General features: G+C 39.7%; 54 protein-coding genes and 4 riboswitches (2 of these 58 only partly in view). Of the genes, 40 read left to right on the forward strand and 14 right to left on the reverse strand.

Annotation, left to right across the window (positions count from 1 at the left end):
* Positions 1-114, reverse strand: the start of a protein-coding gene (gene ilvD / locus R4Z09_RS01790; RefSeq protein ID WP_422392280.1) for a dihydroxy-acid dehydratase. The gene continues 1,569 nt to the left of window position 1, outside the view; only the first 114 of its 1,683 coding nucleotides appear in the window; it begins with the start codon at positions 112-114; its stop codon lies off the left edge, out of view.
* A 301-nt stretch (positions 115-415) separates the two neighbouring features.
* Here ilvD and R4Z09_RS01795 point away from each other — a divergent pair, with 301 nt between their 5' ends.
* Genes R4Z09_RS01795 through R4Z09_RS01805 form a run of 3 tightly spaced genes read left to right on the forward strand, consistent with a single transcriptional unit; the run spans position 416 to position 2,735 of the window.
* Entirely contained in the window at positions 416-1,258 is an 843-nt protein-coding gene (locus R4Z09_RS01795) for an amino acid ABC transporter substrate-binding protein (protein WP_338450713.1), read from the forward strand.
* A complete protein-coding gene (locus R4Z09_RS01800) occupies positions 1,245-1,946 on the forward strand; it encodes an amino acid ABC transporter permease (RefSeq protein ID WP_338453178.1) in 702 nt (233 codons plus the stop codon). The genes R4Z09_RS01795 and R4Z09_RS01800 overlap by 14 nt, the downstream gene beginning before the upstream one ends.
* A gap of 54 nt (positions 1,947-2,000) precedes the next feature.
* Positions 2,001-2,735, forward strand: a complete 735-nt coding sequence (locus R4Z09_RS01805) for an amino acid ABC transporter ATP-binding protein (protein ID WP_338450714.1) — start codon at positions 2,001-2,003, stop codon at positions 2,733-2,735.
* Positions 2,736-2,932: 197 nt separating this feature from the next.
* Here the strand turns inward: R4Z09_RS01805 and R4Z09_RS01810 are convergent, their stop codons facing one another.
* On the reverse strand, positions 2,933-3,928 hold the full coding sequence (locus R4Z09_RS01810) for a D-cysteine desulfhydrase (RefSeq protein ID WP_338450715.1): 996 nt from the start codon (positions 3,926-3,928) through the stop codon (positions 2,933-2,935).
* A gap of 107 nt (positions 3,929-4,035) precedes the next feature.
* Positions 4,036-4,635: a DNA-3-methyladenine glycosylase gene (locus R4Z09_RS01815; RefSeq protein ID WP_338450716.1), complete on the reverse strand. Its 600-nt coding sequence runs from the start codon at positions 4,633-4,635 to the stop codon at positions 4,036-4,038.
* Positions 4,636-4,754: 119 nt separating this feature from the next.
* On the opposite strand from R4Z09_RS01815, the gene proC reads away from it, so the two are divergent.
* The 14 genes from proC (at position 4,755) to R4Z09_RS01885 (ending at position 20,316) form a co-directional block, all read left to right on the forward strand.
* Positions 4,755-5,552 carry a pyrroline-5-carboxylate reductase gene (gene proC, locus R4Z09_RS01820; RefSeq protein WP_338450717.1) on the forward strand — a complete coding sequence of 266 codons (798 nt, stop codon included), beginning with the start codon at positions 4,755-4,757 and terminating at the stop codon, positions 5,550-5,552.
* 285 nt (positions 5,553-5,837) lie between these two features.
* Positions 5,838-5,941: riboswitch (glycine riboswitch) on the forward strand.
* A 339-nt stretch (positions 5,942-6,280) separates the two neighbouring features.
* The gene (locus tag R4Z09_RS01825; RefSeq protein ID WP_338450718.1) at positions 6,281-7,669 is read left to right on the forward strand and encodes an amino acid permease; all 1,389 of its coding nucleotides are present in this window, start codon (positions 6,281-6,283) and stop codon (positions 7,667-7,669) included.
* Positions 7,670-7,928: 259 nt separating this feature from the next.
* Positions 7,929-8,027, forward strand: a riboswitch (glycine riboswitch).
* 171 nt (positions 8,028-8,198) lie between these two features.
* A complete protein-coding gene (gene glyA, locus R4Z09_RS01830) occupies positions 8,199-9,449 on the forward strand; it encodes a serine hydroxymethyltransferase (protein ID WP_338450719.1) in 1,251 nt (416 codons plus the stop codon).
* Positions 9,450-9,463: 14 nt separating this feature from the next.
* Positions 9,464-9,976, forward strand: a complete 513-nt coding sequence (locus tag R4Z09_RS01835; RefSeq protein WP_338450720.1) for a serine dehydratase beta chain — start codon at positions 9,464-9,466, stop codon at positions 9,974-9,976.
* Positions 9,976-10,857 (forward strand): L-serine ammonia-lyase, iron-sulfur-dependent, subunit alpha, encoded by an 882-nt coding sequence (sdaAA, locus tag R4Z09_RS01840; protein ID WP_338450721.1) that lies wholly within the window; start codon positions 9,976-9,978, stop codon positions 10,855-10,857. The genes R4Z09_RS01835 and sdaAA overlap by 1 nt, the downstream gene beginning before the upstream one ends.
* Positions 10,858-10,871: 14 nt before the next feature.
* Positions 10,872-11,984, forward strand: coding sequence for a glycine cleavage system aminomethyltransferase GcvT (gene gcvT, locus R4Z09_RS01845; RefSeq protein WP_338450722.1), 1,113 nt, complete (start codon positions 10,872-10,874; stop codon positions 11,982-11,984).
* 160 nt (positions 11,985-12,144) lie between these two features.
* Complete coding sequence (gcvH, locus tag R4Z09_RS01850; RefSeq protein ID WP_338450723.1) at positions 12,145-12,540, forward strand: glycine cleavage system protein GcvH; 396 nt, start codon at positions 12,145-12,147, stop codon at positions 12,538-12,540.
* Between the two features lies 1 nt (position 12,541).
* Entirely contained in the window at positions 12,542-13,894 is a 1,353-nt protein-coding gene (gene gcvPA, locus R4Z09_RS01855; RefSeq protein ID WP_338450724.1) for an aminomethyl-transferring glycine dehydrogenase subunit GcvPA, read from the forward strand.
* Positions 13,887-15,374 (forward strand): aminomethyl-transferring glycine dehydrogenase subunit GcvPB, encoded by a 1,488-nt coding sequence (gene gcvPB, locus R4Z09_RS01860; protein WP_338450725.1) that lies wholly within the window; start codon positions 13,887-13,889, stop codon positions 15,372-15,374. Before gcvPA ends, gcvPB begins: the two co-directional genes overlap by 8 nt.
* Before the next feature lie 178 nt (positions 15,375-15,552).
* Positions 15,553-16,431: a lipoyl synthase gene (gene lipA / locus R4Z09_RS01865; RefSeq protein ID WP_338450726.1), complete on the forward strand. Its 879-nt coding sequence runs from the start codon at positions 15,553-15,555 to the stop codon at positions 16,429-16,431.
* A gap of 2 nt (positions 16,432-16,433) precedes the next feature.
* Positions 16,434-16,772: an iron-sulfur cluster biosynthesis family protein gene (locus tag R4Z09_RS01870; RefSeq protein WP_338450727.1), complete on the forward strand. Its 339-nt coding sequence runs from the start codon at positions 16,434-16,436 to the stop codon at positions 16,770-16,772.
* A gap of 117 nt (positions 16,773-16,889) precedes the next feature.
* Positions 16,890-18,290 carry a dihydrolipoyl dehydrogenase gene (gene lpdA, locus R4Z09_RS01875; protein WP_338450728.1) on the forward strand — a complete coding sequence of 467 codons (1,401 nt, stop codon included), beginning with the start codon at positions 16,890-16,892 and terminating at the stop codon, positions 18,288-18,290.
* A gap of 145 nt (positions 18,291-18,435) precedes the next feature.
* Positions 18,436-19,305: a formyltetrahydrofolate deformylase gene (gene purU, locus R4Z09_RS01880; protein WP_338450729.1), complete on the forward strand. Its 870-nt coding sequence runs from the start codon at positions 18,436-18,438 to the stop codon at positions 19,303-19,305.
* 174 nt (positions 19,306-19,479) lie between these two features.
* Positions 19,480-20,316, forward strand: a complete 837-nt coding sequence (locus R4Z09_RS01885) for a biotin/lipoate A/B protein ligase family protein (protein ID WP_338453179.1) — start codon at positions 19,480-19,482, stop codon at positions 20,314-20,316.
* Positions 20,317-20,817: 501 nt separating this feature from the next.
* Here the strand turns inward: R4Z09_RS01885 and R4Z09_RS01890 are convergent.
* The 3 genes from R4Z09_RS01890 to R4Z09_RS01900 form a co-directional block, all read right to left on the reverse strand.
* Positions 20,818-23,853 (reverse strand): efflux RND transporter permease subunit, encoded by a 3,036-nt coding sequence (locus R4Z09_RS01890; protein ID WP_338450730.1) that lies wholly within the window; start codon positions 23,851-23,853, stop codon positions 20,818-20,820.
* 324 nt (positions 23,854-24,177) lie between these two features.
* Positions 24,178-25,917, reverse strand: coding sequence for an adenine deaminase (gene ade, locus R4Z09_RS01895; protein WP_338450731.1), 1,740 nt, complete (start codon positions 25,915-25,917; stop codon positions 24,178-24,180).
* 76 nt (positions 25,918-25,993) lie between these two features.
* Positions 25,994-26,458, reverse strand: coding sequence for a nucleoside deaminase (locus tag R4Z09_RS01900; RefSeq protein ID WP_338450732.1), 465 nt, complete (start codon positions 26,456-26,458; stop codon positions 25,994-25,996).
* Positions 26,459-26,750: 292 nt separating this feature from the next.
* Between R4Z09_RS01900 and R4Z09_RS01905 the strand changes: the two genes are divergently transcribed.
* On the forward strand, positions 26,751-27,545 hold the full coding sequence (locus tag R4Z09_RS01905) for a TIGR00266 family protein (protein WP_338450733.1): 795 nt from the start codon (positions 26,751-26,753) through the stop codon (positions 27,543-27,545).
* Positions 27,546-27,590: 45 nt separating this feature from the next.
* Here the strand turns inward: R4Z09_RS01905 and R4Z09_RS01910 are convergent, their stop codons facing one another.
* On the reverse strand, positions 27,591-27,941 hold the full coding sequence (locus R4Z09_RS01910) for a metalloregulator ArsR/SmtB family transcription factor (protein WP_338450734.1): 351 nt from the start codon (positions 27,939-27,941) through the stop codon (positions 27,591-27,593).
* Positions 27,942-28,001: 60 nt separating this feature from the next.
* The gene (locus R4Z09_RS01915) at positions 28,002-29,762 is read right to left on the reverse strand and encodes a SulP family inorganic anion transporter (RefSeq protein WP_338450735.1); all 1,761 of its coding nucleotides are present in this window, start codon (positions 29,760-29,762) and stop codon (positions 28,002-28,004) included.
* Between the two features lie 248 nt (positions 29,763-30,010).
* Here R4Z09_RS01915 and R4Z09_RS01920 point away from each other — a divergent pair, with 248 nt between their 5' ends.
* The 5 genes from R4Z09_RS01920 (at position 30,011) to qoxD (ending at position 36,017) form a co-directional block, all read left to right on the forward strand.
* Complete coding sequence (locus R4Z09_RS01920; RefSeq protein ID WP_338450736.1) at positions 30,011-31,645, forward strand: ABC1 kinase family protein; 1,635 nt, start codon at positions 30,011-30,013, stop codon at positions 31,643-31,645.
* Between the two features lie 543 nt (positions 31,646-32,188).
* On the forward strand, positions 32,189-33,109 hold the full coding sequence (qoxA, locus tag R4Z09_RS01925; RefSeq protein ID WP_338450737.1) for a cytochrome aa3 quinol oxidase subunit II: 921 nt from the start codon (positions 32,189-32,191) through the stop codon (positions 33,107-33,109).
* Between the two features lie 82 nt (positions 33,110-33,191).
* Positions 33,192-35,138 carry a cytochrome aa3 quinol oxidase subunit I gene (qoxB, locus tag R4Z09_RS01930; protein ID WP_338450738.1) on the forward strand — a complete coding sequence of 649 codons (1,947 nt, stop codon included), beginning with the start codon at positions 33,192-33,194 and terminating at the stop codon, positions 35,136-35,138.
* Positions 35,138-35,734, forward strand: a complete 597-nt coding sequence (qoxC, locus tag R4Z09_RS01935; protein WP_338450739.1) for a cytochrome aa3 quinol oxidase subunit III — start codon at positions 35,138-35,140, stop codon at positions 35,732-35,734. Before qoxB ends, qoxC begins: the two co-directional genes overlap by 1 nt.
* A gap of 1 nt (position 35,735) precedes the next feature.
* On the forward strand, positions 35,736-36,017 hold the full coding sequence (qoxD, locus tag R4Z09_RS01940; protein ID WP_338450740.1) for a cytochrome aa3 quinol oxidase subunit IV: 282 nt from the start codon (positions 35,736-35,738) through the stop codon (positions 36,015-36,017).
* 60 nt (positions 36,018-36,077) lie between these two features.
* Here the strand turns inward: qoxD and R4Z09_RS01945 are convergent, their stop codons facing one another.
* Positions 36,078-36,344, reverse strand: coding sequence for a hypothetical protein (locus tag R4Z09_RS01945; protein ID WP_338450741.1), 267 nt, complete (start codon positions 36,342-36,344; stop codon positions 36,078-36,080).
* A 305-nt stretch (positions 36,345-36,649) separates the two neighbouring features.
* On the opposite strand from R4Z09_RS01945, the gene R4Z09_RS01950 reads away from it, so the two are divergent.
* From R4Z09_RS01950 to R4Z09_RS01975, 6 genes are all read left to right on the forward strand, one after another.
* Positions 36,650-37,753, forward strand: a complete 1,104-nt coding sequence (locus R4Z09_RS01950) for an ABC transporter ATP-binding protein (RefSeq protein WP_338450742.1) — start codon at positions 36,650-36,652, stop codon at positions 37,751-37,753.
* Positions 37,746-38,549 (forward strand): ABC transporter permease, encoded by an 804-nt coding sequence (locus tag R4Z09_RS01955; RefSeq protein ID WP_338450743.1) that lies wholly within the window; start codon positions 37,746-37,748, stop codon positions 38,547-38,549. The genes R4Z09_RS01950 and R4Z09_RS01955 overlap by 8 nt, the downstream gene beginning before the upstream one ends.
* Positions 38,550-39,353: an ABC transporter permease gene (locus tag R4Z09_RS01960; protein WP_338450744.1), complete on the forward strand. Its 804-nt coding sequence runs from the start codon at positions 38,550-38,552 to the stop codon at positions 39,351-39,353.
* Positions 39,350-40,423: an ABC transporter substrate-binding protein gene (locus tag R4Z09_RS01965; protein WP_338450745.1), complete on the forward strand. Its 1,074-nt coding sequence runs from the start codon at positions 39,350-39,352 to the stop codon at positions 40,421-40,423. The genes R4Z09_RS01960 and R4Z09_RS01965 overlap by 4 nt, the downstream gene beginning before the upstream one ends.
* A 124-nt stretch (positions 40,424-40,547) precedes the next feature.
* Entirely contained in the window at positions 40,548-41,315 is a 768-nt protein-coding gene (locus R4Z09_RS01970) for a divergent polysaccharide deacetylase family protein (RefSeq protein WP_338450746.1), read from the forward strand.
* 281 nt (positions 41,316-41,596) lie between these two features.
* A complete protein-coding gene (locus R4Z09_RS01975) occupies positions 41,597-42,031 on the forward strand; it encodes a Dps family protein (protein WP_338450747.1) in 435 nt (144 codons plus the stop codon).
* 259 nt (positions 42,032-42,290) lie between these two features.
* Here the strand turns inward: R4Z09_RS01975 and R4Z09_RS01980 are convergent, their stop codons facing one another.
* The 5 genes from R4Z09_RS01980 to R4Z09_RS02000 form a co-directional block, all read right to left on the reverse strand.
* The gene (locus R4Z09_RS01980) at positions 42,291-43,511 is read right to left on the reverse strand and encodes an FtsW/RodA/SpoVE family cell cycle protein (RefSeq protein WP_338450748.1); all 1,221 of its coding nucleotides are present in this window, start codon (positions 43,509-43,511) and stop codon (positions 42,291-42,293) included.
* A gap of 166 nt (positions 43,512-43,677) precedes the next feature.
* Complete coding sequence (locus R4Z09_RS01985; RefSeq protein ID WP_338450749.1) at positions 43,678-44,514, reverse strand: ABC transporter ATP-binding protein; 837 nt, start codon at positions 44,512-44,514, stop codon at positions 43,678-43,680.
* Between the two features lies 1 nt (position 44,515).
* A complete protein-coding gene (cbiQ, locus tag R4Z09_RS01990) occupies positions 44,516-45,301 on the reverse strand; it encodes a cobalt ECF transporter T component CbiQ (protein ID WP_338450750.1) in 786 nt (261 codons plus the stop codon).
* Complete coding sequence (locus tag R4Z09_RS01995; RefSeq protein WP_338450751.1) at positions 45,285-45,593, reverse strand: energy-coupling factor ABC transporter substrate-binding protein; 309 nt, start codon at positions 45,591-45,593, stop codon at positions 45,285-45,287. Before R4Z09_RS01995 ends, cbiQ begins: the two co-directional genes overlap by 17 nt.
* On the reverse strand, positions 45,590-46,339 hold the full coding sequence (locus R4Z09_RS02000) for an energy-coupling factor ABC transporter permease (protein ID WP_338450752.1): 750 nt from the start codon (positions 46,337-46,339) through the stop codon (positions 45,590-45,592). Before R4Z09_RS02000 ends, R4Z09_RS01995 begins: the two co-directional genes overlap by 4 nt.
* A gap of 169 nt (positions 46,340-46,508) precedes the next feature.
* Positions 46,509-46,691: riboswitch (cobalamin riboswitch) on the reverse strand.
* A gap of 201 nt (positions 46,692-46,892) precedes the next feature.
* A riboswitch (cobalamin riboswitch) is annotated at positions 46,893-47,076 on the forward strand.
* Positions 47,077-47,226: 150 nt separating this feature from the next.
* On the opposite strand from R4Z09_RS02000, the gene R4Z09_RS02005 reads away from it, so the two are divergent.
* The 11 genes from R4Z09_RS02005 to R4Z09_RS02055 all read left to right on the forward strand — a co-directional run.
* Positions 47,227-47,604: a (2Fe-2S) ferredoxin domain-containing protein gene (locus tag R4Z09_RS02005; protein ID WP_338450753.1), complete on the forward strand. Its 378-nt coding sequence runs from the start codon at positions 47,227-47,229 to the stop codon at positions 47,602-47,604.
* 14 nt (positions 47,605-47,618) lie between these two features.
* A complete protein-coding gene (cobJ, locus tag R4Z09_RS02010) occupies positions 47,619-49,271 on the forward strand; it encodes a precorrin-3B C(17)-methyltransferase (RefSeq protein WP_338450754.1) in 1,653 nt (550 codons plus the stop codon).
* 19 nt (positions 49,272-49,290) lie between these two features.
* A complete protein-coding gene (locus tag R4Z09_RS02015; protein WP_338450755.1) occupies positions 49,291-50,226 on the forward strand; it encodes a sirohydrochlorin chelatase in 936 nt (311 codons plus the stop codon).
* Positions 50,223-50,993 carry a precorrin-6A reductase gene (gene cobK / locus R4Z09_RS02020; RefSeq protein WP_338450756.1) on the forward strand — a complete coding sequence of 257 codons (771 nt, stop codon included), beginning with the start codon at positions 50,223-50,225 and terminating at the stop codon, positions 50,991-50,993. The genes R4Z09_RS02015 and cobK overlap by 4 nt, the downstream gene beginning before the upstream one ends.
* A 12-nt stretch (positions 50,994-51,005) precedes the next feature.
* Positions 51,006-51,656: a precorrin-8X methylmutase gene (locus R4Z09_RS02025; protein ID WP_338450757.1), complete on the forward strand. Its 651-nt coding sequence runs from the start codon at positions 51,006-51,008 to the stop codon at positions 51,654-51,656.
* A 2-nt stretch (positions 51,657-51,658) separates the two neighbouring features.
* Positions 51,659-52,771, forward strand: a complete 1,113-nt coding sequence (locus R4Z09_RS02030) for a cobalt-precorrin-5B (C(1))-methyltransferase (RefSeq protein WP_338450758.1) — start codon at positions 51,659-51,661, stop codon at positions 52,769-52,771.
* Complete coding sequence (gene cbiE / locus R4Z09_RS02035) at positions 52,755-53,969, forward strand: precorrin-6y C5,15-methyltransferase (decarboxylating) subunit CbiE (protein ID WP_338453180.1); 1,215 nt, start codon at positions 52,755-52,757, stop codon at positions 53,967-53,969. The genes R4Z09_RS02030 and cbiE overlap by 17 nt, the downstream gene beginning before the upstream one ends.
* Positions 53,962-54,669, forward strand: coding sequence for a precorrin-2 C(20)-methyltransferase (gene cobI / locus R4Z09_RS02040; protein WP_338450759.1), 708 nt, complete (start codon positions 53,962-53,964; stop codon positions 54,667-54,669). The genes cbiE and cobI overlap by 8 nt, the downstream gene beginning before the upstream one ends.
* Positions 54,666-55,448 carry a precorrin-4 C(11)-methyltransferase gene (gene cobM / locus R4Z09_RS02045; RefSeq protein ID WP_338450760.1) on the forward strand — a complete coding sequence of 261 codons (783 nt, stop codon included), beginning with the start codon at positions 54,666-54,668 and terminating at the stop codon, positions 55,446-55,448. The genes cobI and cobM overlap by 4 nt, the downstream gene beginning before the upstream one ends.
* The gene (locus R4Z09_RS02050; RefSeq protein WP_338450761.1) at positions 55,438-56,562 is read left to right on the forward strand and encodes a cobalt-precorrin 5A hydrolase; all 1,125 of its coding nucleotides are present in this window, start codon (positions 55,438-55,440) and stop codon (positions 56,560-56,562) included. Before cobM ends, R4Z09_RS02050 begins: the two co-directional genes overlap by 11 nt.
* Before the next feature lie 234 nt (positions 56,563-56,796).
* Positions 56,797-57,671, forward strand: the 5' portion of a protein-coding gene (locus R4Z09_RS02055) for a cobyrinate a,c-diamide synthase (protein ID WP_338450762.1). Its footprint extends 526 nt past the window's final position; 875 of the gene's 1,401 nt are visible here — the first part of the coding sequence; its start codon is at positions 56,797-56,799; the stop codon falls past the right edge of the window.

Consider the following 57,671-nt stretch of genomic DNA (forward strand, 5'->3'; position numbering starts at 1 on the left):
GATAAATGGTTTACCGAAATCTTCCTCTTTAACTCCCGCTGCACGAAGCAAGCTTCGATGCGGTGCACGATCAACGCCTTTTGTAATCATATCACTGCGTAATTCTGCCAAAATAATTCCCCCGCTTTCTTGCAAGCTATCTTATAAGTTAATTTTTGAACTTTTAATTATTTTAGCACTATTAATCAAATAAGGGTAGGTTTTTTGACTTGGAATAAGGTGGATGAATGGAGGAAGTATTTGTGACAGAGGAAATGTTAAATCAAATTCTTTCTATATTATTAGTTTTAGTAATTATTTTTTTGAAAAAGTTTTATACAGGGAAGTGTGTGCATAATTAAGCTTCATATTAAGAATCCTATTAGAAACAAATTCTAATTGGATTAATAAACCATAATGATTAGGGGGTAATTAGATGAAGAAACATTCTTTATTTCTATTTCTTTTATGTGGCTTGATCATCATGCTTTCTGCATGTGGAACAAATGAGGCTGAAACGGATAATGAAGAAAATAATGCTGCTAAAACCGAAGAAAAAGAAGAGTCAAAAGGGCAGGATTTACTTGGGAAAATTAAAGATGAAGGCAAGCTTATGGTTGGAACAGAGGGTACATATGCACCGTTTACTTTTCATGATGATAGCGGCAAGTTAACTGGATTTGATGTAGAGATATCGAAAGAAGTGGCAAAACGCTTAGGGGTTAAAGCTGAGTTTTTAGAAACACAATGGGATGCGATGTTTGCGGGATTGGATGCTGAGCGTTTTGATATGGTTGCGAATCAGGTTGGAATCCGCCCTGACCGTCAGGAAAAATATGATTTTTCGGACCCGTATATTACATCAAAGGCAGTATTAATTGCTCACGAAGATAATGAAACCGTTAAAAGTTTTGAGGATATAAAAGGGTTAAGGGCAGCCCAATCACTGACAAGTAATTATGGTGATATTGCTCGTGAGTATGGAGCTGAAATTGTAGGCGTAGAAGGCTTTACGCAGTCAATTGAATTGATTAATTCGAAACGTGCGGATGTAACGGTAAACGATAATATTTCATTTCTAGATTACAAAAAGCAAAAGCCTGATGCTCCTGTAAAAATTGTGGCGGAAAGGGAAGAAGCAAGTCAAAGCGGACTGATGTTCCGTAAAGGGAATGAAACACTTGTAGATGCTGTGAATAAAGCATTACAAGAAATGATTGATGACGGCACCTACGAAAAAATATCAGAGAAATGGTTTGGTGAAAATGTACTTAAATAATATCATGATGGACCAGGCCCGAACCGATCGGCTAATTGAGATTGCACAAAGTTCCCTTCAGCCTTTGCTGGAGGGAGCGGTGCTTTATACGATTCCATTAACCATTATAACGTTTATTCTCGGTATAATTTTAGCTGTCTTAACGGCACTTGCACGGTTATCGTCCATTAAAATCCTGCAAATGATTGCAAGAGTCTATGTTTCAGCGATAAGAGGAACGCCTTTACTTGTGCAATTATTTATTATCTTTTATGGGCTTCCGACTATTGGTGTGATTATAGATCCGTTTCCATCGGCAGTTATTGGGTTTTCGTTAAGTGTCGGTGCCTATGCGTCAGAAATCATACGCGCTGCGATTATTTCGATTCCAAAGGGACAATGGGAAGCAGCGTATTCCATTGGCATGTCTTATTCACAGGCATTAAAACGAATTATTCTCCCGCAGGCATCAAGGGTATCGATACCACCGCTTTCTAATTCATTTATCAGTTTGGTAAAAGATACCTCGCTGGCAGCGATGATTCTCGTGACAGAAATGTTCAGAAGGGCGCAGGAAATTGCGGCTACAAACTATGAATTTTTACTTTTATATTCTGAGGCAGCTCTGATTTATTGGGTCATTTGTTTTCTGTTATCCATTGTACAAGGCAGATTGGAAAGCCGATTTGACCGCTATGTAGCGAAGTAATTTTTTTTGAACGGTTATTTGCGAGCAGAGGCATTTTGAATAAGGAGTAAATCCATGATCAGGATAAAAAATTTACATAAACGATTTGATGAACTTGAAGTATTAAAAGGAATTGATTTAGAGGTGGAGAAAGGCAAAGTAGTTGTTTTAATTGGGCCATCCGGTTCAGGAAAAACAACCTTTCTTAGATGTCTGAATGTACTTGAAATCCCGACAACCGGCATGATTTCAATTGAAGACCAGTCCTTGGATTTTTCCCAAACCGTATCGAAGAAAAAGCTGCCTCCTTTTCGGAGCTTAACAGGGATGGTTTTTCAAAACTATAATTTGTTTCCCCATAAAACAGCGCTCGAAAATGTCATGGAAGGACCAATTACGGTAAAAAAAGAGTCGAAGCCTGCTGTCAGACAAAGAGCAGAAGAACTGTTGTCTAAGGTAGGACTTGGAGATAAGATTGATTATTATCCATTTCAGTTGTCCGGTGGCCAGCAGCAGCGGGTGGGGATTGCCCGTGCATTAGCAATGGAGCCAAAGGTTATGTTATTTGATGAACCGACTTCTGCCCTTGATCCCGAGCTTGTCGGAGAAGTATTAAAGGTTATGAAGGACCTGGCAAGGGAAGGAATGACGATGATTGTCGTGACTCATGAAATGCGCTTTGCCAAGGAAGTGGCAGATGAGGTGATCTTTATGGATGGGGGCGTAATTGTCGAACAAAGCAAGCCAGAGGAAATGTTTACAAATCCGAAGGAAGCGAGGACAAAGCAGTTCTTGAGGCTGATACAGTAGTGGCCTATATTTATGTATACAGATGATTCGTGCCTGAAATCGGAGGAGAGGGATTGAAGCGGTAACGAAAGCGATAGTTTCATTACCGTATCGGAAAGTACAATTCAAAGAACAAGGTTTCCGAAGGTCAAATCTGATGAAGAACAAAAGAATGGCCTTCGAAAAGAATATTTATAAATTCCTACAAACAAACAGGCTTATCGAAAAAGAGAGGTATTCGCATATAAAGCAGGAGAGCCGCCGGAATGAACAAATAAAATGTTATCTTCCTTGTTAAAGTGACCTTTTTGAATTAAATCAATCAGACCTGCGGCAGCTTTTCCGGTATAAACAGGATCAAGCAAAATCCCTTCTGTTCTGGCCATCAGCTTGACTGCTTCTACCATTTCAGGTGTTGGGATCGCATATCCAGGTCCAACATAATCATCAAAGCAAGTAACAGCATCACGAGCGATTGAATTCGGCAGACCGAGGTGTGCTGCAGTTTCTGCAACGAGCTGATAAACCTTTTCCTCCTGGGCAGCTTTTTCTCTGCTGATATTTATACCGATTACCGGTATCCCGCTTTGATTCAAATAAAATCCTGTTATCAATCCTGCCTGCATTCCGCCGCTACCACTTACACATATGACAGCATCAAAATGCAATTCTTGATCAAACATTTGTGTTAAAATCTCCTGCGCGCAAGCTGCATACCCTGTTGCCCCAATCACATTTGAGCCGCCTACAGGAATTAAATAGGGATGCCGTCCACTCTCAGAAATCTCTTCAGCAATAAGCTGCATTTCTTTCATCAAATCCGACCCATTTGGCACAATTTTAATATTTTCTGCCCCCAATAAATGATAAAGAAAATAGTTGCCGTTGAAATCAGGCTCCGTACTTTCCTTTACACCTTCTTCCAGCACAAGAATACATTTCAAATTTTCCTTTACAGCAGCAGCTAACGTTAAGCGGCAATGGTTCGATTGTATCCCGCCGCATGTAATGATGGTATCTGCGCCCTTTTTCAGTGCATCTGCCATAAGAAACTCTAGTTTTCTCGTTTTATTTCCTCCGGCTGTCAGACCAAGTAAATCATCTCTCTTCATATAAATAGTAGGTCCGCCAAGCGCTTCAGTAAAATGCTCTAACTTTTCAATCGGTGTGTACGATGGTGTGTACCGCTTTCTAGGGAACTGGGCTAAATTCATGATAAATCTCCTTTCTAATGAGGAATGGGGTAGACTAAGGCAAAACTCAATGTCATTATAACAATCGCTCTAGTTTCAATTAAAGCGGGACAAACTGCTTTGATTCGTTATTTCGCAGGACTTTTACGGTGTCGGGAAACAAAGGCATTACCTGTTACCCAAAACCTCCACGGATAGTCTTTCGCCTCACCAGTGTTATCAATTCCAATGCGGGGACCGATTGAAATCTCGTCTGGCCTTTTTCCAGAGGCAATAAATAACGGCGGCTGTGTAAAGGAATGACCATAATCGTCCATTGTAATACCAAGTGCCTTTGTTAACTTGCCGGGTCCGTTTGTTAGATTTTTCAGGTTCTCCGTGCCACGCCGTTTCTTCATTAATTCAAGCCCGCTGAAAGGCTCCACAGCCCGGATTAATATGGCCTCAGGTTTTTCAAGCGGTCCGCTCACGACATTCACAAGTGTGTGGGTATGCATCACATATGTATACACAAGGCCTGCTTCACCAAACATAATCTCAGTTCGTTTTGTCCGTCGGTTCCCGTAGCTGTGTGCCGCCCGATCCCCAGGACCGATGTAAGCTTCCGTTTCAACGATATAGCCGGAAGCGACACCTTCAGAGGTTTCTTTTACAAGCAGATATCCAAGTAGTTCTTTCGCAAGTTCAAGTGCAGGCTTTTTGAAAAATTCTAATGGTAATGGTTCCATGGCTAACACTCCTGAAAAAAATGATGTTTCTTGATTGTAGCAAAGAGGAAACATTTTCTCCACCTTCTGTATTTGCTATGATGTGAATAGTGATTGAATGAGAATAGGATGTGAAACAGATGAATAAAAAAGTCGGGTTTATTGGCTGCGGTAAAATGGGCCGGGCCATTATGGCAGGAATGCTGAAGGCTGAGATTTTGCCAAATGAAAGTATAATGGTAAGTACGAGCAGAGAAACAACTCTTATGGAAGTGGAAAGAGTCTTTGAGGTAAAAGGCAGTCTTCAAAATCAAGAGGTAGCGGAATGGGCAGATATTCTGTTTCTCGCCGTCCATCCATCTGATCATAATAAAGTCTTGGCTGAAATAAACGGGAGTTTGAAAGAAGATATTGTGATCATCACAATGGCAGCCGGAATAACAATGGAACAAATTGAAAAAGGAATCGGCCGTAAGGTAAAGGTTGTCCGGACAATGCCGAATACTCCGTCATTGGTGGGAGAAGGGATGACGGCAATGAGCATTAACAGCTGTATAACCGAAGAAGATTTAGATTATGTTAATAAATTATTAAGTAGTTTTGGGAAGACAGAGATTATACCTGAGAATCTGATGGATGCAGTCCCAGCTATTAGCGGTTCTTCTCCAGCATACGCTTATATGTTCATCGAAGCACTGGCAGATGGCGGCGTACGTGATGGAATTCCTCGTGCACAGGCCTATCGTATGGCTGCTCAGGCGATGCTCGGTGCGGCAAAAATGGTGTTAGAGACGGGAAAACATCCAGGTGCTTTAAAGGATGATGTATGTACACCGGGCGGATCTACAATTCGAGCGGTTGCAGCATTAGAGGAAAACCAATTCCGAGCTGCTATTTTAGAAGCGATGAAGGCTTGTACGAATAAGACGAAGGGATAAAGTTTCCACTTGAATAAATCTTGCTTTTCGATTCTGTTCACGGATTGATTGCAATTGTATTGAAGTTTTTGCACCAGAACCTCATAGGTGAGTATCCTTTTTTAGGTTCAGAAGGTATTTGGTGACATGAAACTTTGTTTGTCCTTTTAGTTAATCGTTTGTTACTATTTTGATAACTTAACACTATCTATATTGTTATTCTGAAATAATATAGATAATTCTGAAAATTCTGTTGACAGTAACCTTTTTATAGACTAGTATGTAAATTAGTTGAATAGCTTGCGGATGAATATTGTGGGAGAGACTAAACGTATTGTTTAGCACCGAAGGAGCAAGTCCTAAAAAAATTAGGTATCAATCTCTCAGGTAAAAGGGACCACAATAGGACGCATCTCTGGAGAGCGCCATGTGCCACCAAAGGAGTTAAACTCTCAGGTAAAAAGGACAGAGAAAAATAGGACAACACCTATTTTTCTCTGTCCTTTTTTGTTAGAGAAAGATAGGAAAGATTAAGTAAAAAAGGGGGGACAAAGACTAGCTTTGAAGCTTTCGGTTTCTTATCAATTTCCATTCAGATTTGTTTAAAGTAGGTCAAAGGGAGAATTATGATGATCCAATTTCTTGTTGAGTATGTATGCCATTGAATTGTAAGCGCTCTTTTTAAAATTAACTGATAACCATTAGCGTTGTAATAAGTTGAATTCAAAAAAGTAGAAAAGGGGAATCGTATGCAGGAACAAACATTGGAAAGAGGTCTAAAAAACAGACACGTACAACTAATTGCTATTGGTGGCGCAATCGGAACAGGGTTATTTCTTGGAGCTGGGAAATCTATTCATTTAGCAGGACCATCGATTTTATTTGCTTATTTAATTACAGGTGTCATTTGCTTTTTAATCATGCGTGCACTTGGAGAACTACTCTTAAGCAATTTGAAGTATCATTCTTTTGTTGACTTCGTTAGAGATTATTTAGGTGATATGGCCGCATTTGTAACCGGCTGGACTTATTGGTTTTGCTGGATTTCCATCGCAATGGCTGACTTAACAGCAGTTGGACTCTATACTCAATATTGGTTTCCTAGTGTACCGCAGTGGATGCCAGGATTAATTGCGCTAGTCATTTTATTATGTATGAACCTAGCGACTGTAAAACTTTTTGGAGAAATGGAATTTTGGTTCGCGTTAATTAAAGTCATCGCGATTTTATCACTAATTGTTATTGGTATTTTTATGATTGTTAAAGGCTTTTCAACTGATTCAGGAGCAGCCAGTTTCACTAATCTATGGGGCTATGACGGTATGTTTCCAAATGGAATAAATGGCTTTATTCTCGCATTCCAGATGGTCGTATTTGCGTTTGTTGGTATTGAACTTGTAGGACTTACAGCAGGTGAAACTGAAAATCCGGAAAAAGTGTTACCAAAAGCAATTAATAGCATTCCTATTCGTGTTTTGATTTTCTACATTGGCGCACTTATTGTCATTATGAGTGTATATCCATGGAACGCAATTGTTCCAACGGAAAGTCCATTCGTTCAAGTCTTTGTAGCTGTAGGTATCGCTGCGGCTGCTGGTATTGTTAACTTTGTCGTTCTAACATCTGCGGCTTCGGCATGTAACAGCGCCATCTTCAGTACTAGCCGGATGGTATATTCACTTGGCAAAGAGAAGTATGCAAATGAAAAATTTGCAAGGCTTAATGCCCGTAAAGTACCTACTAATGCATTGTTCTTTTCATCTGCGGTCATCTTAATTTCGGTTGTTTTGAACTATTTAATACCAGAGGGCGTATTTACACTGATTACAAGTATTTCTACAGTATGTTTTATCTTTATTTGGGGAATTACGGTTGTCAGCCATCTGAAATACCGCAGAACAAGACCGGATCTAGCTAAGGTAAACAAATTTAAAATGCCGCTTTATCCATTTTCCAATTACTTAATCCTTGCTTTCCTGGCGTTTGTGCTTGTCGTACTTGCCATTGCAGAGGATACTCGAGTTGCCTTATTCGTTACTCCTGTTTGGTTTATTTTGCTGGTTGCGATTTATAAGACGCGGAAAACAAATGTGAATCATGAAGATCAGGAAAGTCAAGAAAAGGTGGCGGAAAATTAGAATAATAAGTTGAAACAAGCAGTTGTAAGTTATCTGGAAGACCGTAATCTGATATTGATAAAATTAGAGTTTAAAAAAAGATCAGTTAACACGAATAAAAAAGATTGACATTTTATTAAATACTGATTATTCTAAAAATAATAAAAATTAAATATGAGCGGATGACGGTTGTGGGAGAGCGCGATAGGATAAGCCACCGAAGGAGCAAGTTCCAAAAAGACCCTTGGAACAAATCTCTCAGGTAGAAGGAACCACAATGGGACGCAACTCTGGAGAGAGTGTTATAAAACACCACCAAAGGGGAAGGCTTCATTGATAATGGAGTTAAACTCTCAGGTAAAAGGACAGAGAAGGGAAGCATACGCTACCCTTCTCTGTCCTTTTTGTGTTCGGAAAAGACGGGTATGAATATTCATCAAAGCTTTCCAAAAAAGGAAGGATCGGTGGAAGGAAAAATGGTTTAAGTATATCTAGATACTTAAACATAAAAACGGTAGTTTATAAAAGAAAGTTTAAAGGAGTGGTACGGATGAGTTTACAAAATAACGATATAACGATTTTTGAAGCCATTGAGAAGGAAAAAAAACGCCAACATACAACATTAGAGTTAATTGCATCAGAAAACTTCGTAAGCGAAGATGTTCTAGAAGCAATGGGCAGTGTGATGACAAATAAATATGCAGAAGGCTATCCAGGAAAGCGCTACTATGGAGGATGCGAGTTTGTAGATGTAGCAGAACAAGCAGCTATTGAACGTCTAACGAAGTTATTCGGGGCTAAATATGCCAATGTACAGCCGCACTCAGGTGCACAAGCGAATTTTGCTGTATTTTTCGCACTGCTTCAGCCTGGTGATAAAGTGATGGGGATGAACCTTTCACAAGGAGGTCACTTAACCCATGGAAGCCCAGTAAGCGTTTCAGGAAAATGGTTTGAGATCGTGTCCTATGGTGTAAAAGAAGATACTCAATTAATTGATTACGACGAGCTAGAAGCGATTGCTAAAAAAGAAAGACCAAAATTGATTATTGCAGGAGCAAGTGCTTACCCAAGACAAATTGACTTCGCTCGTTTTAGAGAAATTGCCGATCAAGTAGGAGCGAAATTCATGGTGGATATGGCCCATATTGCTGGACTAGTTGCAGCTGGCCTTCATCCATCCCCAATCCCGTATGCAGATGTTGTGACAAGTACAACGCATAAAACATTAAGAGGACCGCGTGGTGGGATTGTACTAACAAATGATGAGGAAATCATTAAGGCTATTAACAAAGCTGTATTTCCTGGAATTCAAGGTGGACCTTTAATGCACATCATTGCAGCCAAAGCAGTTGCCTTTAATGAAGCTTTACAGCCAAGTTTTAAGGCTTATGCCCAACAAATCATTCAAAATGCAGCAACACTTGGCGAAGCTTTAAAGAAAGAAGGCGCAACGCTTGTCTCTGGAGGTACTGATAATCATATTGTCCTTTTAGATCTTCGTCCATGGAACCTGACAGGAAAAGAAGCAGAGAAATTATTAGAAGAAGCAGGAATTACCGTCAATAAAAACACGATTCCATATGATCCTGAAAGCCCGTTTGTTACAAGCGGTATCCGTATGGGAACAGCTGCTTTAACCACTCGTGGCATGAAGCAGGGTGAAATGGTGAAAATTGGAGAAGTCATTGCTTCTGTGCTTAAGAGTAAAGGAGACAAAGACGTTCTAGAAAAAGCAAAAGAAACAACGAAAACCATTTGTGATTCATATCCGTTATTTCAACAGCCAATTCATGTATAAAAGGAGGCAACAGCATGGAATTTCAAAGTTGTTTTGACATTATTGGTCCTATCATGGTGGGCCCGTCAAGTTCGCATACAGCTGGAGTTGTATCGATTGGCAAGTTTATGCATGAATGGGTAGGCGGATGCCCAGAAGCAGCTGACATTGTTTTTTACGATTCCTTTGCTGAGACGTATCAGGGACATGGAACGGATAAAGCGCTGCTTGGTGGATTACTAGGGATGGATACAGATGATTCCCGAATCAAGCATTCCTTGGAATGTGCAGAAGAATATGGATTGAACTACCGTTTTGAATTTGAAGACAGCTGCTCTTATTTTGATCATCCTAATACAACGATCGTGACAGTTAAACGTGGAGATGACGAGGTAAAGATCGGCGGTGTATCACTTGGAGGCGGCCTTTCTAAAATCTTTATGATAGACGATCAGATGGTTGATATTCGTCTTAGCACAGGTGATGACTTTTCAAGCTTAGTCAGTGAGTATCAGCAAAGCATGAAGGTTCTGGCGGAGGTTATATAATGGAAATTCGCTCCATGGAAGAATTGATTGAAGTATGTGAGAGAGAACAAAAAACCATCGGCGAAGTCATGTTGATGATGGAAGTCGAAAAGTCAGGAAGAGACGAAGAAACCATTCTCAGTATGATGGAAGAGCGATTGATCAAAATGAAGGAAGCTGTTGATAGTGGTACGGTTGACGGCTCAACAGCACCAAGTGGAATCTCCGGTGGGGATGCCGTAAAGTTGCATGATTATATCAGTCAAGGTAAAGCCCTTTCAGGTAGCTATATTGGAGATGCCATGACCTTTTCGTTAGCTACATCTGAAAACAATGCACGAATGGGGGTCATTGTTGCTACTCCAACTGCTGGTGCAGCCGGAATTTTGCCAGGCGTACTGTTTTCGCTCTATAAGAATGACAACTACTCGTATAAAGATTTGGTGATGGGCCTATTTACAGCTAGTATGCTAGGATACGTTATTGCTAATCGGTCCTTCATTTCAGGAGCAGCAGGTGGATGTCAAGCAGAAGTAGGGTCGGCAACGGCTATGGCAGCTGGTACCATTGTAGAGTTAAAAGGAGGTACACCACAGCAAGCTGTAAATGCGACAGCCATTGCGATGAAATCACTTTTAGGCCTGGTTTGTGATCCGGTTGCAGGACTAGTTGAAGTACCTTGCATTAAGCGAAATGTGATTGGCACATCAATAGCCTTTTCCGCTGCCGATCTATCCCTTGCCGGAGTGGAGAGTAGAATACCGTGTGATGAAGTCATTGAGGCAATGTACAAGGTTGGTAAAGAAATGCCGCGAACTCTTAGAGAAACTTCACTTGGAGGCCTTGCGATGACCGAGACAGGTAAAAGGGTGAAAGAAGAATTATTTTGCAGGAAATCTTAATCGGAGGTGCAACAATGAGCGTAGAAACTAAGTTAAAGCGAACACCGCTTTTTGAATCATATAAAAAATTTGGAGCAAAGGTCATTGATTTTGGAGGTTGGGAACTTCCCGTTCAGTTTTCAAGTATTTTGGAAGAGCATGAAGCTGTTCGAAGTGCTGCAGGACTCTTTGATGTATCCCATATGGGTGAAGTACTCATTGAAGGGAAAGATGCAGAGAGCTATATCAATTATCTTGTTACAAACGATGTAACAAAGGTTAATATCAATCAAGCACAATATTCAGCTATGTGTTACCCAGACGGTGGTACTGTCGATGACTTACTTGTATATAAATTAGAGGATGAAAAGTACTTGCTTGTTATTAACGCTTCAAACATTGAAAAAGATTTTGAATGGATGCAGCAGAACGTTACAGGTGAAGTAACGCTTCAAAATATTTCAAATGAAGTGGCACAGCTTGCAATCCAAGGTCCAAGAGCAGAAGCTATTGTACAAAAGTTAACCGAGACAGACTTAAGCCAAGTAGGTTCTTTCCATTTTGCCCAACATGTTACTGTCGCTGGGGTTACTGACATTCTTGTATCCCGTACTGGTTACACAGGAGAAGACGGCTTTGAACTTTATTTAGCATCCGATAAGGTAGCGGTCCTTTGGGAGAAACTTCTTGAAGCCGGTAAAGAGGATGGCTTAAAACCATGTGGACTTGGTGCACGTGATACGCTTCGCTTTGAAGCTCGTCTAAATCTTTACGGTCAAGAGCTTTCAAGCGAAATCGGCCCACTTGAAGGCGGAATCGGTTTTGCTGTCAAAACAAATAAAGAAAGTGACTTTATTGGAAAAGAAGCTCTTTCAAAGCAAAAAGAAGAAGGATTACAACGCAAAATCGTAGGAATCGAAGTAACAGGAAGAGGAATTCCTCGTCACGGTTACAAAGTGTTCTCAGCTGAAGAAGAGGAAATTGGCTACATTACCTCAGGAACACAATCACCGTCTTTAAAGAAGGGCTTAGGTCTTGCCCTAGTATCGGCAGAACATGCAAAAGTGGGAACAGAGCTAAAAGTAGAAGTTCGTAATAAACTGATTGACGCAGTTGTTGTAAAAACACCTTTCTATAAAAGGGGCTAATTCAAAACATTATTAATAGAGTTATAGATTAAGATTCTTTTTAATTGGAGGGATTACCTGTCACTGGACAGGCATGCGGCAATTGATTAGCATGTTATATCAATAATCCCTCCATACGAATTTTTTTAAATATATCAAAAAATGAGAGGAAGATAAAACAATGACAAATGCAACAGCAAACTTACTATATAGCAAGGAACATGAATGGGTATTACAATTAGACGGAAATCGAGTGCGAATTGGGATTTCTGATTATGCACAAAAGGCATTAGGAGATATTGTCTTTGTTGAAAACCCTGTAGTGGATGATGAAGTAACAGCGGATGAAACGATGGGATCAGTTGAGTCAGTAAAAGCCGTTTCTGACCTCTTCTCTCCTGTATCAGGTGTAGTTGTTCGTGTAAATGAGACGTTAGAAGATGAACCACAATTGATTAACGAGCAGCCATATGAAGCAGGCTGGTTAGTAGAAGTGGAATTATCCAATCCAGAAGAATTAGAATCACTATTAAAAGAGGACGAGTACCAAGCATTTATTAGTGAAGGAGAAGAATAAGATGACAAATACTTATAGATATCTTCCTGATACAGAACAAGATAAAAAGGAAATGCTCGATTTCTTAGGAATGTCTTCAATTGAAGAGTTATTTGAAGATATTCCCTCTGAACTTCGCTTACAAGGCGAGTTAAATATTCCGGAAGCGGATCCAGAGCCAGTTCTTTTGAAGAAATTGAATAAGCTTGCAGCGAAGAATTTAAATGCTGATCAATATGCTACATTTTTAGGTGCAGGTACATATGACCACTATATCCCGAGCGTTGTTGATCATATGATTTCACGTTCTGAGTTTTATACAGCTTATACACCTTATCAGCCGGAAATTAGCCAAGGGGAATTACAAGCAATTTTTGAATTCCAAACAATGGTTAGTGAATTAACAGGAATGGATTTAGCCAACTCATCTATGTATGACGGCTTTACATCGCTTGCAGAAGCCGCATCGCTTGCAGTTGCCTCTACAAGACGTTCAAAAGTGCTTATTTCAAAAGCGGTTCATCCTGAATCACGTGCTATTTTAAATACAGTGGCAAAAGGACAAGGCTATGGAGTTCAAGAAGTAAGTCTTGCTTCTGATGTGACTGACTTAGAACAATTAAAATCTCAAATTCGTAAAGATTCAGCAGCTGTAATTGTTCAATATCCAAACTTCTTTGGGTCTATTGAAGATTTAGCAGAAATTAAGAAAATTGCAGAAGAAAACGGCGCCATGTTCATTGTAAGTGCCAATCCGCTTGCATTAGCACTTTTACAATCACCAGGTAAGCTTGGAGCTGATATTGTAGTCGGTGATATGCAGCCTCTTGGTATTTCAATGTCTTTCGGTGGCCCACACTGTGGTTACTTTGCTGTTAAAAATAAATATATGCGTAAAATTCCAGGACGTATCGTTGGTCAAACTCATGATGATTCAGGAAAAAGAGGATTTGTTTTAACATTACAAGCACGTGAACAACATATTCGCCGTGATAAAGCGACATCTAATATTTGTTCAAACCAAGCCCTAAATGCTCTTGCTTCTTCTATTTGTATGTCAGCACTTGGAAAGCAAGGAATCCGTGAAATGGCACAACAAAATGTTGAGAAAGCAGATTACATGGCTAAGTCTCTTCAAAAGAAAGGTTTTAACGTGTTAAACAAATCAGCATTCTTCAATGAATTCGTTGTGGAACTTCCACGCCCGGTCAAAGAAGTTAATACTAAACTATTAGAATCTGGTTTTATTGGCGGATATGACTTAGGAATTGATTATGGATTTGACAATCAGATGCTGGTTGCCGTAACCGAACAACGTACAAAAGAAGAGATTGACCAATTTGTAGAAGCATTGGAGGCGGTTGTAAATGACTGAATATAATGATTTAATTTTTGAAATCAGTCGTCCCGGTCGTGTAAGTTATAGCCTACCGAAAAGTGACGTTGATAGCATTAACTTAGAAGATAAATTTCCAAAACATTTAATTCGTGATGAAGAAGCAGAGCTTCCTGAAGTAGCTGAACTTGATCTTGTTCGTCACTATACAGCACTATCTAATAAAAACCACGGGATCGATAATGGATTCTATCCACTTGGATCTTGTACAATGAAATACAATCCAAAAGTGAACGAGGTTGTGGCACGTATTCCAGGATTTAGCCGTATTCATCCATATCAACCAGCTGAAACAGTCCAGGGCGCTTTAGAATTATTATATAATCTACAAGAAGAACTAGCTGTTATCACTGGTATGGATGCAGTAACACTACAACCTTCTGCAGGTGCTCAAGGGGAGTGGACTGGGTTAATGATGGTCAGAGCCTACCATGAGCAAAAAGGAGAAACTAGAACGAAAGTACTTGTACCGGACTCTGCGCACGGTACAAACCCTGCTAGTGCAAGTGTTGCTGGTTATAATACAGTAACAATTCCATCAAACGAGAATGGATTAGTTGACTTAGACGAATTAAAGAAGCATGTAGACAGTGATACAGCTGCATTAATGTTAACAAACCCGAATACACTTGGGTTATTTGAAAAGGAAATTAAAGAAATCGCTGAAGTAGTTCATGAAGCAGGCGGATTACTTTACTATGATGGAGCAAACTCTAATGCGATTTTAGGAAAAACAACTCCAGGAGACATGGGCTTTGATGTTGTGCATTTAAATCTTCATAAAACTTTCACAGGTCCACACGGTGGTGGAGGCCCAGGTTCAGGCCCAGTTGGGGTTAAGGAGATCTTAATTCCTCATTTACCAGTACCACGTATTGAAAAAGATGGCGACAAATTTGTACTAAATAGAAATTATCCATTGTCCATTGGACGTGTTAAAGGCTATTATGGAAACTTTGGTATTAACGTTCGTGCATACACTTATATTCGTACAATGGGAAATGTTGGCCTACGTGAAGTTTCTGAAGGGGCTGTTCTTCATGCGAACTACCTTCGTAAAAAGCTTGAGCCCTATTTTGAAGCACCATATTCACAAATTTGTAAGCATGAATTTGTATTATCAGGTTCTAGACAGAAAAAACTTGGTGTCCGGACACTTGATATGGCAAAACGCCTGTTAGATTTTGGGTACCATCCGCCAACAATCTACTTCCCATTAAATGTTGAAGAATGTTTAATGATTGAACCGACTGAAACAGAGTCAAAAGAAACAATGGATGCTTTTGCCGATGTAATGATTCAAATTGCCAAGGAAGTGGAAGAAAACCCAGGAATCGTTCTAGATGCACCGCATACAACGGTGATTGGCCGATTGGATGAAGTTCAAGCAGCGAGACAACCAATTTTACGTTATACAAAAGAAGAAGCTAAGCAGGAAAAAGAAACAGTAAAAGCTTAGTACATGAGATTAATTTTAATGATGAAAAAACAATGCCAGGAATGAAGGGAGAGAAGATAAATCTTTTCACCAGTTTATTCTTGGCAGTTTCAAAAACATTTAACTTAATATTGGATATAGCTATAGTAATTATGGCTTATTTTAGCCAATCTTATGTTCGGTTATAGGAGAGAATGATATGACTAGGGAGTATGCCCGTAAACCAGAGTGGCTTAAAATCAAATTAAATACCAATGAAGAGTATACTGGCCTAAAAAAAATGATGCGTGAAAAAAAGCTTCATACGGTCTGTGAAGAAGCGAAATGTCCCAACATTCATGAATGCTGGGCTGTACGAAAAACAGCAACCTTTATGATTTTAGGAAGTGTATGCACTCGTTCCTGTCGATTCTGTGCGGTTCAAACAGGACTCCCAACAGAGCTTGACTGGAAAGAGCCGGAACGTGTGGCGGAATCAGTGGAGCAAATGGGCTTAAAGCACGTCGTGATTACGGCTGTTGCCCGCGATGATCTAAAAGACGGGGGAGCTGGAGTTTTTGCGGAGACGGTACGGGCAGTGAGGGGCCGCAATCCGTTTTGCAGCATTGAAGTCCTTCCATCCGATATGGGTGGGGAATATGACAACTTAAAATCATTAATGGATGCGAGCCCTGACATTTTAAATCACAACATTGAAACTGTGAGACGTTTATCACCGACAGTTCGTGCACGTGCAACCTATGAACGTTCCCTTGAGTTTTTGAGACGGGCAAAACAAATGAATTCCAATATTCCAACGAAATCAAGCATTATGATTGGTCTTGGGGAAACAAAAGAAGAAATCATAGAAACAATGGATGATCTTCGCGCTAACAATGTGGATATTATAACTATTGGTCAATATTTGCAGCCAACGAAACGCCATTTAAAAGTACAAAAATATTGGAGTCCGCAGGAATTTAAAGAATTAAAAGAAATTGCATTGTCAAAAGGATTTAGCCACTGTGAAGCCGGACCGCTTGTTCGCTCTTCTTATCATGCTGATGAACAGGTCCAGGCAGCAAAAGCGAATGTGTAATCATGCAGTGGCAGGAGGAGAGGATTCAGCTGGTTATTACAATGACGGAGGCAGCATTAAATAAGTTAAAAGAAATAGAGTTGAAGGAAGAACAATCTCCTCGAATCGACGCTCAAATAGCTGGTGGATGCGGAGTGTCTGTTAAATTTACACTTATTTTTGATGAACCCCGCCGAAACGATATCGTTATTGAATATAGTGGAATTCAAATTCATATAGACCGCTTTACTAAACGCTATTTAGATGAGGTTACGCAAATTGACTTTATCGATGAACATGGCTTCCTCGTTGGAGAAAGTTTTGTTTCAAGTGCATGTGCCATTGAAATAAAAGAATCATAGATTAGGAAGAGTTGAGGGGTCATTTCATGAGTCTTGTGCATATATCCAAGTTTTCCTATCGTTATTATTAGTAATATAAATCTTCTTTTTCAAAATTAAACAAAGGAGAGATATCAGATGATAAAAGAATATGATGTTGTCATCATTGGCGGCGGGACAGGCGGATATGTTGCCGCTATTCGTGCATCTCAATTAGGTTTAAAAGCTGCAATTGTTGAAAAAGGAAAACTCGGTGGTACTTGTCTGCATGCTGGGTGTATTCCTACTAAGGCATTATTAAGAAGTGCGGAAGTATATGCTAACACAAAAAATGCAGAAGAATATGGTGTCATTGCACATGAAGTTGGCTTTGATTTCTCTAAAATACAGGCTAGAAAAGAAGGAATCACCGACCGCTTATTTAAAGGTGTTCAGCATTTAATGAAAAAAGGGAAAATTGACGTATATGAGGGTAAAGGAAAGATTTTAAATACAAAAGAAATTTTAGTCGAATTAAATAATGAAGAGCGAGAAGTCCTCTTGGCTTCTAAAAATATTGTCATTGCAACGGGTTCACGTCCAAGAACACTGCCAGGCCTTGAAGCAGATGGTAAATATGTAATGACATCTGATGAAGCATTGCAAATGGTAGAATTGCCAAAATCAATCATTATTGTTGGAGGCGGTGTCATTGGTATGGAATGGGCATCGTTACTTGTTGATTTTGGTGTCGCAGTAACGGTGATTGAATATGCTGATCGAATTTTACCGACTGAAGATAAAGATATTTCAAAAGAGATTCAGCGCTTAATGAAGAAAAAAGGTGTAAAAATCGTAACTGGAGCAAAGGTGCTGCCAGAAACGATAGAAAAGGGAGACGGTGTTTCGATTAAGGCAGAGCATAGAGAGAAAGAAGTCCTATTTTCTGCAGAGAAACTATTAGTATCTGTTGGTCGTGCGTCAAATATCGAAGGAATCGGCCTTGAGGGTATGCCGATCGAATTGAACCGCGGCAGTATATACACAAATGAGTTTTATCAAACAACAGAACCGGGTATTTATGCAATCGGAGACGTAATTGGCGGATTGCAGCTTGCCCATGTTGCTTCACACGAAGGAATCATCGCTATTGAACATATCGCAGGTTTAAGCCCTTCACCGCTTGATTATACGCTTGTATCTAAGTGTGTATATTGCAGTCCAGAAGTAGCGAGTGTCGGTTTAACCGAAGAACAAGCAAAGGAGAAAGGATATAAGATAAAAATTGGTAAATTCTCATTCCGTGCAATCGGAAAGGCACTTGTATTTGGTGAATCCGATGGGTTTGTTAAACTTGTTGTTGAAGAAGGAACGAATAAGCTGTTAGGTACACATATGGTTGGGCCGCATGTAACCGATATGATTACAGAAGCTGCACTTGCCCAAGTCTTAGAAGCAACTGCTATGGATATTGCCCATACTATTCATCCTCATCCAACATTAACTGAAGCAATTGGTGAGGCAGCATTAGCAGTTGACGGCAGGGAGATCCATGCTTAGAAGATTCTAAGAGTGCGGAATTCGATATAGGCTATCTATCAATATCATTTTTAATAAAAACTAGATCTTATGATACACGTTTTATTTAATAGATATCTCCTTATTGAGACATTTTAAGTACAGCCGAAGGGATGGAGGAAGAGCGTTGCTTACAAAAGTATATAATAACCGTGCAACATTATTAATTTCTTGTCCAGAAAAACCAGGTATTATCTCAATTGTAACTAACTTTTTATTAGAGCACAAAGCTAATGTTGTACATTTTGATCAGCATACAACTGATCCGCAGGCCGGTGTATTTTTCATGCGGATTGAGTTTGATTTAGAAAACTTTGCTTCTTCGTTTGAAAAACTTGAGCAAGATCTGCATGTATTGGCGCGGGATTTTTCTTTAGATTGGCAGTTGAGCAGCAGTGAAAAAAGAAAGAGAATGGCCATATTTGTTTCAAAAGCAGACCACTGCCTTATGGAGCTTATTTGGCGGTGGAAATCGAATGAAATTCAAGTGGATATTCCTTTGGTGATCAGTAACCATCCTGATTTAAAAGAAGAAGTAGAGAGTTATGGAATCCCTTTTTATCATATTCCGATATCTAAAGAAACGAAGGAACAAGCCGAGCAGAAAACATTAGAACTATTAAAAGGCAAAGTAGACTTTATTGTTCTAGCAAGATATATGCAAATTCTTTCCCCAAATTTTATTTCTAAGTATCCAAATAAAATCATTAACATTCATCATTCTTTCTTACCAGCATTTGTTGGAGCAAACCCTTATGTGAGAGCATTTAACAGAGGGGTAAAGTTAATTGGGGCTACTGCACATTATGTAACTAATGATCTTGATGAAGGACCGATTATTGAACAAGATGTGCAGCGGATCAATCATCGATATACAGCAGAGGGCTTAAAGACGGCTGGTCGTCACGTGGAAAGAAGGGTCCTTGCCGAAGCTGTTTCCTGGCATGTTGAAGATAAAGTACTTGTCCATGGTAATAAAACGATTGTTTTTACATGAGTTGATTTCATCTCGTGCAGGATTGGCTTTTTCATTATAAAAACGAAAGATACTAAAGCAGCCGAGAGTTTTTCCAAAAGGTCATGGCTGCTTTTTTGAGTAATCTTTATATATGTATGATGAACGGAAATTCCAAGTTGATCAAACCATAACAATATTGGATAAGGAATGAGGATAGTGACAGAAAAGTGGAGATTTATTGATTCAGGAAATTGTGATCCTTACTATAATATGGCTCTTGATGAAGCTCTGTTAGATTGGCATAGCCAGGGAAAAATCCCACCGACCATTCGTTTTTATGGGTGGAATCCTGATACGCTGTCTATTGGTTATTTTCAAAAGGCGAAAAAAGAAATTGATTTCGTTATGCTCAAAAAGCATAACCTTGGTTTTGTTAGGCGCCTGACTGGAGGACGTGGGGTTCTGCATGGACATGAGCTTACCTACAGTGTCATTGTATCGGAGGAATATCCTGAGATGCCTAAGAACGTCACTGAAGCATACCGTGTTATTTCTCAAGGATTGCTTGAAGGTTTTAAACTACTAGGTCTAGATGCTTATTTTGCTGTACCGAAAACGGAAGAAGAAAATAATAGTTTAAAAAAACCACGCTCTTCTAATTGTTTTGATGTACCGTCCTGGTATGAACTTGTCGTAGAAGGTAGGAAAATTGCCGGAAGTGCTCAGACACGTCAAAAAGGTGTCATCCTACAGCATGGCTCCATCTTACTTGACTTAGATGAAGACAAGGTATTGAGTATATTTAAATACCCAAGCGAACGGGTGAAAGAACAAATGCAGCGTACATTTCGTGAAAAAGCGGTGGCGATTAATGCGATTGCCAATCGAACAATCGAACTTAAGGAAGTAAAAGAGGCATTTCAAAAAGGATTTGAGCTAGGTTTAAACGTTGAGTTAGAATCATACGTATTAACAACTGAAGAAGAACGGTATGTACAACAATTAGCTAAAAATAAATATTCCTCCGATGAGTGGAATTATAGAAGGTGAAATTGACCTATATAGATAAAATATATGCAATATTTGACCACCTTCTACAAATTTTCCAAATTTATAAGCTTCTAGGTAAGGGACAAGCCTGTCCAAGGTTCTGGTTGAAACAGAGATATTATACATATTGATCTAAATATTGGAGGACAAATAAGCAGCTATTATTGTTGTGATGATGACTAAATGAAGTAAAATGTTCTTTACAAAAAAACAGAGAGCTGACTCTCTGTTTTTTTTCCGTTAGATCAAATTATAAACCGACTACATCAGTAAGCTGGAATTTGTAGACTTCTTTTGATTCTGCTCCTTTATTTCCTTGTGCATCGGTAATTTGTGCTTTAATCGTTACTGTTTCAGTACCGCCTGTTAGTCCGCCAAGTAAACCGCCAACAAGTCCATCGGTAACTACATCTAATACTTGAACGACAACACCGTCAACAACTGTGACAACAACACCGTCAACAACCTCTACAACACCTTCAAGAATACTACCTTACCCCATCAAATAGTTACATCACTATCAGCAGAATGTGTGAACCGCTGTTTCTTCGATTTTCTGAAATACAACAATTCATAAACACAAGGAATGACAATCAAGGTTAAAAGAGTTGCCATTGCCAACCCGCCGATGACCACGATTGCGAGGCTTTGAGAAACCAGACTGCCAGATTCAGCATCTTTGAATAATAGAGGAAGCATGGCACAGATTGTTGCAACAGCAGTCATAATAATCGGCCGCATTCTGGTTGATGCTGCTTCAACGATGGCATCGCGAATAATCATTTTTTGTTCATTTTGTCTAACGCGATCTAACAGAACGATCGCATTGGTTACAACAATACCAATCAGCATTAACGCTCCAAGTAGTGCTGTAATATCAACGGAGATTCCGCTAATAACAATTCCAAGTACAGCTCCGATTGCTGCAAGTGGAAGGGAGCAAAGAATCGCAATAGGTGCTTTGATTGATTTAAAGGTAATCACCATAATTAAAAATACAATCCCAATTGAGACAAGCATGATAAGGAATAAATCTGTGAAGTCATCTGTCTGCTGTGTGCTTGCTCCTCCGACTACAACTTCTACATTTTCAGGAATTGTCATTCCATTATTACCCTTCGTATCTCCGAAAATTTCAGTATTCATTTTTGCAGCAATTTCCGATAGCTTAGAAGGATCCACTGCTGCTGTCACTTGCAGATAGGTTTCCCCATCCTTATGAAACTGGGTTGTTGAACGTTCTTCAATTTCCATATTAGCAAGCGATGACACTGGAACCAACCCTGTATCAGTCATAACTGGAATATTTTCTAAATCATTTGGTGTTTTCGTATCCAAAAGAGGCTCCAGGATGACGGGTGTTTGTTTTCCATCCAAGAGAATGCTTCCGATTGGTGTTTTATTTAGCATAACACCAATCTGCTGTGCGATTTGCTCTGTATTTCCTTTTGTCGGATTAACTGTTAACGAATAAACTGTTTTCTTTTCATCTTGGTTGGATGTTACTTTCTCAACCCCATCGATTTTTTCTACTTTGTCTTTAATCAGGCCAGCTGTTTTTTCAAGATCTGCGATATTATCACCAATTACATCGATGGTCACATTTGCGCCGCTTCCGGAGCCCATCATAAAGGAGGCAGAGGATACCGAAAGCTTTGCTTCAGGGTAAAGCTCCTTTTTCTTTTCCACTTCGTTTAATATATTATCTGTGTCATCTTTGTCCTTTAATAGAATACTAAAGCTTGCTTCTGTTGCTGACCCTACCCAGCCAAATTGGGCGGACTCGGCAGAAGATCCTACTTGAGTAAACATTTCTTTTACCTCTTCCATACCGCGAATGGATGTTTCAAGTTGAATTGCCTTTTCCTTCACTGTTTCAATTGGTGTATCATTTGGATAACTAAGGGTGGCATAGACATAGTCTGCTGATGAGTTATCAACCGCTCCTTTTGGAATGGCAAAATAAGTCCCAATGGATCCGGCAAAAAGTAAAATCGAAATGGTAAACACAATCCATTTATGATTTAAAGACCAGGTAACCAATTTAGGAAAACGAATAGCAGGTTTATGTTCTGGCAGCTTTGTGTGCTTAAGTAATCCTGCACTCATTATTGGTACAACAGTCAACGCCACAAGCAAGGAGGCGAGCAAGGAATAAGTAACGGTTAAAGCGAATGGTAAAAGAAACTCCTGCAGCCCGCCGTTTAAAAGACTCATTGGTAAGAAAACAGCAACAGTTGTTAACGTAGATGCTGTTATGGCTGCTCCCACTTCCTTGGTTGCTTCAACGACCATTTGAACAGAGAATTTCTCTGTTTGCATTTTACGGAAAATATTTTCAATCACAACAATACTATCGTCGACAAGACGTCCAACTGCAACGGCAACTCCGCCAAGCGTTAAAATATTTAAAGTAACACCGGACCATGACAGTAAAAGCAAGGTTACACATAGTGAAAGCGGGATAGAAATAATCGTAATAAAGGTAGAACGAATATTTCTCAAAAAGACCATGATGACAATGGTTGCGAATAGGGCGCCAAGCAGCACTTCTTTCACCATTGTAACCACAGAGGTCTCAACCATTTCTGCTGACGACACATAAATTGTGGATTCCTGCTGGTCATACTTTTCATTAATTTCCTTTGTTACTTTCTCAACTTCTCTGCTTATTGCTACAGCATTGGAATTGCTTTCTTTTGTGATACTGATGTCTAAGCTCTCTTTTCCATTAAAACGGCTGATAGAATTAGAGTTAGTTGTTTCTTCTATAGAGGCTATTTGTCCTAAGGTAATATTGGGAGCTAAGGTTAAGCTCTTTAATTTATCAATGCCTGTGATATCTCCAATTACTTTAATATTACTTGTTTTCCCATCAATGATTTTTTCACCGACAGACAGGGCTGTGTTCTGTCCTTGGAGGATACCCAAAACGGCCTGAAGCGGAATCTGGTTTTCGGCTAATTTTTCATTATCAATTTTTACAGAGATGACAGAATCAGTGATTCCAAACACACTTACACTTGAAACTCCTTCAATTTCTTGATATAGGGGTTTCAGTTTTTCTTGGGCAAATTCCATATTTTCAGTTGTCATGCCATCAGGAAATGTCACAGCTATGTTTACGATGGGGATCATAGAGGTATTGAGCTGTGAAACAGTTGGTTTTGATATGTAGGGCGGTAAGGTGACGTTGTCCAAGGCTTCTTGAACATCTAGTTTAGCCTGTTTCATATCAGAGCCGGCCTCGAAGAATAAATCTACTTTTGAAAAACCATCTCCGGTTGTGGAGGTAACAGATGTTTTTCCATTAATACCGGTTACGGATCTTTCAATAGGAGAGGTTACCTCTGTTTCCATTGTTTTAGAATCAGTACCTTGTCCCATCGTAATAATCGTAACTTGTGGATTATCGGCGGAAGGCAAAAACTCCATTGGCAGTTTAAAATAGCTGACAATACCACTAATTAATATCAGTATTGTCATTAAGGCAACAGCGGCTTTATTTTTAAAAGCCCATTTTGTAAAGAATGACACGAAATAATTCCTCCTTAAGATTAATTCATAACGTCGTAAATGTATCACACTTCTCTTGCGAAGGAGGCAGAAATCTGGAAATATATAGGAAAATATTACAAAACTTTTAAAATAATTAACTTGATTATTTCCTTTAATTGGTGTTCATATGGGGTCGAAAGAAAGAACTTTGTGGATGATGAGGAATGCTGATTTATAAAGAATACTGTCAAAAAATGTTTCATGTGAAACAATATTCGACCTATAGTTCCTATTTTTGAGGAATAGAAAAGGATGTTTGCAGAAAAAAGGAGGGAAGCCCCTCCGTTTTAAACAAATATATAGCTATGAATCAACTTCTGTCTCAATATGCTTAAAACGACCTACGCTAAATAGTCCGTTAACAGTCAGCTTTAGCTCTGGAATAACTGGTAAGGCGAGGAAGGACAATGTTAAAAATGGGTTAAAATGGTCGCTTACCCCCAGCCTTTTTAAGGCTTGTTTCAGCTCCTGCAGCTCCCTATAAACTTCCTCGTAAGTTCCTAGTGAGATTAATCCCGCAATAGGAAGTTTTAGAGAGGCAAGGATTTCACCGTCTTTTACAACAACTAATCCTCCTTGCATGTTCTTTATTTCCTGAGCGGCAAAAAGAATATCGCTGTCATTGGTTCCGCAGACAATAAGGTTGTGCGAATCATGGGCGACAGTGGTTGCAATAGCACCTGCTTTTAGTCCCAAACCTTTAACAATCCCAACCCCAACAAGTTTTGTCAGCTTATGTCTTTCAATAACAGCAAGTTTAAGCTGATCCTTCACAATCGATGGCTGGAAAAATCCAGCTTCATTGATATCAACATCTTCAACTGTATGCTTTGTTAGAAGACTATTCGGAATGATTTCAATCATGTTCGCTTTTGTTTGTTTTAGCGGGATAGACAGCTTCTCTGTATTCAGGTCATGGAAGAAGACTGTTTGCCTTAATTCTTCCGGTGCTTCTAGCGAAGTCTCAGCAAACCCCTTTAATGCTCCATTGTCCATTACGGTTTGACCGTCTTTAAACACCTGTGTAATGGTTAAACAATCCAAATCTTCAATCATTAGAAAATCGGCTTTATAGCCTGGGGCAATGGCTCCTTTATCACTTAAGCCAAAACATTCTGCAGTATTAATCGTTGCCATTTGAATGGCTGTAATTGGCTCAATTCCTTCTTGAATGGCTAAGTGCACGTTATAGTCAATGCTTCCTTCCTCAATCAAATCATCCAAATGCTTATCATCCGTGACGAAAAGGCAGCGCCGTGAATTCCGTTCCGTTACAACGCCAATCAGGCTGCGTAAATTCTTTGCGACCGTTCCTTCACGGATCATGACATACATCCCTTTTTGCAGTCTTGCTTTTGCCTCTTCAACTGTCGTACATTCGTGATCTGTTCGAATCCCGGCAGACATATAGAAGTTTAAGCTAGATGCGGTGAGCCCTGCCGCATGACCGTCAATTTTCTTCCCTGCCTTGGAGGTTTCAAGCAATTTATTGATCATCGTTTCTTCACAATCCCGAACAGCCGGATAATTCATCACTTCAGCTAATCCCAATACTCTTGGATGCTGGAAAAAGGGCTTAAGGTCTTTAATCGTAAGGACTGCACCGGCATGTTCAAATGGGGCAGCCGGTACACAGGAAGGGAGCATAAAGAGAATATCTACCGGCAGACCTTCGCTGGAATCCAGCATATATTGTATGCCTTTGACACCTGTGACATTGGCGATTTCATGCGGGTCATTAATAATGGTTGTGACTCCGTGTAATAGAAGAACCTTTGCGAACTCAGGTGGAGAAACCATGGAGGATTCTATATGAACATGACCCTCTATAAAGCTAGGGGAGATATAAGAGCCTTTTGCATCAATGATCTCTTTGCCTTTATATGCACCGATTCCAGCAAAATGTCCATCGACAATGGCAATATCACCTTTAATTATTTCTCCATTAAATACATCAATGATTTTTCCATTTATGATCACAAGATCTGCTAATTCTTCACCGGCAGCAACTTTTATTCTTCTGGTTAGCATACCACTGTCCATTTTATCTACCTCATCTCATATTCATGATAGGACTAATAATAAAATTCCTAAAACAATGACATTTTAATACCATTTGCTAATAAGAAATTTTATTTTTTGATGCCGTCCAAGTTTGAAAAGGCAGATCTGCATTTTTCAGAACAATTTGTTTCATCTCAATTGAGCGTTGTTCAGGGGGCAGGGCAATCTGTTCATAGATAAAATGATCATCAAAGCCTGCCATTGCCGCATCCTCTTTTGTACAGGCATAGTAAACGGCTTTCGGTCTTGCCCAAAAGATTGCTCCCAGACACATTGGACACGGCTCACAGCTTGTATAGATTTCACAATCATCAAGCTGAAAGGACTGAAGAAATTGACAAGCCTCTCGAATAGCCTGTACCTCGGCATGGGCAGTAGGATCATTTAATGCGGTTACTTGGTTTCTTCCAACTGCGATGACCGTTCCGTTTTTCACAACTATCGCTCCAAAAGGTCCTCCGTTATTTCCAGAAACATTATCTAGAGCAGCATCCAATGCCTTTCTCATGTAATTTTCCATGCACCATCACTCCTGCTTTTTCTAAAAAGTCGTTTTAACATTATATTTTTTCATTTTCTCATTGATGACATGGATACGAAATCACTTTGTAAAGTTTTCTGCCGTACTTTCGCAGCAGGAGATGATAATGGTTTAATCCCGCTATATAAAGGAAAAAATAAAAAAAGTGAAACTTAATCAATGAATGAACGGTATATAACACTAGAAATTGTTTGTAATAGCCTTTTTATGGAAGAATCGTGGTAAAATAGGAATAAGTCTGAATATTAATGTTGGTCAGGAGGAAATCTTTATGAATAATCATGAAATTGATTACAAGCTTTACGGCGATGATATGCAGTTTGTGGAAGTTGAACTTGATCCGGGTGAAACAGTCATTGCCGAAGCAGGCGGCTTAATGATGATGGAAGACGGGATTCGAATGGAAACGATCTTCGGTGATGGCTCAAGCGGCGGGGGCGGGGGCGGTTTTATGGGCAAGCTGCTCAGTGCTGGAAAGCGTGTAATCACTGGTGAAAGTTTGTTCATGACGACCTTTACGAATGAAGGCAGCGGGAAAAAGCATGTATCCTTTGCATCTCCGTATCCTGGGAAAATCATTCCGATGGATTTAAGTGAGCTGGGTGGGAAAATCATTTGTCAAAAGGACGCCTTCCTTGCAGCTGCTAAGGGTGTGGCCGTTGGCGTTGAGTTTCAACGAAAAATTGGTGCAGGGTTCTTCGGCGGTGAAGGCTTTATTATGCAAAGGCTTGAAGGCGATGGACTAGCATTTATTCATGCAGGCGGAACGATAATTAAAAGGGAACTTGCACCGGGAGAGGTTCTTCGTGTTGATACAGGATGTTTAGTTGCCATGACACGAGAGGTTGATTATGACATTGAAATGGTAAAAGGTGTTAAAACAGCCTTATTTGGCGGAGAAGGGTTATTCTTTGCTACGTTAAGAGGTCCTGGCTCTGTTTGGATTCAATCCCTTCCATTCAGCCGATTGGCCAGCCGTGTCTTTGCTGCAGCACCGCAAAGCGGCGGAGTGTCAAAAGGTGAAGGTGGTATTGGCGGTCTTTTTAATATGTTTTCCGATGATTAATGAACAAAAAGGGCTGTCCCAAGGACAGCCCTTTTTTATGAAAGCTTATTCTTCACTAGAATCCTCATCATCTTGATCGACAATCTTATCTAATATGTTAATCGTATCCACTAAATGATTATTAAAGATCTGTTTTGCCACAGCAAGAAGATCTACGATTAGTGGATCTCGTAATGAGTAAATGACACGGTTTCCATTTTTTGTTCCGACCACGATGTTTTTGGTTCTTAAGACCATTAGCTGCTGGGAAACAGTTGATCCTTCACTTCCAATCGCATTTTGAATTTCATTAACACCAAAGTCTCCCTCTGACAATACCTCTAAAATTCTGATTCTTAATGGATGTGCTAGTGCCTTAAAGAATTCCGCTTTAAATTGCTGCATTTCTAAATTCAATTTTTATCCAGCTCCTTAAGAGTTGGACGCTTTTTTAATCATAACGTCCTTTTTATTTACTTATATAGAAGTATATACCTTTTTGGGTTTAACAACCAACTCTTTTGTACTTGAGAGGTTAATACATTCACTGAAAGCGAAATGTTTACACCCTAGGCATTTGCTCGTATCTATTTGAGTTAATGCATATTGGATTGCATCACCGGTGTGTTTGAAGAAGTGTTCTTCTCCAATTAAATCGTATAACCCGGTCTTCTTTAGCATGTCTTCAGGTTGTTCATTAAGACCGGAAATCAGCAGGGTCCCGTGCTTTGAAAAGTTTTTAACAATGCTGGTAAGATTGGCTTCACCTGTAATATCAATTAAAGGAACCTTTCCCATTCGTAATAACAGGACGGATGGTTGATGGTTAATAGTATTCATAATCGTTTGCTGGAATGTTTGCGCAACCCCGAAAAATAAAGGCCCTTCTACATTATATATGGTAATTTGCGGGCAATCATGACCCTCATGTACCATTTGTGTCTCAACCTTATTGCCTGCTTTATTTAAATTTGGCAGTGCCTTTGCAGTCACTTGAGCATCGACCATCCGCTTTGTAAACAAGACGACAGCTAATAAAAGACCAACCTCAACTGCTGTTGTTAAATCAACAAATACTGTTAAAAGAAACGTAACAACAAGAACGAGGGAATCGGATGTTCTTGTCTTTAAAATATGTGAAAAAATGTGACTCTCGCTCATATTCCAGGCCACAACCATTAAGACAGGTGCAAGGCTGGCAAGCGGTATATGGGATGCGTAAGGAGCGAAAATCATTAAGATCAGTAGTACGACGATTCCATGGATGATACCTGATATTGGGGATGCAGCCCCATTTTTAATGTTGGTTGCAGTTCTTGCAATCGCACCCGTTGCAGGTATTCCTCCGAAAAGGGGAGTCACGATATTAGCAATTCCCTGCCCAAGCAATTCCTTATTGCTGTTATGGCGTGTATTCGTCATCCCATCAGCTACAACAGCAGATAGAAGGGACTCAATCCCGCCAAGAAGAGCAATGACGAGAGCCGGACCGATTAATTGCTGAATGGTCCTGAAATCAACCTGAGGGAGTGAAATGCTTGGCAGTGAGTTGGGAATTTCTCCGTAAGCAGTCCCGATTGTAGCGACTTGACCAGGGTATAGGAAAGCTGCCACAATAGTGGACAACAGAAGTCCCATTAAAGGTCCCGGTACCTTTGGGAACAGTTTTGATGTTAGCAGCATGGTAATTAAACAGATGATGGCTGTGACGATGCTGAATATATTAACCGTATGCATTTGCTGGAAAAGTTCTTCCACATTTTCAATAAAGAGTTCTTTCTTTTCAACTCCAGTTAAACCTAGAAAACTAGCAATTTGTCCAGTGAAAATGGTAACGGCTATCCCTGCAGTAAACCCAATCGTTACAGGACGGGGGATGTACTTGATTAATGAGCCAAGTTTGAATACTCCCATTAAAACTAAGATCACGCCTGCCATGATACCAGCCACAAGGAGATTTTCGTAACCATAGGACATGACAATACCAAAGAGAATAGGGATGAAGGCACCGGTTGGACCGCCAATTTGGAATTTTGAGCCTCCGAAAAGTGAAATCAAAATTCCAGCAACGATCGTTGTATAAATTCCGTATTCCGGCTTTACTCCAGAAGCAATGGCAAATGCCATACCAAGCGGAATAGCAATAATCCCGACAATGGTTCCTGAAATCAGGTCTTTCTGTAAAGTAGACCAACTGTAATATTGGAATCTCTCGTCAAAAAGAAATTTTCGATGCATTTCTTAATTATCTCCTTTTGAATATTTATATATTTGATTATTTGAATATACTTTCGTCAAATATATGATAATTACTCTATTTTGTCAAAGGAAAATCATGCAATTAAATTAAAAAGTAAAGTTACAGGAATTTGTCTGTTTTAGAATGAAAAACATGAAATAGATTAAGAATGATAAAGTGAAAAATGCGAATAAAAGTCGAATGATATACAATGTTAATAGACATCATTTTGAAAAGGGGTTTTATCATGAAATATTTCTCCCTCTATAGAATTTACACCATTGTTTGGTTAGCTGTGAGGATTTTCATAGAAATTTTTTCCTTTAGAAAAAGGCATCGCAGGAATTGGAATGAAAAAACAGAAAAACAGTGGGAGTCATTGCTTCGCAAACAAGCAAAACGTTATAAAGAGAAGGCCTTATACCTGGAAGGAGTCATGATTAAACTCGGTCAGTATTTGAGTACGCGTAAGGATATTATGCCTGACATCTACATAAAGGAATTAATAGACCTTTTAGATCAGGTTCCACCGGTACCATGGGAGAAATCGAAAAAAGTACTCGAGGATGAATGGAATAGACCATATAGTGAAATTCTTCACGTGATCAGTGCTCAACCGGTTGCATCGGCATCCATTGGTGAAGTATACCGAGGGACATTGCATTCAGGTGAAGAAGTTGCCGTGAAAATTCAACGTCCTAAAATTGGTGACATCATTTATAGTGATTTTCGAGCCGTTAGGATTGTCCTATGGCTTGTTAAGCGTTTTACAAAACTAGAAAATTCAATGGATCTCTCCTTATTTTATCGGGAATTTGTCCGAACGATTGGGGATGAATTGAATTTTCACCTTGAACTTGAGAATGGTCAATATTTTCAGAAGAAATATGAGGATTTCCCGGGTCTTGAAATTCCCCATTATTATCCTGAGCATTCCACGAAGCGGGTTTTGGTCATGGAATGGAAGGAAGGGAACCGGGTCAATGATTTAGCGTTCTTGGAAGAGCATCATATTGATAAATATAAAATATCAAATGTGCTTTTGGAAAGCTTTCTTGAGCAGCTTTTGAATGAAGGGAAATTTCATGCAGACCCTCATCCCGGCAATATTATGGTTAAAGCGGATGGTACAATTGTTTTAATTGATTTTGGTATGATTGGAGTCATTCGAAAAAGGGATGCCATGTATATCCGTGATATTGTGATTGGCATCATGTTAAAGGATTATAAAAAGGTCGTTGATGGAATAGAGGGAATGCGCTTTTTGCTGCCGCATGCTGATAAAGAAGAAATAGAACGTGTCTTAAGAATGCTAATCGAAACCTATAGCGACAACGGACTAAAGGCGAATGATACAAGAGTTGTTGAGGAAATCATGAACGATATTGAAAAGCTGGTGAACAATCAGCCGATTCAATTACCAAGTGAATACGCTTTTTTGGGACGAGCCATTTCAACCTTTATAGGGATTCTTTACAGCCTTGATCCAGAGATTGATTTATTAGAAATCAGTAAGCCAATGTTGAAGAAATGGTTAAAGGATAATTCAGAGGGCGCTAAAGCAACAGTTCTAAACTTTGCAAAGTCATCCTTAAAGCCGATAGTTTCATTACCAAATCAACTGCAGCAGGCATTAGAAGAACCTAGAAAGTACCGTGAATGGAAAAAAACAAATGAAGTATTAAAAATGAAGCATGAAATGGTTGTATCGAGAAAAAGAGATGCATTTCTGCTTTGTCTTTTAAGTAGTATTTTTGTTTATATTAGTTTCTATTTAAAACAAACGGGTTTGTTATATGCAAGCTCCAGTCTGCTGTTATTTAGTGTCGTTTATTATATCAGAATGCTCCTTCGCCATCGAAGTCTTATGGATCATTCCTGAAAATCAGTGCAGCATAAAAAGGTAAGGGCTATCAAAATGAATAGCATCTTACCTTTTTTTTATGAATATTCACATAAACACTAAAAATTAGTTAATTACATTTAGTAAATTACTTCCCTTTTTGACAATTTCTTGGTTTAATAGGAGTAATAAAAAGTTCATATACTAGAATATTTTTCTAGTAATAATATTTTTGTCTAAATTATGTCAGTCCATCATTTGCTCTACAAGTCTATTTGGAAGGGTTTTCACTACTGGTATTGCAGTATTTATAGAAAGGAGGATAAAATTCTTCGGAAAAAATATGGAAAAAAATACCTTACTAAATTTGTAACAATTACCTTAGGATAATTATGTTGTTATCGTGTTAATATTGATATTGCAGATAACAAAAAATAAATCCAGCGACAGTGACTAAAATCACAAATCGGCGGAAAAATTTTGGCGATATGATGTTGCTGTATTTATTCGGATGCTTAATAAGCATGCACAGCTTTTGTGTAAGAAAAATATATTGATACTTTCAAAGAAAGGGGTACTTGTATGAAATTTAAATCGGCTTTTTTAATGTTTATTATTACCATTGCCACAGTACTTACAGGATGTGAACCGCTGCTGGTTCTAGATCCTAAAGGGCCTCAAGCTGAGAGGCAAGCAAGGGATATCATGTTATCCATTGGCATCATGTCCTTTATCGTTATCGTTGTTTTCGCTATTTTGATTTATGTTTTAATTAAGTACCGTGCTTCAAAGCAAAGCCCGGACTATGAACCACCACACATTGAAGGGAATCCTTGGGTGGAAGCCATTTGTGTAGGTATTCCAGTTATTATCGTTGCTTACTTCTCATTTGTATCTGTACAAAGTAACTACATTGTAGAAGCAACACCAAAAGGCTACGAAGATCAAGAACCATTAGTAATTTATGCTTCATCATCAGATTGGAAATGGCATTTTAGTTATCCTGAAGAAGATATTGAAACAGTGAACTACTTGTATATTCCAACAGATCGTCCAATTGAATTTAAACTATATTCATATGGACCTATTACAAGTTTCTGGATTCCGCAGCTAGGCGGACAAAAATATGCGATGTCTGATATGGTTACCACACTGCACTTAGCAGCTGATGAACCAGGCGAAATGATGGGACGTAACGCAAACTTTAGTGGTAAAGGTTTTGCTGAAAATATGTTTAACGTTACAGCAATGTCTCAAAAGGATTTTGATGATTGGGTAGATGAAGTTCATGAAACAGCAGAACCTCTAACAGAAGATGAGTTTGATAAGCTGCTAGAACCAGGTCATTTAGGTCAAATGACGTTTACTGGAACACACTTAGAATTCTCACCAGCACCAGAACATAATCATCAATCAACTGAAACTGACTCTGAACAATCTCATGAAGGACATACAGAAGGTATGGAAATGAATGAGGATACTTCAGAGCATAGCGGTCATTAATCTTTAAAAGATAATTACGTGCAGGTTTTCACATGTAATAGTTTGATTGAGTAATATATTTCCTGAAAGGAGTCATATAAGGATGGAATTCTTTGAGCGTTTTGCCGTACCACATCCAAGTCCTGCAATCTATGCTTCGATGGTTGCCATTGGTCTAACAGTGATTGCCATTATTGCAGGCTTAACCTATTTTAAAAAATGGGGTTATTTATGGCGTGAGTGGCTAACAACAGTTGACCATAAACGTCTCGGTATTATGTATTTATTATGTGCTTTAATAATGCTTTTCCGCGGCGGCGTTGACGCGATCATGCTGCGTGCACAACTTGCGGTACCTGATAATAAATTGCTTGATTCTCAACACTACAATGAAGTTTTTTCAACGCACGGGGTAGTCATGATTATGTTTATGGCTATGCCATTCATTATTGGTTTTATGAACTACATTGTACCTTTACAAATTGGGGCTCGTGATGTTGCATTCCCACGTTTAAATGCGATCAGTTTCTGGCTGTTCTTTATGGGTGCAATGTTATTTAACATTTCTTTCGTAGTTGGCGGATCGCCTGATGCAGGTTGGACATCATACTTTCCTTTGGCAAGTAATGATTTTAGTACATCTGTTGGTACGAACTATTATATGCTGTCGCTTCAAATATCCGGTCTTGGTACGTTAATGACGGGTATTAACATGATTACGACAATCATGAAAATGAGAGCACCTGGTATGACATTAATGAAAATGCCAATGTTCACATGGTCTACTTTAGTAGCTAACTTGATTATTATCACTGTTTTCCCAGTTTTAACAGTTGCACTTGCAATGGGAACAATGGACCGACTATTTGGAACGAACTTCTTTACAACAACAAACGGCGGTATGGATATGATGTGGGCAAACCTATTCTGGGTTTGGGGACATCCGGAAGTATATATCTTAATCCTTCCAGCGTTTGGTCTATATAGTGAGATTATTTCTACATTCTCTAGCAGAAACTTATACGGTTATAAATCGATGGTTGCTTCAATGGTCATCATCTCAGCTCTTTCATGTCTTGTATGGGCGCACCATTTCTTTACAATGGGTCAAGGTGCAACGGCAAACAGCTTCTTCTCCATTACAACAATGGCGATTGCCGTTCCAACAGGGGTTAAGATCTTTAACTGGCTGTTTACAATGTGGAAAGGGAAGATTCGTTTTACTGTACCAATGCTTTATTCAGTAGGTTTTATCCCGCTGTTCACAATCGGTGGTGTTACAGGGGTTATGCTTGCGATGTCAGCTGCTGACTATCAATATCATAACACTATGTTCTTAGTTGCTCACTTCCATAACACAATTATTCCAGGTGTTGTATTTGCAATGCTTGCTGGTTTAACGTATTATTGGCCAAAAATGTTCGGCTTTATGTTAAATGAAAGAATCGGTAAATGGACTTTCTGGTTGTTATCAATCGGCTTTGTTTTAGCATTCTTTCCAATGTATATCTCTGGCTTAGACGGTCAGGCACGTCGTATGTACACATATTCTGAGGCATCTGGCTTTGGTACTTTAAATATGATTTCATTTGTTGGTGCAGGTATCATGGCTGTTGCTTTTGCGTTAATTGTCTATAACGTATACTATAGTGTTCGTTATGCTCCAAGAAATATCGGTGAAGATCCTTGGGATGCTCGTACATTAGAATGGGCTACGCATACCCCTGTACCTGAATACAACTTTGCGATTACACCGCAAGTTAAGACTAGTGAACCGCTTTGGGATGCTAAGAAGCGTAAACACGTGTTATTCCCAGGTAAACTTGATGAAATCCATATGCCTAATAACAGTGGCGTACCATTTATTTTGAGTGTTATTTTCTTTGTATGGGGCTTTTCTTTTGTCTTTTCGATTTGGCCGCTTGTCATTGTTTCAACAATTGGAATTTTCGCTTGTCTGGCTCATCGTTCGTTTGAAAAGGACCACGGACGCCATATCTCTGTAGAGGAAGTTACTGAAACAGAAGAAAAATTAGGGGGTGTTAGATAATGAAAGCAGGTCATGCACAACCTCTAGAATATAGCACGCACCAAAATGATTTAAATATTTTCGGTTTCTGGGTTTTCCTTGGCGCTGAAATTATGCTTTTTGCAACACTCTTTACAAGTTATTTTGTTTATGAGGGTCGGACAGGTGCCGGCCCGACTGGGGCAGATATTTTCGAAATTACACCAGTCCTAATTGAAACCATTCTACTTTTAACAAGTAGTTTTGTTATCGGTCTTGGAGTACACGCAATGCGTCTTGGCAACAAAAAAGCTATGATGGCATTCTTTGCGATTACGCTTGCTCTTGGTTTGGGCTTTTTAGGATTCGAGATCTTTGAATTTGTTCATTATGTACACGTTGGTGCAGGTATTCAAATCAGTGCTTTCACTGCCATCCTGTTAACAACATTAGGAACTCACGGATTGCACGTTACGTTTGGTTTATTCTGGGGAACAGCCATTCTTATCCAATTGAAAAAACGCGGCTTAAATGCACAAACTGCGAATAAGTCATTTATTTTCTCGCTTTACTGGCATTTCTTAGATGTTGTCTGGATCTTTATCTTCAGCTTCATCTACTTGAAAGGAATGATGTAATATGAGTGAACTATTTCCACGTAAACAAATAATGGGCTTTGTCTTTTCTTTAATTATGACAGCCGCTGCTCTTACTGTTTATTTCATGGATTTATCTTATGCAGCTGGCATGACTATTCTTGTTGTTACTGCATTTGCTCAGGCTCTTCTTCAGCTGGTGGTCTTCATGCATGCTGGCGAAACAGATGACAAATGGTCTATTTACGGTAATGTTTACTTCATGGTAGGAATCGCTTTAGTAACGATTTTTGGTTCACTATTGCTTTTCGTTTGGGATATGTAATAGAAAAAGGGAAAGAAAGAGGGTGTCGGCATCGGCGCTCTCTTTCTTTTTCTTTATTTTTTATCTTTTTAGGTGCACCACTTTACTCGGTTTAATCGGAGTAATTTCGATTCCCTTAAAGGTGTTTTCCACCATTTCCTCTGTCGCAATGAAGAACATCCCCATAAGAAAAATAAAAATGGCACCAACAACCGTTCCGACCCCAATTCCAATTACCGAGTTGAAGCCGCTTACAATTCCGTATAAAAGAATCATCATACCTAAAAGTAATGTAGCACTGCCAGTAAATTTTGTTGCATTTAATATTTTCAAACGTGTATTCATCATAACGACCTCCTTTATATGTCTATATTATTCAAAAAATTCACAAAATTGTCAAACTTTTTTTGAAAATATTTCACTTTTTAATATTTCTTACTTTTTTATGTAATAAATTTCTTTATTATGTTTAATTAAATATATGAAAATTACTTGTAATAAAACTATCTTATAAAAGTATATTAGAGTTTGTCATATCCATTCTATAATGATGGCTTCTTTAATAAACTTTGTTTTAGAATGGGATTGATGACTCTTAGTGGTTAAACATGATTTCTTATAGAAAAATATACTTTACTGAAAGGAGCTTTGGAATGACGGACCAAACGATTATTCGTTTTGAAGGGGTAACAAAGCAATTTGACCATAACCCTCCCATATTGAAGGATGTAAGCTTTGAAATTGAAAAAGGAAAGTTCTACACCTTATTAGGGCCTTCCGGCTGTGGGAAAACGACCATTCTAAGATTAGTTGCCGGCTTCAATGAGCCATCAGCAGGAAAGATTTATTTTAACAATAAAGTCATTAATAATGTACCAGCTAATAAACGTCAGGTAAATACGGTGTTCCAGGACTATGCTTTATTTCCCCATTTAAATGTATTTGAAAATATTGCTTTTGGATTGCGGATTAAGAAACTGAGTAATTCTGAGATTACGAACAAGGTTAGGGAAGCATTACGGTTTGTTAATCTTGCCGGCTTTGAGAACCGGGAAATTAATGAAATGTCAGGTGGACAGAGGCAGCGGGTAGCCATTGCGAGGGCGATTGTCAACGAGCCGCAAGTTCTGCTTCTTGATGAACCTTTATCGGCTTTAGATTTAAAGCTCAGAACCGAAATGCAGTATGAGCTGAGAGAATTACAGCGCCGTCTTGGCATCACCTTTATTTTTGTTACACATGATCAGGAAGAGGCCTTAGCCATGTCAGATGAAATCTTTGTCATCAACAATGGGAAAATCGAGCAAAGCGGGACGCCAACAGATATTTATGATGAACCGATTAATCGTTTTGTCGCTGAATTCATTGGGGAGTCTAATATTGTTTCAGGGACAATGATACGTGATTATTTGGTGGAATTTGCTGGAAAGAGATTTTCATGTGTGGACAAAGGTTTTCACGAAAATGAGCCGGTTGAAATTGTTATTCGTCCGGAGGATTTAGAAATCACAACACCTGTGTTGGGGCAGCTCCAAGTTCAGGTAGATTCACAGTTATTTCGCGGCGTTCATTATGAAATATGCTGTAATGATCAGGATGGGAATGAATGGCTTGTTCATTCTACGAAAAAGGCAAATGTCGGGGATAAAATTGGCCTTCACTTTGATCCAGAGGCGATCCATGTGATGCGCCTTGGTGAAACGGAAGAAGAATTTGATAATCGCCTTGAAGCGTATGGTGAGGAAAAACATGAATAATCAGCATACACGTAATTTATATATCATTCCGTATGTAGGCTGGATTGTTTTATTTGTTGTCGCCCCGATTATACTTGTACTTTATTACTCTTTCATTGACATAGAGGGACATTTTACATTAGAAAATTATACAAAATTTTTTACACCCGTTTATTTGAAAATGACAATAAGCTCGTTTTGGTATGCTTTTTTAATAACAGGCTTTTCCTTGTTGGTTGGTTACCCGGCTGCATACTTTTTAACGAAGACAAGGAATAAGCAATTATGGCTGCTGCTGATTATATTGCCATCCTGGATCAACTTATTGTTAAAGGCCTATGCTTTTTTAGGGATTTTTGGTGCGTATGGGATAACAAACAGCTTTCTTGAAGTAATCGGCATTGGAGCAAAGCAAATATTGTTTACGGACTTCAGCTTTGTTTTTGTCTCCGTTTATATATTTATTCCATTTATGATTTTACCGATATTTAATTCGTTAGATAAGCTGAACTCTACATTAATTGATGCATCGAATGATTTAGGTGCCTCAAAATGGACAACCTTCAGGCGGGTTGTTTTTCCTTTGACACTGGACGGAATAAAGTCCGGCTGCCAGGTAGTTTTTATCCCGGCGTTATCGTTATTCATGTTGACTCGATTGATCGCGGGAAATCGGGTGATCACACTTGGTACTGCGATTGAGCAGCATTTTCTTGTGACGCAGGACTGGGGAATGGGTTCAACGATTGCGGTATTTCTCATTCTGGCCATGTTTGTCATCATGATGGTAACAGGAAGGAAAAGGAGGGGTCTGTAGATGAAAAAAATGACTAAGCTGTCAAATCTGTATTTACTTTTTATCTTTTTCATTTTATATGCTCCGATTTTTTATTTAATCTTCTACTCGTTTAACAGCGGCGGCACAATGCATGATTTTGAAGGCTTCACCCTTGACTGGTATAAGGAGCTTTTAGGCGATACAAGATTGCTAATCATTGTATTAAATACGATTATTATCGCCCTTTTATCAGCTGCGATATCAACCATTGTGGGGGTAATGGGAGCACTTGGGATTGCTTATGTGAAAAAAAGACATGCGCAAAATACATTATTATCCCTTAATAATGTATTGATCGTCAGTCCTGATGTAATCATCGGTGCTTCGTTTTTAATCACATTTACGTTACTTGGTATTAAACTTGGATTTACCTCCGTTCTTTTATCGCATATTGCCTTTAGTGTGCCGATTGTTGTAATTATGGTCCTGCCGAAGATACAGGAGATGAGCTCAAATTTGGTCGATGCTGCCAGAGATCTCGGTGCAAGCCGCTTAGATGTGCTGACAAAAGTGACACTTCCATACATAACTCCGGGGATTTTTGCCGGTTTCTTTATGGCTTTGACCTATTCGCTCGATGACTTTGCCGTTACGTTTTTTGTGACTGGAAATGGCTTTACAACATTGTCGGTGGAGATTTATTCAATGGCAAGAAGAGGGGTCTCATTAAATATTAATGCCTTATCAACGCTATTGTTTTTATTTACGATGCTGCTCGTGGTTGGTTATTACTTTATTAATCAACGCTACAGCCGTACGTCAGGAATGGAGGTACGAAAATGAAAAAGCTCGTTAAGTTATTCATAGCGGTTCTAATTGTATCCTTCCTACTGTTGTTTATTGTTTCGAAATTGAATTCATCACAAGGGTATTCTTCAGGCAATACGCTGACGGTATTTAACTGGGGGGACTACATTGATGAGGAGTTAATTAAGAATTTTGAAAAAGAAACAGGCATAAAAGTCATTTATGAAACCTTTGATTCAAACGAAGCGATGCTGACAAAAATCAAGCAGGGGGGTACTTCCTATGATGTAGCGGTACCTTCAGAATATATGATTGAAAAAATGCAGGAAGAGGATTTATTAATTCCACTCGATCATTCAAAGCTGCCGAACGAAAAATACATTGATTCTCGTTTTATGGATCTTCCTTTTGACCCTGAAAATCAATTTTCGATTCCTTATTTTTGGGGAACTGTTGGAATTGTTTATAATCCCGAACTGCTTGGTGATATTGTGATTAAGGGCTGGAATGACCTCTGGAATCCGAAGCTGGAAAACAAGATCTTACTGGTTGACGGAGCGAGGGAGGTTATGGGGATAGGTTTAAATAGTCTGCATTATTCTCTAAATGATACAAATAAGGATCATCTTCTTGAGGCAAAGAAAAAGCTTGAAACGTTAACTCCTAATATTAAAGCGATAGTCGGAGACGAAATTAAAATCCTGATGGCTAATGAAGAAGCGGCGATTGGTGTTGTTTGGTCGGGTGATGCTGCAGATATTATGTGGGAAAATGAGAAGCTTGATTACGTTGTTCCAGAAGAAGGCTCCAATCTTTGGTTTGATAACATGGTCATCCCGAAAACAGCCAAAAATATAGATGGAGCTCATCAATTTATTAATTTTATGCTTGATCCCAAAAATGCTGCCCAAAATACAGACTATGTCAGCTATTCAACACCGAATAAAGAGGCCTTAAAATATTTAGATGAAGAAGTTGTGAGCGATGAACGTTTTTATCCAGATGTCGAATTGACAAAAAGACTTGAAGTATATGAAAACCTCGGTAAAAAAATGCTTGCCTACTATAATGAGCTTTACCTTGAATTTAAGATGCATACAAAATAGTGACATGGTGTCATGCCTGCAAATGGACAAATTGATTCATTTTGTCCATTTGCGGGAATGACACCATGACTAATGAAACGCTTTTTGTGACATCTTAAAAAGAAAAAAGGAGTTGCATGCTTCTATGAGAATCACGTTCATGACTATTTTGCTTCTTTTTTCTTTATTTTCAACAGGGATTCATGCGGAAACAAAAAAAGTTTCGCAAAAAGAGCTGGCAATTGTTATTGATGATTTTGGTAATAACTTAAAGGGAACGGAGGAGATGCTTAATCTCCCAGTGCCAATAACAGTAGCTATTATGCCTTTTCTATCGACAACAGAGCGTGATGCAAAATTAGCTCATGCAAAGGGTCATGAAGTAATCGTTCATTTGCCAATGGAGCCTAAGAAAGGAAAAAAGAGCTGGCTTGGGCCGGGGGCTATAACAACCGGTATGAGTGATGCTGAGATTAGAAAACAAGTGGAAAAGGCCATTGAAGCCGTGCCATATGCAGTTGGAATGAATCATCATATGGGATCAAAAGTAACGGAAGATGAGCGGATCATGAGAATTGTTTTAGAGGTTTGTAAGGAAAAGGGTCTTTTTTATCTTGATAGCAGGACAACTAGCAATAGCGTAGTTGGGAAAATTGCGGATGAATTATCGGTGCCGCATCTAGAAAATGATTTGTTTTTTGATCATATTTATACACAAGAATATATAAATAAGCAGGCATACAAACTGATGAAGCAATTGAGTGAAGAAGATCAATTAATCGCCATCGGTCACGTCGGTATCACAGGCGAGCGTGTAGTGGATGTATTAAAAACATACATTCCCAAATACAAAGAACAAGCAGAAATTGTTCCACTTTCAACATTAATTCCTGAGCTAGACATGATTGACTAAAGACTGCCATAGAAAAAGCAGAGGGACGGTTCTTTTGCTTCCATTTTTGAAGGAGGAAGCAAGAGAACCGTCCCTCTGCTTCATTGAGTTAAGTGATTTACCACACTGACTCTTTTTTTATTTCGGGATAACATTATATTTAGAATGGATTTTTATTAATTGTTTTATAATAAATTTTAAATTATAGTTATTATAATTTAGTATTGATTTTAAATAAATACTTGTTATAATAAGAATATAAGAAAAGAACATATGAATGAAATCTAAGGAGGAATTTTATTATGACTATTCAAGCTGAATTAAATCAACAAATTGCAAACTGGAGTGTACTTTATACAAAGCTTCATCGTTTTCACTGGTTTGTAAAAGGACCTTTATTCTTCACGCTTCATGCAAAATTTGAAGAGTTATATAATGAATCAGCACTTGTTGTTGATCAGGTTGCCGAGCGTCTATTGGCTATTGGCGGGGAACCAATCGCAACAATGAAAGAATTCCTTGATACAGCAACAATCAAAGAAACAGCTGGCGAAACAAAAGCAGCTGATATGGTTGCGGCACTTGTAAAAGACTACACTGAAATTAAAGCTGGCCTAGCGCAGTTAGCTGAACATGCTGAAGAAGAAAATGATACTATTACGAATGATCTTGCTATAGGTTTGATTGAGAGCATAGATACACATGTTTGGATGCTGAATGCTTATTTAGGAGAATAATAGCGAATAGCGGTTTTCCTTTATAAAATGTCCCTCATCATTTTGATGTGGGATATTTTTATTGTGCTTGAGAGAGAGGATGTACTAAAGAGACATATTGGAAAAGCGAGGTTTGAAAAATGTCCTATATAAGGCATCCAAAGAACAACTTGGGGTAAGCGTGGTTTGTCAGTTATACAAACATATCCTAATACAAAACAGCACCAGAGACTTCATTTCTAAAATCTCTGGTGCTTCTCTTATTTAAACAAACGTTTGATTAACTGGAGGAATGGCTTCTTTCCATTGCTTTAGTATCAGGTTCTGTATAATTGTTTCTTGATGAAAACATATAGTTCCGATGGTGATAATGAATGCTGTAGACGAGTCCCATGGCAAACATATTTCCCATGAGCGAGCTTCCTCCATAGCTGATAAACGGCAGTGGAATACCTGTGATCGGCAATACTTGGATCGTCATGCCGATATTTTGGAATACATGGAAAGTTAACATACTGATAATTCCGACACAAATATAGGTATTGTACGATTCAACCGTTTCCAAAGCTGTTTTCGTAAGGTGATAGATTAAGAGGAAAAATAGTCCAATTACAATACTTCCGCCAAGGAAACCATACTCTTCTCCAATGACACTGAAAATAAAGTCTGTATGACTTTCAGGAATATATACTTTTCTTTCACCAAAGCCTTTTCCGGTTAATAGTCCGGAGCCGATAGCTTTTAATGAATTTGAAAGATGGTACCCCGCCGCATTATTATGTGGATCAAGCCATGCATAGATACGATCAAATTGATAGGGCTTTACATTTAAATATTTTTCTAATATTTCTGGGGCCCAAATTACAAAGTAGAGAATGGTACAAGCTATAGCAGCACCGGTTCCATATAGCGATAAAATAATCTTCCAGGAGATTCCGGAAATAAAAATCATTCCTGTCATGATCGCGAGCATGACAAGCGACGTTCCTAAATCAGGCTGCAACATGACAAGCCCAACCGGTAAGCCGGTTACAAGACCAATTTTTAACAGGAGAATATAATCCGTTTTCATTGTTTTAGTTAAATATTTCTCGTGATGCTTACAGATGGTTCTGCTTAAGCCCATGATAAGAAATACCTTCATAAATTCAGACGGTTGAATTGAGCCGACTGGGGTGATAAACCAACTTTGTGCCCCGTTAATTTTAGGCGTGAATTCAGTAACTGGTGCAAATGCTAAAATCAATAACACTAAAATACCGATACCATAAATAACCCAAGAAAGTCTATTCAGTTGGTCGCTGTCAAAGTACATGATCACTGCAATAATCGCAGCACCAACAGCATACCAAAAAATTTGCTGAAGCAGGAAATTGGAACCTGAATATTGATCTGAAGTCTGCCCGCTGTATATTGCTGCACAACTGACGAGAAAAAACATCAATAATAATAATGTTAATGTCCAATCGAATCTCTCTGCAACCCTATTCTTACGCTCCATCATCCACACCTAATTTCATCTGTGTTTACCACTTAATCCTAGCAAACAATTTATACTTCAACAATATAATTTTACAAAAAATTGTGACGTTTGAATCAATGAAAAAGTGCCAGGCACAACGAAAGGACAAAAAGGCTTTATTTGTCCATAACTAGTGCCTGACACCTTATTTAAACCTTATTAGCTGGAACAAGGCATCTTTGTTTCGGGGCATTATTTGTTCATCGCTAAGCATTCTTTGGGCCTTTAATTGCTGTGCGGTTTCAAATACCCAAGGTTTTTCAATGTGGGCTTGGTTAAGGATTTCTTCCTGATAAAAAATGGTCACGGGGTCACCATGATAGAGACTTTCTCCATTATTCAAGACGATAATTTCATCAGCCCACTCGTAGGCATGCTGAACATCATGTGTGGAAAGGATGATCGTTTTATCCTTTTGATGAATATCCTCAAGAATTCTCATGATTTGCTTGGCATAATAGGCATCAAGCCCTGCTGTAGGTTCATCTAATATGAATACATCAGGGTCCATAGCCAGGACTCCGGCAATGGAGACCCGTTTTTTCTGGCCTAGGCTCAAAAAGTGGATCGGACGGTCTTGAAGATTTGTTGTTTCTGTTAATTCCATTGCCCAGGCGGTTTGTTTTTCAACCATTTCCTTCGACCAGCCTAAATTGTGTGGTCCAAAAGAAATGTCCTGTTTGACAGTGCCTGAAAACAGCTGCGAGTCAGGGTCCTGAAAAACAATCCCTACATGTTTCCTCAGCTTAAGAAGGGATTGACGATCATATCGAAGCTTATCGCCGTTAAAGTAAATGGTGCCTGAAGCAGGCTTTAACAGGCCGTTTAAATGTTGAAAAAGAGTGGATTTCCCAGCACCGTTTTTTCCCAGTAGGGCGATTTTCTTCCCTTTTTTAATGGTAAGGGTCAGGTTATGTAAAGCGGTTGTTCCATCTGCATAACGATGCGTCAACTGGTTTATTTCAAAAAAATACTCAGCCATTTCATCTTCCTCCCCAAAGGATGTAGACTATTGTTAGACAAGCCAGGATAGCAGAAATCACAAGCCAGCTGGCTGCTGATAGATTGTAACCGTCATCCATATACCCCATTTCATTCGCGTACGCACGAGATTCCATGGCATTCGTTAATTCTTTCGCTCGTTTAAAAACGCCAATAAACAATGCAGAAATTAATAGACTAATGGAATACAGCCATTGTCTTTTTGTTCTGTAACCAAGCCGGGAATTTTGGGCCTGATATATACTACTCGTTGTTTCCAGAAAAACAAATATAAAGCGGTAGGTGATTTCCATAATTTCAATAAGCAGCTGTGGTATTTTAAGCTTTCGTAAAACCTTCAAAATGTCATGTACGGGAGTGGTTAATATTAAAAAATATAAACAGCTGATGGAACCCATTGCGATGCAAAAGAGCTGGAAGGCACTAGTTAAACTATCAGAGGTTATATAGAGATTCCAGCTAATAAATGATGATGACCAAATAACATTTGGCATATCAGCGTCTATATCGGCAATCGAAAAAAGAATCGTAACGATTCCTGATAATAGAAAAAAGAAAGGCAACAATAGTAATTTTATCAAATAATTCACCGGAATTTTTGCCCCGAAAAGGATGAATAGACTCATCACAGAAAAAGTGGCTAAAGAAACAATCACGTCTTTTACAGCTAAGGAAAAGAAGAGAAGAGAAAATGCGAAGAACATTTTCTCTATCGGATGAATACGTTTTAAACCATTGAAGTAGGCATATTTATCGATTAGAAGCATATTTTGTTTTGCCTTCTTTATCTTCTTTTCCTTTTCGCCCCTTCATATAGCCGATAAAGTAGCCAATAAAGCCGGCTCCAATGGCTCCTTGAAGGACAAATAACAAGCTTTCGGTTTCACCGCCGGGAGGCTCCCAAAAACTTTCGAACCATGGTTCGTAGCCTGCATTGATTTCAGTTATGGCTTCTTGGGCTGCTCCATCTGCACCACCGAAATCAGAGTCTTTTTGTATAAATAAAGGAATAATCGCGAGCATAATTACAGCTAAAATGAAAAGTAGATTCTTTTTCATAATTCATTAGCCTCCTTTGATAGAACACGCAATGACTTTAATTCTTCTAAATTGTATTTTCTTAGGAAATTCATAACGATCACAGTTAACAGCCCTTCGCTTATAGCTAGTGGGATTTGTGTTACCGCAAAAATTCCGGCGAATTTAGTGAATGAGGCTAAAATACCTCCTACTTCAGAAGGGAAGGCCAGTGCCAATTGAAGCGAGGTCATGACATACGTGCTAATACCGCCTAGTACAGTAGCTAGGAAAACAGCCATTGAAAGCGACCAGCCAATCTTTATTGCGCCTTTATATACTAGGTATGTAACGACAGGTCCGATAACAGCCATTGAAAAGGCATTTGCACCCAGTGTTGTTATTCCTCCGTGGGCCAGTAATAATGCTTGAAATAGCAGGACAATTGTACCGATAATGGTCATGGCAAATGGTCCATACAAGACTGTCCCTAATCCCACACCGGTCGGATGTGAAGAGCTGCCTGTAACGGAAGGGATTTTTAAGGCAGAAAGAACAAAGGCAAAGGCACCAGATAATCCGAGAATCATTTTAGTTTCCGGGTTTTCTAAAATTGTTTTTCGAATAGACCTGAAGCCTAAAATTAGGAAGGGAAGAGTCACTCCCCACCAGAAGAGGGCCCATTCTAATGGCAAAAATCCTTCCATGATATGCATCGCAGCGGCCTTGTTAGGGACAATGAGCAGTAAAGCAATAAAATACAAGACTTTCCGAGTAGAACTTTTCATCGTTTTTCTTCTCCTTCTAAAGTAAGTTGATCGTAAAAGGAATCCCGCCATTCCAATTTCAATGCAAAAAAAATACTTCTTTCTAGATGAAAGAAGTACGTAATTGGTAGCTGCGTGATTTAAAAAAACACACTTGTGCAATATTCGTACCCCCTATCCTCGTAGGCTGAACTGTTGACACCTTATGGCAGGTCTCCTGGCTCTGGATCATTGCTCATTACATCCTTCCCATCCAAAAGGACAGTGGACTTTCAGTAATTCTGCTCCCCATTACAGTGGCGGGACCGCGTCGGAATTTAACCGGCTTCCCTATTAAGCAAAGTAAATTTGCACCATAAAGATTATGAAATTTTTAGATTACTAACTAGTTTAACATGTAGTGGGTAATCCTTCTAGAAAAATTTATTTGTGAAAAAGATATTTACACTTTCACCTAAACATGCCTATTATAGAAAGGACAAACAATAAGCTAATAATTTTTACGAGATGGAATATTTGCAATTTCTAGAATATGTTATTATGATTAGTCAATATTATGGGATACTTGAAAAATAAATAGTGATCATTTAAAAGCCCCGAAATAGATTACAAGGGATAATAGGGAATCCGGTGAAAATCCGGAGCAGCCCCCGCTACTGTAAAGCTGATGAAATTGTCAATGCCACTGGTGCAAACCGGGAAGGGACAAGAGTAAGATGATGCGAAGCCAGGAGACCTGCTTTTAAATGAAGTACGATACTTTTCGGAGGGAAAGGTGGAGGCGATTCAATGCGTAAAGTTTTATTTACATACTTTTCGCAATACCTTGTGATGCTTCTAAAACCTTAACTCTCCTGAGTTAAGGTTTTTTTATTATGCGCTTGCTTAGACGTAAAAGGAGGAAAACAATGACAACCTGGAATCTCGAAGGAACAAAGTCTCATCTATTAATCTGTAATGGCAGCAGCTGTATGAGAAAAGGCGGTGAAGAAGTGACATTAGCAGTTCGTGATGAAATTACAAAGCTTGATTTGGACAAGCAGATTCATACGACACGAACTCGGTGTAATGGAAGGTGTCAGGATGCATGTATCGTTATTGCTTATCCCGAGGGTAATTGGTATCGGGTCGACTCACCTGAGATTGGCCGTCAAATTGTTCGTGATATAGATGGCCAAAGGCTTGAGTCTAATAAAATCTATCATTGGGTTAATGGAGAAATGATGCCTAATCCTACAGCCACCCCTACTAAAGGAGTACGAAAGGGTTCCATTATAAAAAAATAAAGGAGTTGTTTGCTGTGACGGAAAAAGGAAAACTATTTGTTGTTGGATTCGGTCCAGGGGATTTCAAGCATATAACAAAACGGGCAGTGGAAGCGATTCAAGAAAGTGACTTGGTCATTGGGTACAAAACGTATGTTGAATTGATTGAGCATTTTCTCAATGAACAAACGGTTGTTAGTACTGGAATGACGGAGGAGGTTTCGCGGGCACAGGAAGCGGTGAAGCAGGCTGAAAACGGCAAAAAGGTTGCGGTTATTTCAAGTGGAGATGCCGGTGTCTACGGCATGGCTGGTTTGATTTATGAAGTTTTGATTGAAAAGGGCTGGAAGCAGGAAACAGGAGTTGAGGTGGAAGTTGTACCAGGAATCTCGGCCATTAACTCTTGTGCATCACTGATTGGGGCACCTGTTATGCATGATTCTTGTACGATCAGTCTTAGTGACCATCTAACACCATGGGAGCTTATTGCCAAGCGGGTTGAAGCTGCAGCCCAAGCTGACTTTGTGATTGCCCTCTACAATCCGCGCAGCGGCCGGAGAACGAGGCAAATCATTGAAACACAGAAAATATTATTGAAGTATCGCTCTCCCCAAACTCCGGTAGGACTTGTAAAAAGTGCTTACCGCGACCGCCAAAATATTGTGATTACCAATTTAGCAGAGATGCTTAACCATGACATCGGGATGCTAACAACTGTTATTATTGGGAACTCTTCAACCTTTTTGTACGACAACTTAATCATTACACCACGGGGTTATCAAAGAAAATATACGTTGAATGAGGAACAGCAACCGTTAAAGCCACACCAGCGTTTGCAAAAAGAGGCAGAGCCGTGGGCCTTAGAGCAAGAAATCGGACTTTCAGAAGGGACAGGAATTGACGTTGATTCTGCTATAGGATTGCTTACGAAAGCATCGGTAAAAAAACAAACCTCTTTAGAGATTGCAAGAAAAGCAGTAGCAATGGTGACCGGTCAAAAAGTAAGCGGACAAGCACCTATCGTGCAGCAAAAGATTGAAACGGTGTTTGAATTAGCAGTCAGTCCTGGTGTTGCCAATAAAGAATTTACACCAAAGCAAATGATCACCCTTGCTGAAGTGGTCGGTGAAAAAGGCAGAATGGAGTACACCCCACATCACAAAATAATATTAAAAATTCCGACCTCTAATCCTGAAAGTATTACTATACAGCTGCGTGAGGCAGGCTTTCTTCTATCTCCAGTTGGGGATGTTGTAACAGTCAAAGCTTGTGACTTCTGTGATGGTGAAAAAACAGAGCCTATTCCATATGCCGATGAGCTGCAGAGTGTACTTGGCGGCAGCAAAATGCCAAAGGAGCTAAACATAGGTTTTAATGGCTGCGGAATGTCCTGCTACAGTGCAGTGATGGAGGATATCGGCATTGTTTATCGCAGAGGAAAATTTGATTTGTTTCTCGGAGCCAAACCTGTCGGCCGCACAGCACATCCAGGCCAGCCGGTAGCGGAAGGGATTGAGCCTGAACAGCTTGTCGGTATTATTACAAATATTGTTGAAGAATATAGAGAGAATGCCCATCCAAACGAGCGATTATTTAAATATTTCAAGCGGGTCAAACAGATTCAAGGCTATAAATATAAGGATATTACACCAGTTATTGAAATAGAGCCGGCACCTTGCGGGGATTAATTTAAAGGAGGAATTGTATATGAAAGCCGTTTTATTTGTGGGGCATGGAAGCAGATTAGAAGCTGGAAATGAAGAGATTCGCAGATTTGTAGATCAAATGATTCCGACGATGGATTCTAGTCTTATCATTGAAACCTGTTTCCTTGAATTTGCTTCACCGACGATTATGCAGGGGATTGACCAATGTGTTCAAAGAGGCGCGGCTGAAATTCTTGTTATTCCGATTATTTTACTTCATGCCGGACATTCAAAACTTCATATACCTGCAGAAATAGTAGAAGCGAGAACAAAATATCCGGATGTTCGATTTACATATGGAGAAACCATTGGTGTTCATCCTGAAGTGTTTTCTATTTTAATCGATCGATTAGAGGAAATAGGCTTTGATACAGCTTCAAAGCATAAGGATACGGCCATTTTATTAATTGGACGGGGCGGCAGTGACCCTGGTGCAAATAGTGATTTTTATAAAATCACACGTCTTTTGTGGGAAAAATTGAACGTTAGATGGGTGGAAAGTGCCTTCATGGGTGTAACAACGCCGCTTGTTGACGAAGGGATTGAACGGTGCATCAAGCTTGGTGCCAAAAAAGTGGTGATGCTGCCATACTTTCTATTTACAGGTGTTTTAATGGAACGCATGAATCATATGCTCTCCCAATACAAAGAGAAATATCCGGAGCATGAGTTTTCCATTGCAGGTTATTTTGGCTATCACGATAAGCTTCAGACCATCTTAAAGGAACGTGTAAAAGAGGCGGATGAAGGAAACTCAAAAGGTGAACAGGACTTAGAAAACTATGTTTTGTATGCTGAAAAACATGGACACCATCACCATCATCATGAACATGAACACGAACACCACCATCATGACCATCATCATGATCACGAACACGGTCACCACCATCATGACCATCATCATCATGGAGAACGTTCAGTGGAGGTTACCAAATGATTCTGTTTTTAGCCGGTACAAGTGATGCCAGAGAATTAGCGTTGGAAATACAGAAGGAAGGGTTTCGGGTCCTAGCAACAGTGGTGACAGAGTCAGCAGCTAAAAGCTTGGAGGATGCAGGGATTCCTGCCCAAATTGGCAGGTTGACGGCAGCTGATATCGCAGCATTAATCAAAGAAAAAGGCTTTCAGGCTGTGGTTGATGCCAGTCATCCATTTGCAGAAGAGGCTTCAAAAAATGCCTTGCAGGGGGCAAAGGAAGCAGATGTTCCTTATATTCGTTATGAACGCGAGAGTCAAAGATTCCAGCATCCAAAGTTAAGCGTCGTATCTAACTATGCTGAAGCCGCAAAGCTTGCGGCAAAGAAACAGGGTGTCATCATGCTCACGACAGGAAGCAAAACGCTGGAGATTTTTGCAAAAGAATTAGTCGGTCTTCCAAATACAAGAATGATCACAAGAATGCTGCCAAGGATCGATAATATGGAGAAATGTGCAGCACTTGGAATTGAACAAAAGGACATTGTTGCCATACAGGGGCCTTTTTCAAAGGAATTAAATAAAGCACTCTACAAACAATACGGGGTCACGCTGATGATTACGAAGGAAAGCGGAAAAGTCGGCTCCGTTGATGAGAAAGTCGAAGCTGCTTTAGAGTGCGGCATCGAAACGATTATGATTGCCCGGCCAAAAGTTGATTATTCCAATGTATTTTCTAGCTTTGATCAAGTAATTACTGATTTAAATAAAAAATTATGCATTCAATAGGAGGAATAAACAATGGATTTTAAAACAGAATTTAAACCATTAACAATCGATCCAGATAAAATCTACGATTATAGCTTTTCGATTATTGCAGAAGAAATGGGTCAGCATGATTTTTCGGAGGATGAATGGAAGATTGTCAGACGGGTTATTCACGCTTCAGCAGACTTTGAACTAGGAAGAAGCGTCATTATCCATCCAGATGCCATTCGTGCCGGAGTAGAGGCCATCCGTAACGGGCGTCATGTTATTGCCGATGTCCAAATGATTGAAAGCGGGACCGGGAAAGCACGCTTCCAAAAATATGGCGGTGATGTACACTGCTACATCTCTGACGAGGATGTTGCTATTGAAGCAAAACGGTTGAATCAAACAAGAGCAATTATTTCGATGCAAAAAGCGGTCAAAGAAAATGAAGGTGGTATATATGCGATCGGCAATGCACCAACAGCCCTTTTAGAGCTTATTCGCCTGATTAAAGAAGGAAAGGCTAAGCCTGATTTAATCATCGGCATGCCGGTTGGATTTGTCTCTGCAGCTGAGTCAAAAGCGGAGTTGGCCAAAATTACCGAGGTTCCTTTTATCACAAATGTTGGGCGGAAAGGCGGAAGTACAGTTACTGTTGCAGCGCTAAATGCAATTTCTCTTTTAGCGGATCAGAAATAGTCATGGAAAAGAAGGAAAAAAAAGACCCATCTCAAATGCGTCAAGGCTATACAACAGGCGCCTGCTCTACTGCTGCAACAAAGGCTGCCTTAATTGCCTTAATAACGGGTGAATCACAAGAGGAAGCGACCATTCACTTACCTGTTGGGCGTGACGCCACTTTTACAATGGAAAAGTGTGAGATAGGTGAACTCGCTGTTAGTGCTGAGACGATAAAGGATGCGGGTGATGACCCAGATGCGACACATAAGGCACGAATAGTATCTACGGTCAGCTGGATAGATTCACCAGGCATTATCTTAGACGGGGGAATTGGTGTCGGCCGGGTGACAAAGCCTGGTCTTCCTGTTCCTGTCGGTGAAGCGGCGATTAACCCGGTTCCTAGGAAAATGCTCTTGACTGTAGTTCAAGAGACATTACAAGAATTCAAGATTAATAGGGGTGTCAAGGTTGTTATTTCCGTACCCGATGGGGAAGAGATTGCGAAAAAAACATTAAATGGACGTCTCGGAATAGTCGGCGGGATTTCAATTTTAGGAACAAGAGGAATTGTCGTTCCTTTTTCCAGTTCAGCTTACATGGCGAGCATTGCAGAAGCAGTTAGTGTCGCGAAAGCGTGTGGCTGTGAGCACCTCGTCCTTACGACAGGTGGACGGAGTGAAAAATTTGCCATGCAGCAGTTTCCCGAATTACCAGAGGAAGCATTTATTGAGATGGGTGACTTTGTAGGTTTTTCCTTAAAACAATGCAAAAAACAGGGCATTCAAAAGGTTTCTCTTGTCGGAATGATGGGCAAATTTTCAAAGCTTGCCCAAGGGGCCATGATGGTCCATTCTAAGGGTTCGTCGGTTGACTTTGGTTTTCTAGCTGAAATTGCCAGACTGTCAGGTGCCAATGAGGAGCTGTTTAGAGAGGTTGCTATGGCTAACACGGCATCACAGGTTGGTGAATTGATGGCAGAGGCTAATCACCATGTGTTTTTCAATAAGCTTTCTGAAGCCTGCTGTTACCAGTCATTAAAACATATCAAAGGCGGAATCGAGATCGACACAACTATCTATACGTTAAAAGGACAATTACTAGGAAGGGCTGTTGGAATTGACACAATCGATTAAATTAATCGGCATTGGGGATAGCGGAAAAGAAAGCATACTGCCACAGTACTTGGAGTGGATTGAAGAAAGTGAAGTGCTTGTTGGCGGTGAGAGAGTATTATCCTACTTTCCTGATTATAAAGGAGAAAAGTTAGCGATAAAAGGCGGATTAAAGACAATCGTAGAGCTTCTGCAAAAGGAGACACGTTCAACTGTTGTACTGGCTTCTGGTGACCCGCTCTTCTTTGGAATTGGTAACTACCTTTCTAAAAAAGTGGATATTGAAGTATATCCGTACGTAAGCTCGATTCAGCTTGCTTTTGCGAAAATGGGTGAGGGCTGGCAGGATGCTCTTGTTGTTAGTGTACACGGTCGGAGTATGAAAGGGCTGGCTCAGAGGATTGACGGTAAAAGCAAAGTGGCCTTACTCACTGATAAGGAGAACAGCCCGAATCGAATCGCTGACTATCTTCTTTCTTTCGGAATGACAGAATATCGGGCATTTGTAGCTGAAAATCTGCAGGGAGAAAATGAGAAGGTTGGTTGGTATGAACTGGAGGAAATGCTTCAGCATGAGTTTTCTCCATTAAATGTGGTGATTTTGAAAAAAACTGCTGAGGGACCAAGCTGGCCGCTTGGGATCGAGGATGAAGAATTTTCCCAGCGTAAACCCGATAAAGGATTGATTACAAAAAGGGAAATCAGAGTATTAAGTCTTCATGCATTGAAGCTTCGGAAAGACAGCACGGTTTGGGATATTGGTACTTGCACAGGCTCAATGGCAATAGAAGCAGCACGACTGGCTCCGGAAGGCCAGGTTTTTGCGATTGAAAAAAATGAGCCTGATTTAGAGAACTGCTTTCAAAATCAACGAAAGTTCCGTACAGATATAACATCCATACATGGGAAAGCCCCTGATGGCTTAGAGAATTTCCCAGACCCAGACGCCATTTTTATAGGCGGAACAGGCGGAGAAATGGCTGATTTAATTCAAATATGCTGTAGGCGTCTAAAAAAGGGAGGGCGAATAGTTCTGAATGCGGCTACGATTGAAAATTTATATCGTGCAAATGAGGCTTTTGCGCAGGCAGGATATCAAACTTCCATTATGCATGCTCAAATCTCACGAAGCAAACCGATTTTGGGGATGAATCGCTTTGTCCCGCTAAACCCCATCTATATCATTACAGCCGAAAGAAAGGAAGAAGTGAATGAGTAAGCTTGGTACATTATATGGTCTTGGTGTTGGACCGGGAGATCCAGAGTTAATTACAGTGAAAGCGTTCCGTGTCATCCAAGAGTCCCCTGTCATTGCTTATCCGAGAAAACGAAAGGGAAGTAAAAGCTATGCACATCGAATAGTCGAGGTATATATTCGCCCTGAAGAAAAGGAAATGCTGGGACTTGTTTTTCCAATGACAAAGGATCAAACCATCCTTGATCGGGAATGGAACCTAATGGTCGATGAAGTATGGCAGAAATTAAGGGAAGGGAAAGATGTTGCGTTTGTAACAGAAGGGGACCCCCTTTTATATAGTACTTTCATTCATATGATGAATTTAATGAAGGAATTGCATCCGGAGGTTGAAATCAAGTCTGTCCCGGGTATCTCCTCCTTTAACGGTTCTGCCTCAAGGCTTGGGATTGCCCTGGCAGATGGTGACGAACAAGTCGCCATTGTCCCGGCCCGTGACGATTATGACGCAATGAAAAAAGCAATCGAAGAACATGATGCTGTTGTGTTTATTAAGGTTGCGAAAGTAATAGATTTGATGCTTACGGTTTTAAGAGATTTAGATCTTTTAGATAAAGCATCAGTTGTGACGAAGGTGACATCAGAGGAAGAAGTGATTTGGAAGGTCAGTGAGTTAGAGGGTGTTGAGCTTGAATATTTAACATTAATGGTGGTGAGAAAGTGAGGATTTATATTGTCGGAGCAGGGCCGGGTGATCCGGATTTGATTACGGTCAAAGGATTGAACATTCTGCAGCAGGCTGATGTTATTTTATTTACGGACTCATTAGTGAATGAGGAATTGATTGCAAAGGCAAAGCCTGAAGCAGAGGTACTGAAAACAGCCGGGATGAATCTAGAAGAAATTGTTGAAGTGATGGTTGACCGGGTAAGCCAAGGAAAAATGGTGGCACGGATTCATACAGGCGATCCTTCCATGTATGGCGCCATTATGGAACAAATGGCTCAGTTAAAGAAAGAGGGCATTGGCTGTGAAGTCATCCCAGGCGTCAGTTCAGTATTTGCTTCTGCTGCTGCCATTGGTGCTGAGCTGACGATCCCAGATTTAACACAGACGCTTATTTTAACAAGAGCAGAAGGCAGAACGCCGGTGCCTGAATTTGAAAAATTACGTGATCTAGCGAGCCATCATTGTACAATTGCCTTATTTTTAAGTGCAACTTTAACAAAGAAAATCGTTAAAGAACTACAGGCTGCTGGCTGGAAGGATGAAACACCGGTAGCTGTCATTCAGCGGGCATCATGGCCGGATCAAAAAATTGTTCGTACAACATTGGCAAATCTTGATGAGGATATGAGAATAAACGGTATCCGTAAGCATGCCATGATTTTGGCTGGCTGGGCGTTAGATCCCAATATACATGAAAAAGATGAATACCGCTCAAAATTGTATGATGCCAGCTTTACGCATGGATATCGAAAAGGTGTGAACCATGATCATTGAATTAAAAGAGGGAGAATTTGCACCTATAACTCAAAATAATCCCTATGCTCTTGTGGCAATTACGAAGCATGGTGTTGAGTTATCCCGGCGCTTACATAAAATCTTTTCCCAAACAGATTTGTATTATATGAGCAAGTTTGAAAAAGGCGATGAAGATGTTAAAGGGATCCAGCTTTTCTCAGGCAGTGTTCGGATGCTGCTGCCAACCCTTTTTCAACAATATAAAGGCATTATTATGATTATTTCTCTTGGTGCTGTTGTACGGATGATCGCCCCGATTTTAAAAGATAAAAAAACAGATCCAGGTGTTGTTGTGATTGATGACCGCGGTGAAAATGTTATAAGTGTACTTTCGGGTCATTTAGGTGGTGCGAATGAACTAACCCGCCAAGTCGCGGCAGCACTTGAGGCAAGACCGATTATTACAACTGCCTCGGATGTACAGAAAACCATTCCAGTTGATTTATTCGGCTCCCACTATGGCTGGGTATGGGATTCCCCTGAAAAGTTAACCCCTGTCAGTGCATCTGTTGTAAATGAAGAGCATGTAGCGATTGTTCAAGAATCGGGTGAGCCTGACTGGTGGCTGTATGATACGCCAATTCCAAAGAATATTATACTTTACCCTTCTATTAGAGAGGCGATTGAAGCTAAGCCGAATGCTGCTTTAATTGTGACACACCGCTTGCTTTCTCAAGAAGAAGAAGTCCTTTTAGAAAACGGAATTGTTTTTCGTCCTAAGTCCGTCGTCATTGGGATGGGCTGTAACCGTGGAACAAGTGCTGAAGAAATTGAGAGTGTGATTCAGAATACACTTATTGATCTGAACATTTCTATTAAAAGTGTAAAGGCACTCTGTACAATTGATTTGAAAAAGGATGAAGCCGGTCTACTTGAAGTAGTGGAGAAAAACGGCTGGGAATTTGTTTGTTTTTCACCGGAAGAGTTGAACGAGTCCTTCATTGAGGCACCGTCTGAAACGGTATATAAGTTTACGGGCGCATATGGAGTCAGTGAACCTGCTGTTCGCATCTATTCAGGTGCTGATCATCTTGAACTCGTCAAGAAAAAGTCAGGTAATGTGACAATATCGGTTGGTGTCATTCCTTTTTAATTTCATTCAGCAAATGTTTTTTGTACCGAAAGCTTGCGGCAGGTACAGAAGTCCTCCACTTTTAAAGTTAAGGGATGAATGCAAATTACTCTTCGATTCAGTAGGGTTCAACCACTACTGAATGAAGTTAAGCCTCCGGCGGATGTCTCGGATTTTTTAAAGGTAATTTATCGAGCGAGCTCGATAAAAATCCGGACGCAAATTCGACGGGCGAATTTGATGGGGGGAAGATTTATGAGCAAAAGAAGATTAGTTATTGCTGGGACTGGAAGCGGAGTCGGTAAAACGACGATTACGATCGGAATTATGGCGGCACTGCAGAAAAAAGGTTATACGGTCCAAGGCTTTAAATGTGGTCCTGACTATATAGATCCTTCTTATCATACTGCTGTAACCGGAAGAACATCGAGAAATTTGGACAGCTGGATGTTTGATCACTCTATTGTGCGCGATATCATTGCCCATGCAAGCAAAGGGGCTGATATTAGCATCATTGAAGGAGTAATGGGCTTTTATGATGGAAAAAGTCCATTAGAGAATATCGGTTCCACAGCAGAAATCAGCATGATTACAGAAAGCCCGGTCCTGCTGATTGTAAATTGTGCAAGTATGGCGCGCAGTGCTGCGGCAATTGTAAAGGGATTTCAAACATTGACCAGTGGTCCGAATATTGTCGGGGTGATTGCAAACCAGGTTGGCAGTGTGGGACATTTTGAAATTGTGAAGGCCGCTATCGAGCAGGAATGTAATGTACCTGTAATAGGGTATTTAAAACGTGAGCAGGGGATCGATATTCCCAGCCGTCATTTAGGATTAATTCCGGCAATTGAAAGAGGCGAGTTAAATCCTTTTTTTAATAAGTTAGCCAATCTGATCTCTGAAACGATTGACATAGACCTTCTGTATGAGTTAGCTAAGGCACCGGAAATCACAAATGAATCTACTGGATTATTTGAGCAGTGTGAGGATCAGGGGGTTACGATTGCTGTTGCCAAGGATGCAGCGTTTAATTTTTACTATCAGGAAAATCTTGAGCTTCTTGAAGCAAATGGAGCAAAGCTTGTTTATTTTTCTCCTTTAAACAACGAAGAGGTTCCTGCTGAGGCAAA

It is taken from the genome of Niallia oryzisoli (genome assembly GCF_036670025.1).
GTDB lineage: Bacteria > Bacillota > Bacilli > Bacillales > Cytobacillaceae > Bacillus_BD > Bacillus_BD oryzisoli.

Coding starts and splice junctions, on each gene's coding strand:
- R4Z09_RS01795 (WP_338450713.1), top strand. CDS start 416: ATGAAGAAACATTCTTTATTTCTATTTCTTTTATGTGGCTTGATCATC.
- R4Z09_RS01800 (WP_338453178.1), top strand. CDS start 1,245: ATGTACTTAAATAATATCATGATGGACCAGGCCCGAACCGATCGGCTA.
- R4Z09_RS01805 (WP_338450714.1), top strand. CDS start 2,001: ATGATCAGGATAAAAAATTTACATAAACGATTTGATGAACTTGAAGTA.
- R4Z09_RS01810 (WP_338450715.1), bottom strand. CDS start 3,928: ATGAATTTAGCCCAGTTCCCTAGAAAGCGGTACACACCATCGTACACA.
- R4Z09_RS01815 (WP_338450716.1), bottom strand. CDS start 4,635: ATGGAACCATTACCATTAGAATTTTTCAAAAAGCCTGCACTTGAACTT.
- proC (WP_338450717.1), top strand. CDS start 4,755: ATGAATAAAAAAGTCGGGTTTATTGGCTGCGGTAAAATGGGCCGGGCC.
- R4Z09_RS01825 (WP_338450718.1), top strand. CDS start 6,281: ATGCAGGAACAAACATTGGAAAGAGGTCTAAAAAACAGACACGTACAA.
- glyA (WP_338450719.1), top strand. CDS start 8,199: ATGAGTTTACAAAATAACGATATAACGATTTTTGAAGCCATTGAGAAG.
- R4Z09_RS01835 (WP_338450720.1), top strand. CDS start 9,464: ATGGAATTTCAAAGTTGTTTTGACATTATTGGTCCTATCATGGTGGGC.
- sdaAA (WP_338450721.1), top strand. CDS start 9,976: ATGGAAATTCGCTCCATGGAAGAATTGATTGAAGTATGTGAGAGAGAA.
- gcvT (WP_338450722.1), top strand. CDS start 10,872: ATGAGCGTAGAAACTAAGTTAAAGCGAACACCGCTTTTTGAATCATAT.
- gcvH (WP_338450723.1), top strand. CDS start 12,145: ATGACAAATGCAACAGCAAACTTACTATATAGCAAGGAACATGAATGG.
- gcvPA (WP_338450724.1), top strand. CDS start 12,542: ATGACAAATACTTATAGATATCTTCCTGATACAGAACAAGATAAAAAG.
- gcvPB (WP_338450725.1), top strand. CDS start 13,887: ATGACTGAATATAATGATTTAATTTTTGAAATCAGTCGTCCCGGTCGT.
- lipA (WP_338450726.1), top strand. CDS start 15,553: ATGACTAGGGAGTATGCCCGTAAACCAGAGTGGCTTAAAATCAAATTA.
- R4Z09_RS01870 (WP_338450727.1), top strand. CDS start 16,434: ATGCAGTGGCAGGAGGAGAGGATTCAGCTGGTTATTACAATGACGGAG.
- lpdA (WP_338450728.1), top strand. CDS start 16,890: ATGATAAAAGAATATGATGTTGTCATCATTGGCGGCGGGACAGGCGGA.
- ade (WP_338450731.1), bottom strand. CDS start 25,917: ATGGACAGTGGTATGCTAACCAGAAGAATAAAAGTTGCTGCCGGTGAA.
- R4Z09_RS01900 (WP_338450732.1), bottom strand. CDS start 26,458: ATGGAAAATTACATGAGAAAGGCATTGGATGCTGCTCTAGATAATGTT.
- R4Z09_RS01905 (WP_338450733.1), top strand. CDS start 26,751: ATGAATAATCATGAAATTGATTACAAGCTTTACGGCGATGATATGCAG.
- R4Z09_RS01915 (WP_338450735.1), bottom strand. CDS start 29,762: ATGCATCGAAAATTTCTTTTTGACGAGAGATTCCAATATTACAGTTGG.
- R4Z09_RS01920 (WP_338450736.1), top strand. CDS start 30,011: ATGAAATATTTCTCCCTCTATAGAATTTACACCATTGTTTGGTTAGCT.
- qoxA (WP_338450737.1), top strand. CDS start 32,189: ATGAAATTTAAATCGGCTTTTTTAATGTTTATTATTACCATTGCCACA.
- qoxB (WP_338450738.1), top strand. CDS start 33,192: ATGGAATTCTTTGAGCGTTTTGCCGTACCACATCCAAGTCCTGCAATC.
- qoxC (WP_338450739.1), top strand. CDS start 35,138: ATGAAAGCAGGTCATGCACAACCTCTAGAATATAGCACGCACCAAAAT.
- qoxD (WP_338450740.1), top strand. CDS start 35,736: ATGAGTGAACTATTTCCACGTAAACAAATAATGGGCTTTGTCTTTTCT.
- R4Z09_RS01945 (WP_338450741.1), bottom strand. CDS start 36,344: ATGATGAATACACGTTTGAAAATATTAAATGCAACAAAATTTACTGGC.
- R4Z09_RS01950 (WP_338450742.1), top strand. CDS start 36,650: ATGACGGACCAAACGATTATTCGTTTTGAAGGGGTAACAAAGCAATTT.
- R4Z09_RS01955 (WP_338450743.1), top strand. CDS start 37,746: ATGAATAATCAGCATACACGTAATTTATATATCATTCCGTATGTAGGC.
- R4Z09_RS01960 (WP_338450744.1), top strand. CDS start 38,550: ATGAAAAAAATGACTAAGCTGTCAAATCTGTATTTACTTTTTATCTTT.
- R4Z09_RS01965 (WP_338450745.1), top strand. CDS start 39,350: ATGAAAAAGCTCGTTAAGTTATTCATAGCGGTTCTAATTGTATCCTTC.
- R4Z09_RS01970 (WP_338450746.1), top strand. CDS start 40,548: ATGAGAATCACGTTCATGACTATTTTGCTTCTTTTTTCTTTATTTTCA.
- R4Z09_RS01975 (WP_338450747.1), top strand. CDS start 41,597: ATGACTATTCAAGCTGAATTAAATCAACAAATTGCAAACTGGAGTGTA.
- R4Z09_RS01980 (WP_338450748.1), bottom strand. CDS start 43,511: ATGGAGCGTAAGAATAGGGTTGCAGAGAGATTCGATTGGACATTAACA.
- R4Z09_RS01985 (WP_338450749.1), bottom strand. CDS start 44,514: ATGGCTGAGTATTTTTTTGAAATAAACCAGTTGACGCATCGTTATGCA.
- cbiQ (WP_338450750.1), bottom strand. CDS start 45,301: ATGCTTCTAATCGATAAATATGCCTACTTCAATGGTTTAAAACGTATT.
- R4Z09_RS01995 (WP_338450751.1), bottom strand. CDS start 45,593: ATGAAAAAGAATCTACTTTTCATTTTAGCTGTAATTATGCTCGCGATT.
- R4Z09_RS02000 (WP_338450752.1), bottom strand. CDS start 46,339: ATGAAAAGTTCTACTCGGAAAGTCTTGTATTTTATTGCTTTACTGCTC.
- R4Z09_RS02005 (WP_338450753.1), top strand. CDS start 47,227: ATGACAACCTGGAATCTCGAAGGAACAAAGTCTCATCTATTAATCTGT.
- R4Z09_RS02015 (WP_338450755.1), top strand. CDS start 49,291: ATGAAAGCCGTTTTATTTGTGGGGCATGGAAGCAGATTAGAAGCTGGA.
- cobK (WP_338450756.1), top strand. CDS start 50,223: ATGATTCTGTTTTTAGCCGGTACAAGTGATGCCAGAGAATTAGCGTTG.
- R4Z09_RS02025 (WP_338450757.1), top strand. CDS start 51,006: ATGGATTTTAAAACAGAATTTAAACCATTAACAATCGATCCAGATAAA.
- R4Z09_RS02030 (WP_338450758.1), top strand. CDS start 51,659: ATGGAAAAGAAGGAAAAAAAAGACCCATCTCAAATGCGTCAAGGCTAT.
- cobI (WP_338450759.1), top strand. CDS start 53,962: ATGAGTAAGCTTGGTACATTATATGGTCTTGGTGTTGGACCGGGAGAT.
- R4Z09_RS02050 (WP_338450761.1), top strand. CDS start 55,438: ATGATCATTGAATTAAAAGAGGGAGAATTTGCACCTATAACTCAAAAT.